Below are 55,939 nucleotides of genomic sequence, written 5' to 3'. Positions count from 1 at the left end.
CCACAGGCACCCACACGCGAAAGCGGGTGCCCTCGCCGGGGGCGGACTGCACCTCGATGCGGCCGCCGTGCTTCTGCACGATGGAGAACGACATCGACAGGCCCAGCCCCGTGCCCTGGCCCACGGGCTTGGTCGTGTAGAACGGCTCGAAGATGCGGCGCTGAACCTCGGGCGTCATGCCGCAGCCGTCGTCGGCCACTTCGATCCAGACCCAGTCGCGCTCGGCCTGCTCCGCCACGCCGGTGGCCAGCGTGATGATGCCGCGGCGGTCCGTCGGCATCGCATGCGCCGCGTTGACGATGAGGTTCATGAACACCTGATTGAGCTGACCAGCCAGGCAGCGCACGGGTGGCAGCGTGCCGTACTGGCGCTTCACGTCGGCCCGGTACTTGACCTCGTTCATGACGACGTTGAGCGTGGACTCCAGGCCGGCGTTGAGGTCGGCGTCCTGCCAGTCGGCGTGGTCCACGCGCGAGAAGTCCTTCAGGTCCTGCACGATCTTGCGCACGCGCGACAGGCCTTCCTCGCTCTCGTTGAGCAGCATGGGCAGGTCTTCGGCGATGAACTCCAGGTCGGCAGCCTTCTCCATCGCCGCCAGCTCGGCATCGCTCGTGCCGCGCCCGCGGGCGCCGTAGGCCTGGATCAACGCGAGCAGCTGCTCGACATAGCGCCGCAGCGTGCCGAGGTTGGAGTTGACGAAGCCGATGGGGTTGTTGATCTCGTGGGCCACGCCGGCGGCGAGCTGGCCGATCGAGGCCATCTTCTCGGACTGCAGCAGCTGGTTCTGCGCCTCTTCGAGCCGCGCGTTGGTCTCCTGGATGTTGCGGTAGTTGCGCACCAGCTCCTCCTGCGCGCGCATGACGTCGCTGTGGTCCTGCAACAGCCACCACATGCCCGGGGCGCTGCCCTCGGGGTTGGATGCATAGGCGATGAGCTGCACCCAGATGCGCCGGCCCGTCCAGGTCTGCAGCCACATCTCCTGCACGAGCGAGGTGTCGGCGCGCAGCGCGTTGGCGGCCATGCGGTCGAGGTCGTGGAAGTCGGCATCGTCCAGGAAGAAGCGGCGCAGCGGCACATCGGTCGCCGCCACATCGTCCGGCAGGTCCAGGATCTTGGCGAACTTCTTGTTGCTGCGCGTGATCTGCATGTCGCGCGTGGAGATGATGCCGACCGACGCGTTCTCCAGGAAGGCCTCCAGCTCCCGGTGCGTCAGCCGCAGCTCGGCGGTGCGCTGCTCGACGATGGACTCCAGCGCGGCCTGGTGGCGACGCAGCTGCTCTTCGGCCTGGTGGCGGGTCGTGACGTCCTGCAGCGTCTCGATGGCGCCCATCACCTGGCCGTCGATGCCGCGCAGCGGCGCGGCCGTCACATACAGCCAGCGCCCGGCCGGGCCCAGCTGTGGAAAGAAGCCTTCGTAGGCGAAGCTGTCGGGCAGCAGTGGCGAGCGCTGCAAGTCGGCGCCGTAGTACAGCGGGCCGTCGGCCTCGACGCGGCCGTCGACGATCAGCTCGGCCAGCGTCGGCCGCGCCTGCGCGTGGAAGGCGCGCCAGGTCTCGTCGCCGCCCAGCATCTGCGACGCGGGCTGGCCGGTGAGTTGCGCGCAGGCGGCGTTCCAGTGCGTGACGCGGTGGCCGCTGTCGAGCACGTAGCTGGCCACCGGCCCGTTCTCGACGATCTGGTACATCACGCGGCCCACCTCCAGCAGGCTGTTCTGCACGTGGCGCATGTCGCTGAGGTCCTGGCAGCTCAGCAGCACCAGCGGCGCGGCACCGCCCCCCATGGCGAGGCGGCGCGCGGTGATCTCGAGGTGGCGGCTGCTGCCGCTGGCGCTCACGGCCTCGATTTCCATCGTCGGCAACGCCTCGTCGCTGCCCAGGCAGCGGCGCCCGTAGTCGCGCAGCGAGAGCTGCTGCGTGTCGGCAGCCCAGGCCTCGGGCGCCAGCAGCGCCAGCTCGTCGGCACTGCGGCCCAGCAGGCGCAGCATGGCGTCGTTGGCGAACACGATGCGCTCGCCGTCGTGCGCCAGCAGCGGTGCGCACACCGCCTCCAGCCCCGCACGCAGGCCGGGCGGCAGGGGCTGGGTGGCGTCGTTCATGGCCCGAACGCGCCGACGGCGTCCAGCACGTAAGCGCCGTCGCTGCTCCACTCGACCCGCGTGATGCCGGGCTCCATGCGTTCCAGCCGGCGCCGCTCGGCTTCCTGCGGCGTCAGCTCGCCCTGGCTCAGCCGCTGACGCTCGGCGAGCAGCTGGGTCTCGACGGCCTGGTGGTATTCGTTGAGCTGCTCGTGCACGACGGCCAGCAGCTCGGGCTCGTTCCAGGGTTTGGACAGGAACTGCGCGATGCGTGCCGAGTTGATGGCGTCAGCCAGGCCTTCGAAGTCGGCATGCGCAGACAGGATGACGCGCCGGCACTCGGGCTGGCGCTCGCGCAGCCGGGCCAGGAACTGCGCGCCGTTCATGCCGGGCATGCGGAAGTCGCTGATGGCCAGCGCGAAGGTCTGCTCCTCGGCACGCGCCAGCGCGGCCGCCGGGTCGGTGAACAGCTCAGTGCGCAGCGCCGGCCACAGGCCTTCGGTGACACCGCGGCGCAGCGTGCGCACGAGGGCGTGCAGGATGGCCGACTCGTCGTCGACGAGCAGCACATGCTGGGGTTCGATGCGGGAGGCGGTGGTGAGGCTGTGCATGGGCGTTCTCTGCGGAAGTTCAGGCCGGGACGGCTTGCGGGCGGGTGTCGCGGATGCGGAAGCAGACGTCCAGGCCCTCCCGCGCCAGCAGGTCCCGGATCGTCGCAATGACGGGGGCGTCGAACACGAAGCCGGCGGCCAGCAGCAAGGTGCCCTGCGGGCTGAGCAGGTCCTGCGCCATGACCATGCCGGGCGCCAGCTCGGCCGCTGACAGCTCGCGTTCGCGCTGCGCCGGCGGCGGCGCGGTGCTCAGCAGCCGGTCGAACGCGGTCACCACGTCGGGCAGGTAAAGGGTGCCCGCAGCACCCAGCACAGCCGCGCGGGCCTGAGCCATCGTGTGGCGGCGCTCGGAGAGGCGGCCGGCCTGCAGGCCCTCGTAGGTGGCGGCCAGGCCGACGATCTGTGCCGCCACGGGCAGGTCCGCGCCGCCGATGCCGTCGGGAAAGCCGTGCCCGTCCAGCCGTTCCTGGTGCCAGCGCACCAGCCGCGCGGCGCTGCGCAGGCCGGACAGCGGCATCAGCGCGGCCTCACCCTGCAGCGGATAGCGGCGGTAGCGGATCAGGTCGTCATCGCGCATCAGCGACACGGGCTTGCGCAGCAGCGCGTCGGGCAGGCCGATCTTGCCCACCTCGTGCAGCAAGCCGGCCACATAGCACTCCTCCTGCTGCGTGGGCGGCAGGTTCATCGCCTCGGCCAGGCGCCGGGCCAACTGGCCCACACGCTCCGAGTAGCCGGCCAGCCCGCCGTCGCGCAGCTCCATCAGCGCCGCAAACACCTTGATGGACAGCATGAAGTGTTCGCGCTGCTCGGCGAAGGCCTGTTCCAGCATGGCGTTCACCTGCGACAGCTCGGCCGTGCGGGCGGCCACGCGGCGCTCCAGCTGCTCGTTGTGCTCGCGGGTGAGCGCGAGCAGCCGCTGGTTCTCCATGCGCAGGCGGTAGCGCTCCAGCGCATCGCGGACAGCCATCAGGACTTCGTTGTCGTCCCAGGGCTTGGCGATGTAGCGCTGGATCTCGCCGTGGTTGATGGCGGCAATCGTCGAGCCGATGTCGGCGTAGCCGGTGAGCAGCAGCCGGGCCACGTCGGGCCAGCGCTCGCGCACGGCCTGCAGCAGCTGCGCGCCATCCATGCCGGGCATGCGCATGTCCGACAGCACGAGGTCCACCTTCTCCTGCGCCAGCATCTCCAGCGCCGCCGCACCGCTGTCGGCCAGCAGCACGCGGTAGCCATGGGGGCGGAACAGCCGCCGCAGCGCGCTGAGGATTGAGGGCTCGTCGTCCACGAACAGCAGCGTCGCCGGGGCATCGGCGGGCGGCACGGGAGCGGGTGGTGCGAGGGGCGCGTCCATGGGGGAACTCCGGCGGCCCCGGACTCACCAGGTGGTTCAGCAGGACCGTGACCGCAGTCTGCCGCAAATTGATAAAATCGCGCAACACCAATTGATACAACTGCCGCGCAGCCGCCACTAGTTCACGTTGTGGCCCGGCCAAGGCGGTGCGGCCCCGGGGCTTTCCCGGGCGGGGCCGGGGCTCGGCGGGTGTCGGGCGTCGTTGAGAATGCCGGGATGAGGGTCGTCATAACGAAAGGGTGCGTAGCCCTGGTGATCGTGTTGGGGCTGGTCGGAGCGGCGCAGGCCGTGGTGCCGCGCTTCGAGCCCGTGGGCGAATCCGGCGCCGTCCGTGACAACGTGGTCTCCGCGTTAGCCCTCGATGCCCACGGCCTGCTGTGGGCCGGTTCGCCCGAAGGGCTGATGCGCTTCGACGGCTATGCCTTCAAGCATCACGCGCTGGCCGCGCCCGACGGGCAGCTGCTGCCCGAGCAGTTCGTGCGCGCCATGCTGCCCGACCCGCGCGGCTGGATGTGGGTGGCGGCGGGCAACAGCGGCCTGGTGCGCATGGACCTGGCCACCGGTCGATGGGCGCGTTGGGCCCGCGACGGCCACTCCGCCGACGAGGCGGCACCGGCCGCCAATACTGTGCGCACGCTGGCGCTGGAGAAGGACGGCACGCTGTGGATCGGCGGCAGCGGCGGGCTGGACCGCTTCGACGTCAAGCGCGAGCGCTTCACGCACCACCGCGGCCGCGAGGACGGCCTGCCCGACCCCCGCGTGCAGACGCTGCTGGTGGACCGACAGGGCACGCTGTGGATCGGCACCTGGCGCGGCCTGGCGCGCAAGGCGCCCGACGGCCCCATCGAGACGCTGGACGTGGGCCTGTCCGACCAGCTCGTCACGCTGCTGGCCGAGACGCTGGACGGCCGCATCATCGCGGGCACGGCGCAGGGCCGGCTGAAGGCGCTGTCCACCGCCGGCCAGGCCTTGCCCTTCAGCCCGGGCTCGCCCGCCGACGGCTCGGCCAGCGTCTGGCCCGTCATGGCCATGGCGCAGCCGGATGCCGACGAGCTGTGGTTCGGCGATTCGTCGGGCCTGTCGCGGCGCCGTGCCAGCGACGGCACCCTCATCGAACGGCTGTCGGCCGCGGCCGGTGCCGCCGCCGGCCCGCGCAGCGACGTGCGTGCGCTGCTGCGCGACCCCTCCGGCACCATCTGGGCCGGCAGCTACGGCGGCGGGCTGATGCGCCATGTGCCGTCGCTGCCGGGCCTGTCCATGGTGCGCGACGGCATCGGCCCGGCGGCGCTGGACGTGCGCAGCATCCTGCAGTTGAAGAACGGCGAGATCTGGCTGGGCACGCTGGCCGGCGGCATCGAGCGCCGCGACCGCAACCTGCAGCCCATCGCCCACATCGTGCCGGGCAGCGGCGGCTTGCCGGCGGGCCGCATCAACGCGCTCGGCCAGACGGCGGACGGCTCGGTCTGGGTGGCCGTCGACACGCAGCTCATGCGCTTCGACGAACGTGGCCGCCTGAAGGAAACCATGCGCAGCGGCAACGCGGTGCCGCGGCGCTTCCATGCCAGCGATGACGGCGCGCTGTGGATCGCAACGCTCGACGGGCTGATGCGCTGGACGCCCCGGCACCCGCAGATGCGCCCCGTGGCCACCGCCGGCCTCGTGGGTGGCACCGGCGAACTCAACGCCTTCGCGCGGCTGCCGGACGGCAGCCTGTGGGCCGGCGGCGCGGCGGGGCTGCTGCGCGTCGCCTCGCCGGCCGATGACGAGCCGGTGGCCGAGTGGGTCGACGCCACGGGCCTGACCGGCCAGACCGTGCTGGGCATGGCGGTGGACCTGGCGGGCCGCTTGTGGGTGGACACCGGCACCGGCCTGCATCGGCTGGTGGAGAGCCATGGCAGCCATGCGCGCTTCGAGGCCGTCGCGGCGTCGGACGCCGGCGGCGCCTTCGGCGCCAACCTGCTGGTCGACAAGCGCGGGCGCATCTGGTCGCAGCGCAACATGTTCGACCCGCGCACCGGCGAGCGCCGCGAGCTCGGCGCCGCCGACGGGGCCGACCTCGGCACCGGCTGGTTCCGCGCCTATGCGCCGCTCGACGATGGCCGCATGCTGTTCGGCGGCGCGCGCGGGCTGCTCATCGTCGACCCCGACCGCTTCTCGCCCTGGTCCTACCGGCCGCCGCTGGTCATCTCGGACCTGCGCGTCGACGGCGAGGAACGCGCGCTACCGGCCGGCGCCGACCAGCTCGTGCTGGGGCCGGGCGAGCGGGCCTTCACGCTGGCGTTCGCGTCGCTGGACTACAGCCAGCCCGCGCGCAACCGTTACCGCTACCGGCTGCAGGGCATGGATGACGGTTGGGTGGACGGCACGCTGGGCCGCACGGCCACCTACACCAACCTCTCGCCGGGCCACTACCGGCTGCACATGCAGGGCAGCAACCGCGACGGCGTGTGGGGTTCGGCCGAGCGGGTGGTCGACGTCGTCGTGCGGGCGGCCTGGTGGCAGACCGGCTGGGCGCGCGCGCTGGCCGCGCTGGCCGTGGTGGGCCTGGTGGCCGGCATCGTGCGTGTGCGCACGCGGCTGCTGCTGCACCGCCACCGCGTGCTCGAAGCGCGCGTGCAGGAGCGCACCGAGGCGCTGGAGGCCGCCACGGCCGCGCTGACGGCCAAGTCCGCCGAGCTGGAGGAGGCCAGCTTCACCGACCCGCTGACCGGCTTGCGCAACCGGCGCTTCCTGGACCGCCAGCTGCCGGCCGACGCGGCCCTGGCCGTGCGGCATTACGAGCCCATCGCGAGCATCCCGAGCCCGGGCGGCAGCGAGCAGGACCTGCTGTTCTTCCTCATCGACATCGACCACTTCAAACGCATCAACGACGCGCACGGCCACATGGCCGGCGACGCCGTCTTGACGCAGATGCGCGGCCGCCTGGAGCAGGTGTTCCGCACGACCGACTACCTGGTGCGCTGGGGCGGCGAGGAGTTCCTCATCGTCGCGCGCGGCACGCCGCGCTCACGCGCCGCCGAGCTGGCCGAGCGCGCCCGCCAGGCCATCGCCGCCCGGCCTTTCGAGCTGGACGGCGGCTTCCGGCTGTCGCTCACCAGCTCGGTGGGTTTCAGCGCCTTCCCGCTGTGTACGCGCCTGCCGGCCACGCTGGACTGGCACGCCGCCATCGACCTGGCCGACGCCGCGCTGTACGAGGCCAAGGACATCGGCCGCAACGCCTGGGTCGGCCTGGTCGACGCCGAAGCACAGAGCGAGACCGAACTGCGCGACGACGCCCGGCTGCGGCTGGACGAGTGGGTGAAGACGGGCCGGTTGACGCAGCTCTGCTCGCGCACGGCGCTGTGAGCGGGCCCGGCGCGGCGGTGCGTCAGGCGCCGGGCGCCGCGGTGCCCAGGTCCAGGGCGGCCGCCCAGCCGAACGGCGCCGGCAACGCCGACAGGATGCGCTGGCGCAGCGGCGCGTAGGCCTCATCCACGGCCTGGCCGGCGCGGGGCGCGAGCGGGTCCGTGTGCGCGCCGAAGGCTTCGTCGAGCTCGGCCCAGTCCTCGGCGCTGAGCACCTGGGCGGCGCGCGGTAGCACCTCGGTCTCCTCGCGCCTCATGTGGCGCAGGTAGCGCGCGCTGTAGACCTTCACCTGCTGCTCGAACTTGTCGCGCCGGCTGTCGCCCATCTGCTCCCAGGCGAGCAGGCTGTGTTGCAGCTCCCGAACCGCGCGCTCGCCCTGCGCATGGTCGGCCTCCAGGTCGTCCAGCGTCCCGCGCAGCGTGGGCGCCCGCGCGCGCAGCTTCGGGAACAACAGCTCGCTTTCCTTTTTGTGATGAAAGCGTTCGGGAAACTCGTCGACATAGAACAGCATGGCCCGCAACGCACCGAAGTCCGGCGGCGTGCCCGTGCGGCGCTGCGCTTCCAGCAGCAAGGGCAGCGTGCGCAGCATCGCGGCGAGCGCGTCGTGCTCTGCGCGGATGACGCGCACCGTCAAGGGCATGGGCGACGGGAACATCCGCCAAGCGTCGCGCCTCGGCCACGACCACACCTTGCGCTGGATCAAGCCGTGCAGAGGGCGCCCCGTAAAATCGCCGGCTTTGCCCCTCAGCTCAGGAAAGCCCCCGGCCATGACAGCATCGACCGCCTCCCCCACCCTCATGGCCAACGCGATCCGCGCCCTCGCGATGGACGCGGTGCAGGCGGCCAACTCGGGCCACCCGGGCGCCCCCATGGGCATGGCTGACATCGGCGTGGCGCTGTGGGCGCGGCACCTCAAGCACAACCCCGCCAACCCGCACTGGGCCGACCGCGACCGCTTCGTGCTGTCCAACGGCCACGGCTCGATGCTGATCTACGCGTTGCTGCACCTGACGGGTTATGACCTGCCCATCGAGGAGCTGAAGGCCTTCCGCCAGATGCACAGCAAGACGCCGGGCCACCCCGAGGTGGGCATCACCGCCGGCGTCGAGACCACCACCGGCCCGCTGGGCCAGGGCGTGACGAACGCCGTCGGCCTGGCGCTGGCCGAGAAGCTGATGGCGCGCGACTTCAACCGCGACGGCCACGAGATCGTCAACCACCACACCTATGTGTTCCTGGGCGACGGCTGCCTGATGGAAGGCATCAGCCACGAGGCGGCCGCACTGGCCGGCGCATGGAAGCTGAACAAGCTGATCGCCATCTACGACGACAACGGCATCTCCATCGACGGCCAGGTCGCGCCCTGGTTCGCTGACGACACGGCCAAGCGCTTCCAGGCCTATGGCTGGAACGTCGTCGGCCCCGTGGACGGCCATGACATCGACGCTGTCGACGCCGCCATCGCCGAAGCCCGCAAGAGCGCCGACAAGCCCACGCTCGTCATCGCCAAGACCCACATCGGCAAGGGCTCGCCCAACCGCGCCAACACCAGCAAGGCCCACGGCGAGCCGCTGGGTGCCGAGGAAATCAAGCTGACCCGCGAAGCCATCGGCTGGACGCACGAGCCCTTCGTCATCCCGGCCGACATCTACGCCGCCTGGGACGCCAAGGCCGCGGGCGCCGCCGCCGAGGAGCAATGGGAGCAGCGCTTCGACGCCTACGCCACCGCCCACCCCGAGCTGGCCGCCGAATTCCAGCGCCGCATGGCCGGCGTGCTGCCCGAGAACTTCGCGCAGATCGCCGTGGACGCCGTCGTCAAGGCCCATGCCGACGCGCAGACCGTCGCCAGCCGCAAGGCCAGCCAGATCGCGCTGGAAGCCTTCACGGCCCAGCTGCCCGAGATGCTGGGCGGCAGCGCCGACCTGACCGGCTCCAACCTGACCAACACGAGCAGCACGCCCAACCTGCGCTTCGACGCCGCCGGCACGCCCAACAACGGCCGCCACATCAACTACGGCGTGCGCGAGTTCGGCATGGCCGCCATCATGAACGGCATTGCGCTGCATGGCGGCTTCATCCCCTACGGCGGCACCTTCCTGACCTTCAGCGACTACAGCCGCAACGCCATCCGCATGGCCGCGCTGATGAAGACCCGCGTCATCCACGTGATGACGCACGACTCCATCGGCCTGGGTGAAGACGGCCCGACGCACCAGTCCATCGAACATGTCGCCAGCCTGCGCCTGATCCCCGGCCTGGACGTCTGGCGCCCGGCCGACACGACCGAGACGGTCGTGGCCTGGACGATGGCGCTGGGCAACGCGCAGCGCCCCAGCCTGCTGGCCCTCTCGCGCCAGAACCTGGCCTACTCGCCCAAGACGAATGTGGACGAGATCGCCAAGGGCGCCTACGTGCTGTCCGAGCCCGCCAAGGGCAAGGCCAAGGCGATCATCATCGCCACCGGCTCCGAAGTGCAGCTGGCCATGGCCGCGCAAAAGCTGCTGGCCGACGAGGGCGTGAAGGTGCGCGTGGTGTCCATGCCGTCCACCAACGTGTTCGACCGCCAGGACAAGGACTACAAGAAGACCGTGCTGCCCAAGGGCCTGCCGCGCGTGGCGGTGGAAATGGGCGTCAGCGACTTCTGGTGGAAGTACGGCGTGGACGCCGTCGTCGGCATCGACACCTTCGGGGAGTCGGCCCCGGCGCCGGTGCTGTTCAAGCACTTCGGCTTCACGCCGGAGAACGTGGCGGCGACCGTGAAGGCCGTGTTGAAGAAGAAATAACGCGCCAAATGCGCTACAAACCTCCCTGCATCAAAAAAAGGCAGGGAGGTCCGGATGCGCAGTCTCTTCGTTGCCGGGGTGCTGGGCGCGTTTGCGCTTGGCGCATCGGCACAGACAGAAATCGTGACGCCGAGCGAGGCGCAACGCCTCGGCTGCCTTGTCAAGCCGGGCAAGGCGCCGCGCTACCCGCAGCACGACAAGCTCGACCGCGCACACGGCGCGATGCGGCTGCTGCTGAAGTTCAAGCAGCCCGACGAAAAGCCCACGTTCGAGGTGCTGTTCAACTCGGCGCGCGAGGACATGCAGGACCAGGTGGAGCGCTATGTGTCGGGCTACCGCCTGCCCTGCCTGAAGCCCGAAGACGGCGAAGTTCGCGCCGTGCAGGAATTCAGCTTCCAGAACGACGAGCGCGACCCGGCGCCCATACCGCCCGACGTGCAGGGCAGGCCGCCGCTGTGCATCGTCATGCCCCGGCGTGCACTGGACTACGACATGGGCCTGACCCTCGGCCGGCCTGGGGCCGAGCACTTGGTGGCCGTGATCACGTTCGCGGGTGACGGGCAGCAGCCACCGTCAGTCGCGTTTTCCTACGCCAAGGCCTCGGCCAGGTTCGAGCAGGCCGTGCGCGAATGGGTGGCGGGCTACCGCATGCCCTGCCGAACGGCACAGGACCGCCCGCGCTCGGTCGAGCAGACGTTCAGCATGTTCCCCAAAGGCGGGCGCCGCCACGGGTTCAAGCACGATCGCTTCACGTTGATGGAGTTCATCAAACTGATGCGCGAACCGTGGAAGCAACCCGTCCACTTCGACCTGAACACCATGGGCTGCCCCTTCAAGGTGGACTTCATCGTCGGCGGCGAAGGACGCCCCCACCGTGCTTCCGTGCCGGGCTCCAGGGACCCGAACAAGGTCGACTTCCTGCGCTGGCTCGGCGGCCTGCAGTTCAACCTTCAGTCAGACGACGTTGCCAACGACCTCTTCGGCAGCCGGCTGCAGGTCGATGTGCCCTGCGGCGTGGTCAGCTTCACGGCAGACGCCGAGAACGGCTGAGCAGCCACTCCGGAGGAACCCGGCACGGCAGGACGCAGGTTTTGCGGTACACGAAACAGTTCGAGAGCCTGATGGGCGTCGATGTGCCCCGCGGCCTGATCAAGCTCGGGTGACGCCACGGCATCGGCAAGGCCTGCTTGTTCGATGGGCAAGGCCTGCGGCGCGTGGGCGCCGCTACGCTTGCAGCCGCTGGCGCGCCGAGGCGGGCGGAGGGTGGCAAGTTGCGATTTCTTGACCTGCTGCAAGCCCTGGTACCACCGGCGGCGGCATCCTGGACAGCTGCAGCCCGCGGCCGCTGAAATCGCCCTGAAACCACCCCCGATTCGCGATCGCCGAGAATCATCGACCCCGCGCGAATTTTTCATCCCCCTGGAGACTCTCCCATGACCATCAAGATCGGCATCAACGGCTTCGGCCGCATCGGACGCATGGTGTTCCGTGCCGCTATCGCGAACTTCAAGGACATCGAGGTCGTCGCGATCAACGACCTGCTGGAGCCCGACTACCTCGCCTACATGCTCAAGTACGACAGCGTGCACGGCAAGTTCGACGGTGACGTGTCCGTCGACGGCAACACGCTGGTGGTCAATGGCAAGAAGATCCGCCTGACCGCGGTGAAGGACCCGTCCGAGCTGAAGTGGGCCGAGGCCGGCGCCGACATCGTCATCGAAGCCACGGGCATCTTCCTGGACAAGGCCGGCGGCGAGAAGCACCTGGCGGCTGGCGCCAAGAAGGTCATCTTCTCGGCTCCCAGCAAGGACGAGACGCCGATGTTCGTGTTCGGCGTGAACCACACCAAGTACGCCGGCGAGACCATCATCTCCAACGCGTCCTGCACGACCAACTGCCTGGCCCCGCTGGCCAAGGTGCTGAACGACAAGTGGGGCATCAAGCGCGGCCTGATGACCACCGTGCACGCCGCCACCGCGACGCAGAAGACCGTGGACGGCCCGAGCAACAAGGACTGGCGCGGCGGCCGCGGCATCCTGGAGAACATCATCCCCAGCAGCACCGGCGCCGCCAAGGCCGTCGGCAAGGTCATCCCCGAGCTGAACAAGAAGCTCACGGGCATGAGCTTCCGCGTGCCGACGAGCGACGTGTCGGTGGTCGACCTGACCGTCGAGCTGGTGAAGGACGCCAGCTACGACGAGATCTGCGCCGAGATGAAGGCCCAGAGCGAGGGCGCGCTCAAGGGCGTGCTGGGCTACACGACCGAGAAGGTCGTCGCCACCGACTTCCGCGGCGACCCGCGCACGTCCATCTTCGATGCCGACGCCGGCATCGCGCTGGATGGCACCTTCGTCAAGCTCGTGTCCTGGTACGACAACGAGTGGGGCTACTCGAACAAGGTGCTGGAGATGGTGCGCGTCGTCGCCGCCTGATCTCGAGACCGATTGCGACAGCAAGGGGCGCCGCGGGCGCCCCTTTTTCATGCCGGCTAGGAGGCTCAGCCGGCGCGCACGACCAGCCGCGCCCCGCCCGGCGCGGCGGCGATGACCTCGCCGATCTCGGCCGCGGCGTCGAAGCCGTGGCGGCGGAACACGGCCAGCACCTCGTCCACCGCGCCGGGCTCGCAGGACACGAGCAGGCCGCCGCTGGTCTGCGGGTCGGTCAGCAGCGCGCGATCGGTGGGCGTGAAGCCTTCGGGCAGGCTCACCTCCGCGCCGTAGCCGCTCCAGTTGCGGCCGGACGCGCCCGTCACATGGCCTTGCGCGGCCAGCTCGCTCACACCTGCCAGCAGCGGCACGCGGGCCCAGTCGAGCGCCAGCGCGGCCTGCGCGCCGCGCGCCAGCTCCAGCGCATGGCCGGCGAGGCCGAAGCCCGTCACGTCGGTCAGCGCGTGCACACCGGCCAGCGCGGCCAGATCGGGGCCGGGCGTGTTCAGCCGCGTCGTGGTGTCGATCATCTGCGCATAGCCCTCGGCCGACAGCAGCTCCTTCTTCAGCGCCGCCGACAGCACGCCCACGCCCAGCGGCTTGCCCAGCACCAGCCGGTCGCCGACGCGTGCATCGGCATTGCGCTTGACGCGCTGCGGATGCACCACGCCCAGCGCCACCAGGCCGTAGATGGGCTCGACGGAGTCGATGGTGTGGCCGCCCGCGATGGGAATGCCGGCCGCGCGGCATACCGATTCGCCGCCCGCCAGGATGCGGCCGATGATGTCGGTGGGCAGCACGTTGATCGGCATGCCCACCAGCGCCAGCGCCATGATGGGCTTGCCGCCCATCGCGTAGACGTCGCTGATGGCGTTGGTGGCGGCGATGCGGCCGAAGTCGAACGGGTCGTCGACGATGGGCATGAAGAAGTCCGTCGTCGCGATGATGGCGATGTCGTCGGTGAGCTGGTAGACGGCCGCGTCGTCGGAGGTCTCGATGCCCACCAGCAGCTCGGGCGGCACCGGCAGCTTGGCGGTGTTCTTCAGGATCTCGCTGAGCACGCCGGGCGCGATCTTGCAGCCGCAGCCGCCACCGTGCGACAGGGACGTGAGGCGGGGAGGCGTGGGGGTGGCAGCGTTCATCAAGGGTTCTCCGGCAGGGCAGTCAGTATGACTGCGGTCTAATTCCAGCCTGCGCCACGCTGTTTCCCGTGGCATGCCAGCCCCGGCAACGCGGCGGGCGCGCGGCGCACCGATTCCCTGACCCGCCCCACTCCCCCATGAACCTCGAACTGCACGCCGTGCAAGCGCGCCACCCGGCGGCGCCCGCCGGTGCCAGTGCATTGCGCGGCCTGAGCCTGTCGCTGAGTGCCGGTGAACAAGTGGCCGTCATCGGCCCGTCCGGCGCCGGCAAGACGACGCTGCTGCAGGTGGCTGCCGCCGCCTTGAAGCCCGCCGCCGGCACGCTGCGGCTCGATGGCGCCGACGCCTGGGCGCTGCGCACGGCCGCGCTGCAGCGCCTGCGCGGCCGACTCTTCCTCGCGCCGCAGACGCCGCCCCTGCCGCCACGCCAGCGTGTCGTCACGGCGGTGCTGGCCGGGCGGCTGCCGGCCTGGAGCCTGGCCACCAGCCTGCGCTCGCTGTTCTACCCGGCCGACACCGGCGCGGCGCATACGGCGCTGGAACGCTTCGGGCTGGCCGAGAAGCTGTTCAGCCGTGTGGACCGCCTGTCCGGCGGGGAGCGCCAGCGCGTGGGCCTGGCGCGCGCGCTGCTGTCGCCGGCCACGCTGTGGCTGGTGGACGAGCCGCTGTCGGCGCTGGACCCGACGCGTGCGGTGCAGGCCGTCACGGCACTGAAGGCCATGGCCCGCGAACGCGGCGCCACGGTGATGGTGACCATGCATCAGGTGGACATGGCGCTGGCACATTTCGACCGCATCGTGGGCCTGCGCGACGGCCGGCTCGCCTTCGACCTGCCCACGGCGCAGGTCAGCCGCGAGCACCTGCTGCAGCTGTATGCCGAGCACGAGGACGAGCTCACCGGCCCCGCCGCCGCGCAGCCTGCCGACATGACGCCGACGCCCGTCGTCATGCATTGCCGATGAGCGCCGTGAGGCCACCCATGCGCGACCCGGCCTGGCTGGGCCGGCTGTTCTGGCTGGGCGCGGCGCTGGTGCTGCTGTGGCCGCTGCTGCGCGCCACGGAGTTCCGGCCCTGGGAACTCTTCAGCGCCGAGAGCCGCGGCCCCACGCTGCGCTTCCTGGCCACCATGCTGCCGCCGGCCACCAACGGCGAGTTCCTGTGGCTGGTGGCCCGCGAGACCTGGCGCACCGTCGCGATCGCCACGGCCGGCATCACGCTGGCGCTGGTCATCGCCATCCCGGCGACGTTGATGTCGACACGCGTGCTGTCGCTGTCGGCGCTGTCCGGGCGCATGGCGCCGCTGCCGGCACTGGCGCGCCAGCTGCTGCGCTGGCTGCTGGTGCTGCTGCGCAGCGTGCCGGAGCTGGTGTGGGCGCTGGTGTTCGTGCGCGTCGTTGGCCTGGGGCCCACGGCCGGCGTGCTGGCCATCGCGCTGACCTATGGCGGCATGCTGGGCAAGGTGTACGCCGACATCCTGGAAAGCGGCGAGACGCCCGCCACGCGCAGCCTGCTGGCCAACGGCGCGGGCCGCCTGCAAGCTTTCGCCTACGGGCTGCTGCCGCAGAACGCGGCGGAGCTGACCTCCTACACCGTCTACCGCTGGGAGTGCGCGATCCGCTCGTCCGTCGTGCTGGGCTTCGTCGGTGCGGGCGGGCTGGGGCAGCAGCTGGACAACTCCACCAAGATGTTCGCCGGCGGCGAGGTCACGACCATGCTGCTGGTGTTCATCGCGCTCGTCGCGCTGGCCGACCACGTCAGCGGCTGGCTGCGGAGGGCACTCGCATGACGGCCGCCAACCCGAGACCTGAGCGGCTGCCGCCCGCGCTGTTCCACCGCCGCAGCAAGGCGCTGTGGTTCGGCGCCGCGCTGCTGGTGCTGGTCATCGCCAGTTTCTGCAGCCTGGACCTGCAATGGCACGCCTTCCTGTCGCTGGACGCGGCGCGCAGCATGGCGCGCTTCGTCGGCGAGTTCTTCCCGCCGGATCTGTCGGCCGCTTTTGTGCGCCGGGCGGCGCTGGCATCGCTGGAGACGCTGGCCATGTCCATCGTGGGCACGCTGCTGGCGGCGGCCGCCGGCCTGGTGCTGGCTTTGCCGGCCAGCCGTGCCCACGACGGCGACCCCGCACGCGCCCGCGCGCCCACCCGCTTCGTGCTGAACGCGCTGCGGGCCGTGCCCGAGCTGGTGTGGGCGACGCTGCTGCTGATCTCCGCCGGGCTGGGGCCGCTGGCCGGCACGCTGGCGCTGGCGCTGCACACGACTGGCGTGCTGGGCCGGCTGTTTGCGGAGGCGATCGAGAACGCGCCGCCCGGGCCGGCCGCCGCGCTGCGCACGCACGGCCTCGGGCCGCTGCGCGTGTTCCTGTACGCCACGCTGCCCCAGGTGCTGCCGCAGGTCATCTCCTATGCGCTCTACCGCTGGGAGAACAACATCCGCGCGGCCACGGTGCTGGGCGTCGTCGGCGCCGGCGGGCTGGGGCAGATGCTGTCCTATCACATGGGCCTGTTCCAGATGGACAAGACGGCCACGGTGCTGGCCGCCATGATCGCCATGGTGGCGCTGGTGGACGCGCTCAGCTACCTGACGCGGCGCGCACTGGCTCGGTGAGGCCGGCCGCGATGCGGCTGGCCAGCGCCTGGATGCCGGCGTCCGACAGGTCATCGCAGGCCACGCGCTGCGCCTGGCCCAGCCGCTCCAGCTGCCGGCCCTGGGAGCGTGCGTAGAGCGGGTCGTAGTGCCGCGCCATCAAGGCCTCGAACAGCGGCGGCAGCTCGCCCTGCAGCGCCCACTGCTGCCATTGCGCCAGCACGTCGCGCGGCAGCAGCTCGCGCAGCGAACCCAGCTTGTCGGCCAGGGCTTGCGGGTCGTCGCCGAGCCAGGCGTAGTCGCGCAGCAGATAGGCCAGCCGCGCGGCGGGCGACGCCGCGATCTCGACGACGGGGCTGGCGCGCAGCCGCTGCAGCAGCGGCTCGGGCACCGTGATGCGGCCGATGCGCCGGCTCTCGGCCTCGATCCACACACGCCGCGTCAGGTCGAAGCCGGCCAGCCGCTGCATGAGCTGCGTCTCGAAGCCCTTCTGCGACGGCTGCTCCCGGCCCGGCAACCCGCCCAGCACCGAGCCGCGGTGCGCGGCCAGTTCCTCGAGGTCCAGCACCTGCTCGCCCTGGGCCTGCAAGGCCTGCAGCACGCGCGTCTTGGCGCTGCCGGTGGGGCCGCACAGCACGCGCAGGTCCATCTGCGGCGCGAGGCGGGCGATCTGCTCGACGACATGCGCGCGCCAGGCCTTGTAGCCGCCCTTGAGCTGCTGGGCGTCCCAGCCCACCAGGCGCAGCCAGTGGACGAAGCTGCCGCTGCGCAGCCCGCCGCGCCAGCAGTAGATGAGCGGTCGCCAGTCGCGCGGCTTGTCGCGGAACAGCGTCTCGAGGTGGGTGGCGATGTTGCGCGCCACGAAGGCGCCGCCGATCTTGCGGGCCTCGAAGGCCGAGACCTGCACATAGATCGTGCCGACGATGCGGCGTTGCTCGTCGTCCAGCACCGGGCAGTTGATGGCGCCAGGCAGGTGATCCAGCGCGAACTCGGCGGGCGTGCGCGCATCGATGATGACCGGAAAGTCCGGGATGTCGGCGACGGTGGTGGGGCGGTGACTCATGGGCGGCCGGGGCGGGGCAAGCGCGGATTGTCCGCCGCACGGCGGCTCAGCCCGGCAGCCAGTGGCCGGTCGCGCGGGTCGGGGCAGGGCGGGCGTGCTGGCCTGGCAGCGGTGCCGGCACCTCACGGCGACGCCTGCTGTGGCCGCGATCGGCACCCGGCACATCGGGCTGTAGGCGCGCGCTGACCGCCCGGCGGCCTCGCGGTGGCCGCCTGTCCGATAGCCGGCGCCGCTGCCGGCCGACACCGCGCGGCGCGCCGTTTTTCCATCATGGCGCCACCTAGCAAAGAGCCGTTAGCTGGAGTCCCGCCATGCCGTCCCGCCTGATCACTTCGATGCTCTGCGTTTGCTGCGCCCAGCTGGCTCAGGCGCAGACCGTGACCATCACCGGCGGCACGGCGCTGGCGGGTCAGGCGCTGTCGTCCGAGACGCCCGACCCGGCGCTGGACTGGCGCGACCCGCTGTGGCTGGAGCGTCAGCGTGAACGTTCCCGCTGGCGCTACCAGATCGGCCTGGAGCAGCACGTTCGATCTCCCGTCCTGCTGGGGCCGCAGGCCGCCGTGCGCGAAGCGGTGTGGGCGGGCGTGAGCTATGACGTGACCCGGCGGCTGCGCGGCGGCGTGGAGGCGCCGGTGTGGCAGCGCGACACGGGCTGGGCGTCGCGCATGAGTTTCGAACGCCCTCGCTCGGAAGGTCTCGCCGGGTTGCGCGGCGCGTTGTCGTACCAGCTGAGCAAGCAGAGCCGGCTGACGCTGCGCCCGCAGGCGCACCGCACGACGGTGACCTACTCGGCCACCTGGTGACCCGCAGCCAGGCGGCCAAGAAAAAAGCCCCGCAACACGGACCAGGCCAGTTGGGGGGCTGAATCCACCCAGGGTGGGCGGAGGAGACAAACAGCAGATGGGCGTAGCTTAATGCTTATGTTGCAGTGCAGCAATAGAAAATCGCGACGGGAGGCCATGAAAAACGACATCGCTCATTCGCATGAGCGCAAGGCTGGCTGGACGAACGCCGCAAGCTGCAAAAGTGTGCAACGCCGCAGCATTTGTCATCGGCGCGTCACCCCGCAACACCCCGGGCTGACGCGCAGGCACCGCCCGGCAGCATCGGTCAGGCCGCCACGCGCGGCTGGCTGCCCGGCCGGCCCGCCAAGGCCTCCAGCTCACCCGCCGCGCGGGCCTGGCGGCCATAGAAGATCTCGAACAGCGGCGTGGCCATCATCGTGGTCACCACGGCCATCAGCACCAGCATGGAGAACAGCGCCGGGCCGATGATGCCCTTCTGCAGGCCGATGTTGATGATGATGAGCTCCATCAGGCCGCGCGAGTTCATCAGCGCGCCGATACCCAGGGCGGTGCGGTTGTCCTCGCCGGCCAGCCGCGCGGCCAGGTAGCAGGCGCCGAACTTGGCCAGCACCGAGGCCACCAGCACGCCGGCCGCCACCAGCATCAGCGAGGCCGAATCGATCATGTCCAGCCGCGTGTTCAGGCCCGAGTAGGTGAAGAACATCGGCAGCAGCAGCACGACGGTGATCGGCTCGAGCTTCTTCTTCAGCTCGGTGGCGAACAGGCCGCGCGGCATGACGGCGCCGAGGATGAAGCCGCCGAAGATGGCGTGGATGCCGACCGCGTCCATCACGAAGGCCGACGTGCAGAACGCCACCAGCGTGAGGCCCAGCACCGTGTGGCTCATGTGGCCGTCGCGCTCCACCCAGCGGCCCAGTGGCGCCAGCAGCCGGCGCCCGAACAGCAGCACGAAGGCCGCCCACAGCACGCCGCCGCCAATGGCCAGCACCGCCACGCCGGGGCCGGCGCCGAAGGCCGCCAGCACGAGCGCCAGCACGCACCAGGAGGCCGCGTCGTCGAAGGCGCCGGCCGTCAGCGTCAGCGTACCGAGCGAGGTGTTGGCCAGGCCCTGCTCGTTGATGATGCGGGCCAACATCGGGAAGGCCGTCAGCGCGATGCACGCGCCCATGAAGAGCGTCGCGTTGGCGGTGGAGATGCCGTCCGCGAACAGCCCCGGCATGCCCAGCAGGAAGGGCGTGATCAACCACGCGATGAAGAACGGCGCCGCGATGCCCGAGATCGACACGCCGATGGCGCTGCGCGCCTTGGTGGCGAAATGGTCCAGCCGCAGCGTGGTGCCGACGAGGAACATGTAGAGGCCCACGCCCAGCTGCGCGCCGGAATACAGCACGCTGCGCATCTCCTTCGGGAACACCGCCGCCTGCAGCTGCGGGAAGAACAGCCCCAGCAGCGACGGCCCGAGGATGACGCCCGCGATCATCTCGCCGACCACCTGCGGCTGGCCGAGGAACTTGCGGCCCGCCCAGCCCACCACCCGGCAGGCCAGCATGATGAGCCCGAGCTGCAGGAAGAAGTGGATGCTGAAGTCGCCCGGCGCGTAGGTCTGGGCGACGGCCGGGGCCGCCGGGCCGTGCTTGGCGAACACGTCGGCCAGCACGGCGAGGAGATCGAATTCCATGAGGCTCTGCCTTCTCGATTCTTGGGTTGGCGCTGCCGCGTGCCGGTATCGATCCGGCCGTCGACAACGTTGTCTCCGCTGCCTCCACCGCTGTGCAGGCCGCGCCGGCGCACTGTGCCAGCGGGGTTTCTCATGTCCATCGGGATGAACGTCAACGTACCGACGTACCTACATGGCGTTTGCGTTGGTGCAGGCACGTGGCTACATTCGTCGGCGCCATGAAGCTCCTGTCCAGCCGCGAGTTCAACCGCGATGTCAGCCTTGCCAAGCGCGCCGCGCAGGTCGAGCCCGTGCTGGTCACCGACCGCGGCCAGCCCACCCATGTGCTGCTCAGCATTGCCGAATACCGTCGGCTGACGGGCGAAGGCGAGAGCATCCTGGACCTGCTGGCCATGCCCGAGCCCGTCGCCATCGACCCGGCCGACGCCGCCGCCGATGGCACCTGGGACCACCGCGAAAGCCTCGACTGATGTTCCTGCTCGACACCGGCATCGTGCTGGCGCTGCGCAAGGCCCGGGCCGGCCAGGCCGACGCCGGGCTGACGGCCTGGGCGGCGGCGCTGCCACGGCAGAAGCTCTTCATCTCGGCGCTGAACCTGCTGGAAATCGAGAACGCCGCCGCCCGGCTGGGCCGCAAGGACCGCGCCGCCGGCCTGGCCGTGCGGGACTGGATCGACCAGCGCGTCATGCCGGCCTTCGACGGCCGCGTGCTGCCGGTGGACGCCGCCGTCGTGCGCCGCCGCGCCCAGCTGCCCTACGCCAGCACGCGCGACGGCCTGCTCGCCGCCACGGCGCTGGAGCACGGCCTGACCTTCGTGACGCACCGCGTGTCGGCCTTTCGCGCCGGCCGCGTGAAGCTGCTCAACCCTTCCGGCTACGTGGCCCCGCCCGGTGACGACGACGAGGACTGGAGCCAGGGCACGCAGGCCGGCGCCCAGTGGCTCAAGAACCTGTACGTGCGCGCATGACCCTGGCGCCCCTCATCCCACGCGCACCTTGGCCGGCGCCCCGCGGGCGCGGCGCTCGGCCCGCGAGGAAGCACTGAGATGCCCGACAAGCGACGCCTCCTCATCGTCGGCGGCGGCACGGCCGGCTGGCTGACCGCCGCCTACCTGGCCAAGGCCCTGCGCCTGGCCGAACGGCCGCATCTCGAAGTGACGGTGCTGGAGTCGCCCGACATCGCCAGCGTGGGCGTCGGCGAGGGCACGTTCCCGACCATCCGCAACACGCTGCAGTTCCTCGGCATCGCCGAGTCCGAGTTCATCCGCGAAACGGCCGCGACGATGAAGCAGGGCATCCGCTTCGTCGACTGGGCGCAGGCCGGCACGCCGGGCCGCCACCACCAGTTCTTCCATCCCTTCGAGGCGCCGTTCTACGCCGAGGACCTCAACCTCGTGCCCTACTGGCTGCTGCAGGACGAGGCGACGCGCTTGCCGTTCGCGCAGGCCATGACGCTGCAGTACCGCGTGGCCGCCGCGCAGCGCGCGCCCAAGCGTGCCGGCGAGGCGCCCTACGCGGCGCCGCTGAACTACGCCTACCACTTCGACGCGCTCAAGCTCGCGCGGCTGCTGGCCGAGCGCGCGCGGCAGTTGGGCGTGCGGCATGTGCAGGGCACCGTCACGCAGGTCGGGCTGGATGCACAGGGCGCCATCGCCCATGTCGACACGCCGCAGGGCCGCTTCGAGGCCGACCTCTACATCGACTGCACCGGGTTCCGTGCCGAACTCATCGGCCGCGCGCTGGGCAGCCCGTTCAGATCCTGCACGGGCCAGCTGTTCGCCGACCGCGCGCTGGCCTGCCGGCTGCCGGTGGACACGCCCGAACTCGAGAGCTGCACCATCGCCACGGCGCACGAGGCGGGCTGGCTGTGGGAGATCGGCCTGAACGGGTCGCGCGGCATCGGCTGCGTCTACGCCAGCAGCCACATGAGCGACGACCGCGCCGCCGAAGTGCTGCGCCGCTACTGCGGCGCCGGCCATGAAGACCTCGCGATGCGCAGCATCCCCTTCGCGCCCGGCTACCGCGAGCAGCAGTGGGTCAAGAACTGCGTGGCCGTGGGCCTGTCGGCGGGCTTCCTGGAGCCGCTGGAGTCCACCGGCCTCGTGCTCATCGAGGCCGCCGTCGGCATGATTGCCGAGATGCTGCCGCACAGCGGCCCGATGGCGGCTCCCGCGCGGCGCTTCAACGAGCTGATGCGGGCACGCTTCGACAACATCGTCGCGTTCCTGAAGCTGCACTACTGCCTGAGCCGGCGCGACGAGCCGTTCTGGCGCGACAACGCCGCGCCGGCCACCATCCCCGATCGCCTGGCCGACCTGCTGGCGCAGTGGCGGCTGCGGCCGCCGGGCCGTTTCGACTTCGGGCTGGACACGGAGACCTTTGCGTTCTTCAACTACCAGTACATCCTGTACGGCATGGGCTTTCACACCGACCTCGGCCCCGGCCGCGGCGACTTCACGCAGGCCGCCGAGGCCGACCGCCTGTTCGCCAAGATCCAGCGCTTCGCGGATCGCGCCGTGCAGGACCTGCCCAGCCACCGCGCGCTGATCCAGCAGATCAACGCCGTGAAGTAGGCGTGGACTGCGACCACCTGGTCGCAAACCCGTCAAAGCGTTGTTCGGTTCGGTACATAACGAACCATCGCGACTGACGACACCCCGGCCTGGCGCGCTTCAATCCGGCGCGCAGCCCTGGCACGCCGATGATTTCGTGCGTTGGCATCTTCGTTGCTATGTATCTGACTACATAACGAGTCAGGCGGTGTGTCCATCGCGGCGGAGGGCCGTCGCGGACGCGTGACGTGCGTTGTGCTCTGCCTGCGGGGCAAAGGATGCATCCATGAAGCAACCCACGCTGACGGGTCGCCACCGATGGTGGACGGCGGCGCTGCTGGCGCCGGCCGTGGTGTCACGTCTTGCGCTCGCTGCGCCGATCGGCGGTGTCGTGGCGAGTGGCTCGGCAGCCATCACGCAGCGCGGCGCGGTCACCACCATCGACCAGGCCTCGCCGGTCACCGTCATCAACTGGCAAGGGTTCTCCGTCGCTGCCGGCGAGTCGGTGCGTTTCAACCAGCCGGGCGCTTCGGCCGTGGCGCTCAACCGCGTCGTCGGCAACGAGCGCAGCGTCATCGACGGCGCCCTCGGCGCCAACGGCCAGGTCTTCCTCGTCAACTCCAACGGCGTGCTGTTCGGCAAGGGCAGCAGTGTCAGCGTGGGCAGCCTCGTGGCCAGCACCCTGGACATCGGCGACGCCGACTTCCTGGCCGGCCGCCGCGTCTTCAGTGCGACGAGCCGCGGCGCCGTGACCAACCTCGGCACGCTGACGGCACGCGACGGCGGCTACGTCGCGCTGCTGGGCGGCCAGGTGTCCAACCAGGGTGTGATCACCGCCACGCGCGGCACCGTGGCACTGGCGGCCGGCGGCAAGGTGATGCTGAACTTCAACGGCGACACGCTGCTGGGCCTGACGCTGGACCAGGGCGCGCTCGACGCGCTGGTCGAAAACCGCCAGGCCCTCTACGCCGACGGCGGGCAGGTGATCCTCACGGCGCGCGCCGCCGACGAGCTGCTGTCGGCGCAGGTCAACAACGCGGGCCTCGTGCGGGCGCAGACCCTCGATGACCTGCAGGGCCGCATCACGTTGCTGGCACAGGGGGGCGTCACGCAAGTCGGCGGCACCCTCGATGCCAGCGCGCCCCTCGCCGGCGACGGCGGCAGCATCGAGACCAGCGGCGATGTCGTGCGCGTGGCCGACGCGGCGCGCATCACGACGCGCGCCGCGGCCGGCCGCAGCGGTACCTGGCTCATCGACCCGACGGACTTCACGATCGCGGCCAGCGGCGGTGACATCACCGGCGCCGCGCTGGCTGCCCAGCTGGCGAACGGCAGCGTCACCGTCGCCTCCACCGCCGGCGCCAAGGGCACGGGCGGCGACGTGAGCGTCAATGACATGGTGAGCTGGGATGCCCCCACCACGCTGACGCTGAAGGCCGAACACGACATCGCGGTCAACAGCCCCGTCACCGCCAGCTACAGCGCCTACAGCGGGTCTGCGCCGGCCTTGCGCGCCGGCCTCACGCTCGACGCTGGCCACGACATCCATGTCAACAACGCCATCCGGCTGACCAACGCAGCGCTGGCCATGACCTGCGGCGGCGACTACGACATCCGCACGCAGGCCAGCTACAGCGGCAGCACGCTCGACGCCAACGGCCTCCCCGTCGCCAAGGCCGACACCAGCGGCGGCACCTACGGCAGCATCAGCTTCGGCGGAAGCTCCGGCAGTGGGGACGCGCTGTCCATCAACGGACAGGCCTACACGCTGATCTACAGCATGAGTCAGCTCGACGGCCTGGACAACACCGACGGCGTGACCGGCAACGGCAATTACGACGCGGTCCTGGGCCACTTCGCGATCGCCCGCGACCTGGAAGCCGCCGGCACGACCTACAGCGTCGCGCCGATCTACTTCTTCGGCGGCACGCTGGCCGGACTCGGGCACCAGATCAGCCATTTCTCGATGGATGCCCCGCAGTACAGCGCCGGACTGATCGGCAACGGCACCGACTACGGGCCCGTCACCATCCGCGATCTGGGCATGGTGTCGGTCAGCGTGACGAACGCCGCGCTGGGCGGCGCCGTAGGCGCGCTCATCGGCGAAGGCGGCGGCGTGCTGAGCCAGGTCTACAGCACAGGCACGATGAGCGTGCTGGGCGGCAAATTCGGCGGCGTGGCGGGTGCCTTCAACGGCACGATCTCGTCGTCCTTCTCGGGCGTCTCCATCGCGTCCGGTCGCTACAACGTCGGCGACACCGGCGGGCTGGTCGGTGCGATGACGGGCACCATCGGCGACTCGCACGCGACCGGGAGCATCGACGTCGTGATGAGCGCGCACTCGGCGAGCGCCAGCGGACTGGGCGGCCTGGTGGGCAGCATGACCGGCACGATCTCGAACGCCTATGCAACGGGCGCCGTGACCGCCCGCTACGCCGACGGCGTCGCCGCTGCGAGCTACGACATCAAGTACCTGGGCGGGCTGGTCGGGGCCTATGCGTCCCGTGCATCGGACAGCCTGACCCGCTCGTTCGCCACCGGCAGCGTCACCGGCGGCTCCTACCTCGGCGGCCTGCTCGGTGGCGTGCGCAGCTCCAAGGGCCTGCTCATCGACAACGCCTACGCCACCGGCGACGTGACGGGCATCTACCCCGTCCAGACCGCTTTCTCCGCGGCCTACCTGGGCGGCCTGATCGGCGTCGTGGGCGACCCATTCACGGCCACGTTGTCAGGCAGCATCTCGATCAGCCACGTGTTCGCCACGGGCAACGTTAACGCCAAGGGCGGCGGCAGCAACGTCGGCGGCCTCATCGGCTACGCCGCCAGTGGCAGCACGCCGGGCTCGCTGACGAGCGCCTACGCGACCGGCCAGGTGAGCGTGGCCAGCATCGACGGGATCTACACCGACAGCGCCGGCGGCCTGGTCGGCGGCATCAACCACTACGCCGTCTCCGACGTCTATGCCAAGGGCGACGTCCATGGCTACAGCCATGTCGGCGGGCTCATCGGCACGGCGGTCAACGCGACGATCAGCAAGGCCTACGAAACCGGCGCCGCGACGGCGGTCGATCAGACCAACTACGGCGCCGGCGGCCTGGTGGGCTTCCTCAACAACACCAGCACCACCAACACCTACTACAACGGTGACGTGAACAGCCGCGCCTTCTTCGGCAGCTTCGGCGGCGGCACGCACGACACCAAGGGCCTGACGGGCAACCAGATCGCGGACGGGGCCTACTACGCGAACGGCACCATCGGCCAGGTCATCGCGGCTCGCGAAGCCGCAGCCGCGGCGGCCGCACAGAAGAAGGCCTTCGAGGCGGCCGCACTGGCCGTCGGCGCCCGAGCACTGGCCGCCTCGCCGGACGGCACCCGGCCAACGGCGGTTGCGGCGCGCGCGCCCCTGCGCTCGACCGCCGCGCTCGCGCTGGACCAGAACCTCGTCATCTCCACCGCACGGTATTCGGCGGACATCCGCGGCATCGAGGTGGATGGCCAGCGCTTCGAGCTCGAGGAGAAAGGCGAACCGAAGAAATAGCCACGACATGCCCCTCATTCCGCAACCCAAAGCTCTCAGTCAAGTTCCCAGGAGATTCGACATGAATGGGTGTTCAAGTTCCCTCTTCCGCGCGATTGCCGCCTTCGCCTGCCTGTGGGCGTCGACCCCGGCCCAGGCCCTGTCCTGCACGACGGTGGGCGCGTCCGGCAGCGTGGGTTTCACCATCGCGGTGGCGTCCAACTTCAACGCGCCCACGCTTTCACTGGCCACGGCCTATGCCGACAGCCAGGGCTACAAGATCACCGTCTGCCAGGACTCGTCCGGCAACCTCTACAACGCCATCATCCCGAGCAACGGCCCGCAGTACGCGCTGTTCTTCTCGGCCGACACGACCCGCCCGGCGCTGATCTCCACGAACTACCCGACGCTGGTCGCTGCCAGCCCGGCGAACTACGCCAAGGGCATCCCCGTGTTCCTGCTGTCGCCCAGCGCCTATGCGGCCGCCAGCGGCAACTATCGGGCCGTCAGCTACCTGACGACCGGGCTGACCGCCGGCGCAAACGCCCAGCGCTCCGACAGCACCCTGCCCGCAGTGACCAACCATGTGAAGGTGCGGCGGGCGCCGTCGTCGCCGCCGGTCAGCTCCCTCGCCATCGGCAACCCCAGCCTCGCCCCCTACGGCGTGGCAGCAGGCTGGGTGCTCGGCAGCGACAGCGTCGCCTACCCCGACAACATGGGCCTGTGGGCCAGCGGCGCGAACGTCGCGAATGCGGGCACCAACGTCACGGCCAGCTGCGCCGGCTTCGTGACCGGGTCGCAGTGGATCTGCGAGTACGACAACATCGACTACACGCTGCAAGCCATCACCAACAACCGCGTGACGGCCGGCTTCGTGGCCTACGCGCAGGTCTGCCCCACCTGGGCGGGCAGCGCCTACCCACTCGACCAGTACGTGCTGTTCCCCGGCTACAACACGACGCAGGCCTACGTGCAGCTGAACGTCTCGGACGCGACCACACAGGCGCGCGCCACGGCCTTCCTCGCCTACCTGGGCATCGGGACCGGCAGCTGGAACAGCTGGCTCACCAGCCACTGCTACCAGTCCCTCTGAGCGCACCGAACGGCCCGCGCCGCCCACCACCTCCAGCTGCAGACACCTGTTGATGAAAACCATCGTTGCCCGATGCGGCCTCGCCCTGGCGCCCACGTTGTTGTGGGCCACGGCCCAGGCCCAGACCAGTGCCGCGCCGGTAGACGCCGGCAAGGCCCTGCAAGAAAGCCGGCCCGCGCTGCCGCCAGCGCCAAGAAAGCCGCTGGCGCCGCAGATCGATCAGCAGGAGGACGCACCGCTGGCGCTGCCGCCCGGGCAGACGCTGAAGGTGCTGTCCTTCCGCTTCGACGGTGCCGAGTTCATCGCCGAGGCGGATCTGCAGGCCGTGGTCGCGCCATTCGCGGGCCGGGCGCTGTCGATGGCCGAGATCAACACGGCGGCCGATCGCATCACCGCGCTGTACCGCAGCCGGGGCTACCTGGTGGCGCGGGCCTATGTCCCCCGGCAGGACGCCAGCGGCGGCACGCTCACGCTGCGCATCGTGATCGGCCGCTATGGCAAGGTGACGCTGCGCAACCAGTCGGGCGTCCGTGACGCCCAGCTTGGCGGCTATTTCGCCGGGCTTGCCGATCGCCCCATCACGCGCGATGAACTCGAGCGCGCGATGCTGCTGGTGGGCGAGCTGCCCGGCGCAACGCTGCCCAAGGTCAGCATCGCGCCGGGCGAGGCCGCCGGCACGTCGGACGTCGACATCCTCGTGGGTCAGGGCCGGCGTTACGGGGGCTACGCGACGCTGGACAACCACGGCTCGCGCTACACCGGCCGCCGCCGGTTGAGCATCGGCGCGTCGCTGTATTCGCCCTTCCACCTGGGCGACACGCTGGACTTCAGTGGCATGGACAGCGATGGCGGCGGCCTGCGCAGCGGCCGCCTAGCCTATTCGACGCCGCTGGGCAGCCACGGCCTGCGTGGTGAACTGGCCGTCGGCGGCACGCGCTACACGCTGGACGATGCCTACGCCTCCCTCGATGCACACGGCCAGGCCCGGACGCTGGAGATCAACCTCTTCTACCCGGTGCAGCGCACCCGCCAGCAAACGCTGACGGCCACCCTGGGCTTCGTCGACCGCGCGCTGCGCGACGAGCTGCGCTCTGCCGGCCAGCGCACCACCAGACACCTGCGCGCCGCCACCGCCGGGCTGGCGCTGGAACACGATGGCGCGCTGCTCGGGCGCAATGCCTATGCCTCGCTCAGCGGCAGCCTGACCATCGGCCGGCTGGACATCGACGAGCCCGACATGAAGGCGGCCAACCAGGCCGGTGCCAACTCGGTGGGCCGTTATGGGCGAGCCAGCCTGTCGGCCTCGGGGCGCATCGCGCTGAACGACACGCTCAGTGCCTCGGCGTCGATGAGCGTGCAGCGCGCCATCCACCGCAACCTGGACAGCAGCGAACAGTTCTCCATTTCCGGCACGCGTGGCGTCACGGCCTACCGAGAGGCGATCAGCGGCGACAACGGCCATCTGCTCCACCTGGAGCTGCGCCACACGCTGCCGGCCATCGCCGACACGACCCAGGCGCTGAGCCTGGTGGCCGACGCCGGCCAGATCAGCCTGCACGACGCGAGCTACGCGGCGGCCGACCGGGTGGACCTGAGCGATGTCGGCCTTGGCTACAGCCTGTCCTGGCGCTCGCTGTTCGTGCAGGCCCAGGTTGCGCTGGTGACGGGCCAGCGGCCGGTGTCCCTGCCTCGCGATGGCCGCGTGCGCGGCCTGCTGCAGGCCGGGGCCGTGTTCTGAAGCAGGGAGGTGTGCCATGCAAATGGAATGGTTGTCGGCGCTGGTCGACCACGGCGTGCTCGGTCTGCTGGGCCTGCTCAGCGTGCTGGTGGTGGCTACCGGCCTGGAGCGCTGGAGTCTCTACCGCCACGTCGATCTGGCCGCCGTGCTCAGCGCCGATGCGCTGGAGCTGCTGCTCACGCAGCGCCTGTCACTCATCGCCTCGGTGGCCAGCAACGCGCCCTATCTCGGGCTGCTCGGCACCGTGTTCGGCATCATGCTGACCTTCCATCGCATGGGCCAGGACGCAGCGGCCGACGTGGGGCAGATCATGACGGGCCTGGCTCTGGCGCTGAAGGCCACAGCTGCCGGGCTGGTGGTGGCCCTCATGGCCGTGACGCTCTACAACGCATTGCAGCGCCGCGCCCGGGTGCTGACGCTGCAGTGGCGGATGCGCCATGGAAGATGAGCCCATCGACGCGATGAACATGGTGCCGTTCATCGACATCATGCTGGTGCTGCTCACCATCGTGCTCACGACATCGAGCTTCATCGCCAGCGGCCGCATCCCGGTGCATCTGCCCCAGGCCCAGGCCGCCCTGCCGGACCGCGACCGCAGCCGGCGCATCGAGATCGACGCCCAGGGCAGCATCTTCCTGGACGGGCGCGGCGTCACGCCGCCGGCGCTGCGGGCCGCACTGGCGGTGCTGCCGAAGGACACCCCCTTTCTGCTGCGAGCCGACCGGGACGTGCGGTTGCAGCGCTTCGTCGACGTGGCCGACGTGCTGCAGCAGCTCGGCTTCACCAGGGTGGCCGTGCAGACGCGGCAGAGCGGATGAAACCCGCCCCCCCTGCCGCGAGGGCCTGGACGCTGCGGCGCTGCCTGGCGGCATCGCTGCTGGCGCATGTGCTGTTCGTGCTGCCGGCGCTGGCCGTCCGGGCCCGCGCCCCCGCTGCGCCCCGGCAGGACAAGCTGGTGGTCGAGCTGTTCGGCCTCGTCGCCCAGCGCCAGACCGACGAGGCCCGGGCCGGTGAAGCTGCCGCGCGCCCGGCGCCGCAAGCTCGGCCGCCACAGCCGCTGCAGCCCGCCCGCCGCGCACCATCGCCGCCGCCCGCGCCGCCTGCAATGGTCGACAGCCCGGTGCGCGTTGAAGCGCGCCCCGCACCCGCTGACGACGCGCCGCCCCAGGCCGCCGCATCGGCAACCCCCGGCCCCGCCGCCCAGGCGCAGGTCCGGCAGACCATCCCGCACGACGAGCCCGACCTCGACGCCCAGCGCCGCTACCTCGTGGCGCTGAAGCGCGCCGTCAAGGCCCGGCTCAGCTACCCGGCCGAGGCCAACGGCGCGACCGGGGCCCCCGTGGTCGCATTCGGCCTGCGGCCGGACGGCAGCGTGGAGCCGGGATCGCTGACGATTCGCCGCAGCAGTGGCAACACCGCGCTGGACGAGCAGGCCCTGCGCGCGGTGCAGGCCGTGGTTCCTTTCGAACCGCCCCCCCGCGCCATGACCATCGCACTGGACATTCCGTTCGCCGTCGAACAGCGTTAGCCGCTAGAAGCCGTTCATGGCGCCCCGCGCCCCGTCGCCGCCCACCACCGGCCGCCTCACGCCTTCTTCATCAAGCCCTGGCAGGCTGTCTTGGCCTGGGCGTCGCCGCCATCCAGCTTGCCGCAGACGCCGTCCAGCTGGGCCTTGAGCCGGCCGACGGCGGCGGCCTGGGCGGGGGTCTTGCTCCAGCCGGCCAGCAGCGTCGCCACCTTCTTCAGTGAGCGTTCGCTGCGCTCGTAGAACGCGCCGGGGTCTTTCTGTGCGTCGGCGAAGAGCTGGGCGGCGGTCTTCTCGATGCGCGCGGTGTCCTCGGGCGCCAGCTCGACCAGGGCACCGAAATACGTGGCACCCCACTGCAGCCGGGTCGCCGGGCCCTCGCTCTTGTTGTAGGCCTCTTCGTACCAGCGCAGCGCCTCGGCCTTCTTGCCCTGCTTCTTCGCGTTGCCGGCCAGCTGGCTCATCAGGTAGTAGGGCGAGTGGCTGCGCGCCAGCGCCGACTGCAGCAGCTCGTCGCTCTCTTTCCAGAGGCCGGCGCGGCCCAGCAGGTGGGCGGCTTCGGTGACCACGGCCTGGCGCTCGTAGCCGTCGGTGATCTCGCGGTTGGCCTTGGTGGCCTGGTCGCGGGCGTTGGCCAGCAAGGCGGCCGGCATGCCCTGGGGATGCGGCTCGTCCTTGGGCGAGCCCAGTCGGGCCAGGTCGATGCGGCCCTGCAGCGCATTCAGGCGGTCGGCGCGGGACAGCGTGGTGTCCTCGTTGAGCCGCTTCAGCGCGGCGTCGAACTCGGTGACGAGCTGGGTTCGCGTCGCGCCTGCCGTGGGTGCGAGGGCTTTGACGAGGTCGGGCGCCTCGTTGGTCAGCACGTCCATCTGCGCGCGGGACTGCGCGGCGTCGGCCAGCACGGCGCGCAGGCGGGGCAGCTGCGCGGCGTCCGTCGCCTTGCCGTCGGCCAGTGCGCCGATGGACTTCAGCCACAGGCGGGTGTTGGTCTCGCCGTCCACGCCCTCGCTGGCCTTGGCGAGCTGGGCCAGCGTGGCGGCGCGCTGGTCGGCGGGCAGCAGTTGCTGCTCGTCGGTCTCCCAGCCATAGAAGCCCAGCAGCCGCCATTCGTTGGCGGTGAGCTTCTTGCCCGCCTTGGCATCCGCCAGCACGGCCTTGACCGGGCGCCCGCTGGACAGCCCCAGCTGCAGCACCTTCATGACCTGGCCGGCGTCCGCCTCGCCGGGCAGGCGGGTGATCTCGCTGCCGTTCGGGTTGAACAGGATCAGCGTCGGGTAGCCGCGCACCTTGAAGCGCGTGCCCAGCTTTTGCGCACCGGGGGCGTCGCCGTCGATGCCCACGGCGACGAAGGCCTTGCTCTGCTCGATGAAGTCGGCGCGGTTGAACAGCGTGGCCTTGAGCTGGTTGCACGGCGGGCACCACTTGGCGCCCCAGTACAGCAGCACCGGCTTCTTCGCGGCCTTGGCCTCGGTGAAGGCGCGGTCGATGTCGGCATCGGCGGCGGCGGACTGCCAGCTCACGCCTGGACCGGGGCTGGCGTGGGCGGCGTGTACGGCCAGCGAGAGGGCGAGTGCGAGCGACGAGAGCAGGGGCGACAGCTTCATGGCGAGCAGTGAATGGGCGATGGAAGGATTGTCCCGACCCTTTGCCGAGGGCCTGGCAGGTTTTGCGAGTCAGTTTATGAGCCCGCCGCATGGAGGCGGGTCGTCATGCCGCTGTTGGTGTCGCGCCAGCGTGAGCGATGCCGGCCCGGGCCTGGCGCCACGCCCAGAGGCGCGGCCTTAGAGTCGCGGCATGCCCGTGGACCGACTCGATGCTGCCCTCGGCCTTCTGCGAGCTGCCGCGCGCCCGCAGGCGCTGGGCGAGATGGCCCGCTACGGCCTGGGTGGTGCCGCCCGGTTGGGCGTGGCCGTGCCGACGCTGCGCGCACTGGCCCGCGAATTGGGGCGCGATCATGGGCTGGCGCTCGCGTTGTGGGAGACCGGCATCCCCGATGCGCAGATCCTCGCGGGCATGGTGGCCGAGCCCGCGCGGCTGACCCCGGCCGACATGGACGGGTGGGTTGCGAGCCTGCCGGCCTGGGATGTCTGCGACCAGGCCTGCCTCAACGCCTTCGTCAGAAGCCCGCTGGCGTGGGAGGCCATCCCTCGCTGGGCGGCACGCGAGGCGGAATTCGAGAAACGCGCCGGCTTTGCGCTGCTGGCTGTTGCCGCCGTTCATCACAAGCAGCGGCCGGACGTCGAGTTCCTGGCCCGCCTGCCGTTGATCGAAGCGGCGGCCAGCGACGATCGCAACTATGTCCGCAAGGCCGTCAGCTGGGCGCTGCGCCAGATCGGCAAGCGCAGTGCCGCTTTGTGTGAGCCTGCGCTCACTGTGGCGGAGCGTCTCTGCGAACAGAGCGACGCATCCGCCCGCTGGATAGGCCGCGACGCCCGCCGCGAGCTCCTGAAAATGGGGTCAGGTTCGGATTGAGCCCACGGCCCGAGGCTCGCAGGCTCGCAATTAGGTTGAGCCGGCTGGCCTGCAAGCTGACCCCATATTTCACCCCCCTTTGGAGGGGTATGGGTGGGCAGGGTGGGGGGATCTCCCCCTTGGTTGCTTCTGGTTCCACCCTCCGGGTGATGGCTGCGGAAACGCTTGGCAACGATGCTTACGCCATGACGTTGAAGCGACGTCGAGCTTACAAAACGGAGGCCGCCATGCACTTCTTCAGCTCTTCGCAATTCCCCTGGGCCCACTCCACGCTGCCGCAGCAGGCCCCGGCGATGGGCGTCGGCGGGCAAGCCAGCGCGCGCAAGCTCGACTGCGGCTGGTATGACTCCAGCTTCGACCTCGCCCGGGGCCTGGAGGTGTCGGAGGACGACAACGACGCGCTCTACCAACTCTGGGCGTTGTCGCGCAACTGAGCTGTCAGAGCTGGCACGCCAGCGTCGTCCCCTGCAGGATGGCGCGCTTGGCGTCCAGCTCACCCGCTTCCAGCGCGCCGCCGATCAAATGCACGCGGGCGCCTGCCGCCCGCAGCGGCGCCTCCAGCTCGCGCAGCGGTTCCTGGCCGGCGCACAGCACGATGGTGTCGGCCTCGATGAGCTGGGCATCCGCCCGCTTCTCGCCGTAGCTCACCCACAGACCCTCCGGCGTGATCTGCTCGTAGTTGACGCCGGCCAGCATCTCCACCTGCTTCATCTTCAGCGCGGCGCGGTGGATCCAGCCGGTGGTCTTGCCCAGGCCCGCGCCCAGCTTGCCGGCCTTGCGCTGCAGCAGCGTGATCTGGCGCCGCGGTGCCGCTGGGGCCGGGCGCAGCAGCCCCGCCCGCACCTGCTCGGGGTCGCCCACGCCCCAGTGGCGGCGCCACGCGGTCGGGTCCAGTGTCAGCGAGTGGCCGGCCTCCAACAGGAACTCGGCCATGTCGAAGCCAATGCCACCCGCCCCGACGATGGCCACGCGCGCGCCCACCGGCCGGTCGTGGCGCAGCACGTCGATGTAGCTCAGCACCTGGCCGCGTGCGATGCCCTCGGCCTGGCCCGGGATCTTGGGGTCGCGGGCGCTGACGCCGGTGGCCAGCAGCACGTCGTCATAACCCGTCAGGTCGGCGGCGGCAACGCGGCGGCCCAGTTGCAGGTCGACCCCGGTCACCTCGATGCGGCGGCGGAAGTAGCGCAGCGTCTCGGCGAACTCCTCCTTGCCCGGCACACGCCGTGCCATGTTGAACTGACCGCCGATCTCGGTGGCGGCGTCGAAGAGCCGCACCTCGTGGCCGCGCTCGGCCAGCGTCGTCGCGGCCGCCAAGCCCGCCGGGCCGGCGCCGACGACGGCCAGGCGCTTCCTCGCGCTGCCGGTCACCGGGCGCACGACGATCTCCTGCTCGTAGGCCGCGCGCGGGTTGACCAGGCAGGTGGAGATCTTCTGCGCGAACGTGTGGTCCAGGCAGGCCTGGTTGCAGGCGATGCAGGTGTTGATCTCGTCCGCGCGGCCCAGGCGCGCCTTCTGCACGAAGGCCGGGTCGGCGAGGAAGGGGCGTGCCATGGAGACCATGTCCGCCGCGCCGTCGGCCAGCACACCCTCGGCCACGTCGGGCGCATTGATGCGGTTGCTGGTGATGAGCGGCGTGTCGATGCCCTCGGCCCGCAGTTGCGCCCGCAGCTTGGCCGTCACCCAGGCGAAGCCCGCGCGCGGCACGCTGGTGGCGATGGTAGGGATGCGGGCCTCATGCCAGCCAATGCCCGTGTTGATCAGCGTTGCACCGCCCCGGGCCACGCGCCGCGCCAGCTCGACGATTTCCTCCCACGAGCTGCCATCGGGCACCAGGTCCAGCATGGACAGACGGTAGATGATGATGAAGTCCGGCCCCACGGCCTCGCGCATGCGGGCCAGGATCTCCAGCGGCAGCCGCATGCGGTTCTCGTAGGAGCCGCCCCAGGCGTCGGTGCGCTTGTTGGTGTGCGCGACGAGGAACTGGTTGATGAAGTAGCCTTCGCTGCCCATCACCTCCACGCCGTCGTAGCCGGCCTCGCGGGCCAGCTTCGCGCAGCGGATGAACGCGCGGATCTGCCGTTCGATGCCCCCCGTGCCGAGTTCGCGCGGCGTGAACGGCGAAATGGGGCTCTGGATGCGCGACGGTGCCACGCACAGCGGCGAGTAGCCGTAGCGGCCCGTGTGCAGGATCTGCAGCGCGATCTTGCCGCCCTCGGCATGCACGGCGTCGGTGATGATGCGGTGCCGCCGCGCGGCGCCCGACGTCGCCAGCGTGCCGGCGAACGGTTTGGCCCAGCCCTCGATGTTGGGTGCGAAGCCGCCGGTCACGATCAGGCCCACCTCGCCCCGGGCGCGCTCGGCGAAGAACACCGCCATGCGCTCGAAATGCTTGCGCCCGTCCTCCAGGCCGGTGTGCATGCTGCCCATCAGCACGCGGTTCTTCAGCGTCGTGAAGCCCAGGTTCAGCGGGGCCAGCAAGTGGGGGTAGGTCATTCGGCGCATGCTACCCAGCGGGGCGCGGCAGAATTGCAGGATTGCCCTCAGTGCTGGGGGTAGGTAGCAACAGTTCTTCACCCGGTGCTAGATGGCGGCAATGCCGCGCTCCCTGGCTTGAGTTCTAATCGCCAATCCGCGTTCTTGGGATGGGCCCGGCGGTTTGGTTTTTTCGGAGAGTTCTCGATGCGATTCACCCCCTTGGCCAACCGGCTGGCCCTGACGCTGAGCCTGTCGGTCACCGCTGCTCTGACCGCTTGCGGCGGCGGCGGCGATGACGGTTCCAACACGCAGATGCGGCTGCTCAATGCCACGCGGTCTTTCGCGACACTGGACCTGACGGCCGACGACAAGGCCGTCAGCAGCAAAGTTGCCTACGCCAACGTTGGTGAGTACGGCAGTGTCGGCACCAGCGCGGCGAGCATCAAGGTGCTCGACAGCGTCTCGGGCGTCAGCCTCCAGGCGCTGACGCCGCAGCTGAATGCCAACAGTCGCTACACACTCGTCCTCTCCGGCTTCGCTGGTGCCGTCCGCCCGTCGCTGATTGAAGAAAACCAGGATGCCGCCGAGGCCAACAGGGCCAAGCTGCAGGTCCTGAACCTGGCGCCGGATGCTGGTGCTCTGGACGTCTATGTGACCGCGGCCGCGAACTGCACGCTTTCGAACGAAGCGGCGCTGGTCACGAACCTGGCTGGCAGCACCGGCAGCATTTACAACGTCATCAATTCCGGCAAGTTCCGTGTCTGCGTGACGGGCTATAGCAAGCGCAACGACCTGCGCCTGGAGATTCCGGAAGTCACGCTGGATTCCACCACCGTCAACACCTTGATCCTCACCGCGACGGATGGCGGCGTGCTGGTCAACGGCATGACGCTGCTCCACAAGAGCACGGTCAAGAACTTCCCCACCACGCTGACGCGCGTGCGCGCGGTCAGCGCGCTGGCAGGTACGGCCCCGGTGTCGGCCACGATCTCGGGCAACAACATTCTGCCGTCGTCGCTGCCGCCGAACACGACGGACTATTACAGCTTCACGGCTGGCGCCAACAGCGTGGCCATCACAGCCAACTCCATTCCGGTCGGACCGGCGACGTACAACTTCCTGGCCGGGAACGAGTACACGCTGCTGGTCTGGGGTGATGAAACGACGCAGCAGGTGTCGGTTCTCGTCGATGACAACCGCCTGCCCACCATCAGCGGCAACGTGAAGATGCGTCTGGTCAACGGCATGTCTGCGGCCAATGCGCTTGCGTCGCTGAACGTCGACTACCAGACCCAGGCCAGCAATGTGCTGCCGGGTACCAGCTCGGTGCCGGCCAACATGAACTCGTCGACCGGCGCCGCCGTCACGGTGAACTCGCCGTTGAAGGTCGACGCGATCTACAACCCGGCATCGGGCACTTCGACGGGCCTGACCCCGCTGACCGCCAACGGTGTCTACACCGTCTTCGTCATGGGTGACCCGAACAACGTGAAGGGCAAGCTCAGCAAGGACCGCTGATCACCTGTCCAGGCAAGACTTCTCAAGCCCCTCGCGCCGCCCCGGCCCGAGGGGCTTTTCAATTCTGGCGCCCGAGAATCTCACCATGCCCACCCCCACCCGCCTCCACCTGCAGCGCCTGCGCCAGCTGTGGCGCAGTGCGGGCTGGCCCAGCCAGGATCTGGTGGAGATCGAGCTGCTGGCCGCTGGCTGGGTGGAGCGCCTGGCCGAGGCCGATGGCCGCGAGCGGCTGCGCGTCACCGACGCGGGCGTGGCGCTGATCGCCGATTCGCTGGTGCGCAACCGTGCGGCGCGGGACGCGCACGAGCAGCTCGTCGAACGCGTGGCCATCGAGATGCAGCGCGCCGGCCGCATCGCCTGGCGCGGCCTGAGCCTGCGGGCTGGCTTGCCGCGGGACGACGACAGTGGCGGCACGCGCTGGGTCAACGCGATGCCCGACGTCTACTCCATCCGCCACTCCACGGTGGAGGACTACCTCGAGCCGGCCATCCACGAGATCAAGGTCAGCCGTGCCGACCTGTTAGGCGAGCTGCGCCGCCCCGACAAGTCGGCCGCCTACCGCGCGCTGTGCGGCCAGTGCTGGTTCGTCATCAAGGCCGGCATCGCCGAGCCCGACGAGATTCCGCCCGATTACGGCGTGCTCCTGGGCCATGCCACGCATTTGGAACTGGCCCGCCCGGCGCCGAAGCGGGCCCACAAGCCCGACTTCGCCACCTGGATGGCGCTGGCCCGCGCCACGCCGCTGGCGCCGCCGGACGACCATCCACAATCGCCGCTATGAACGCAGCGCGCAACGGCCCCCTCATCGACGCCACCTGCCCGCGCTGTGGCGGCGGCTTTGCGTGCGGTGCCGAGGCCGGTCACTGCGACTGCTTCGACATCCGGCTCAGCGAGGCCTTGCGTGCCGACCTGGCCGCCCGCTACCCCGACCGCTGCCTGTGCCTGCGCTGTCTGCGCGAGGTGATGGCCGCTGACGCAGGGGCCGCACCACCCGCCACCGCACCGGCGCGCGGCTGATCGGCCGTTGCGCTGGCGTGGATTTGGGCATGATGGCCGCCTCATGCCGCTGCCTTCCTTCCTCGACCGCCTCGCGCCGCCGCTGTTCATCTTCATCTGGGCCACCGGCTACATCGTCGCCAAGCTGGCCGCGCCGCATGCCGACCCGCTGACCTTCCTGTGCTGGCGTTATGCCGGCGTCGTCGCCCTGATGCTCGTGCTGGCCTTGGCTGCAAGCGCGCCGTGGCCGTCGCGGCGCGAGGCCCTGCACCTGGCGGTGGCCGGCGTCGGCATCCAGGCGCTCTATCTGGCCGGCGTGTGGGTGTCCATCCGCCGCGGCCTGCCGGCGGGCACGGCGGCCCTCATCGTCAACCTGCAGCCGGTGCTCGTGGCCGCGGCCGCGCCGCTGATCGGCGAGCGCGTCGCGCCGCGCCAGTGGCTGGGCGTGGCGCTGGGCCTTGCAGGTGTGGTGCTGGTCATCTGGCACAAGCTGACGCTGGCCGCGGGTTTCGGCCTGCCGCTGGCGCTATGCCTGATGGCGCTGCTGGCCATCACCGGCGGCACGCTCTATCAGAAGCGCTTCGTGCCGCGCTTTGACCTGCGCACGGGCCAGGTCGTGCAGTTCAGCGCCGCGCTGGCGGTCACGCTGCCCGTGGCGGCGCTCGTGGAGCCCATGCGCATCGACTGGCACCGCGACGTCGTCGTCGCCATGGCCTGGAGCATCCTCGTGCTGACGGCCGGCGGCATCAGCCTGATGTTCTACATGCTGCGCCACGGCCGCGTGACGGCCGTCACCAGCACCATGTACTTGGTGCCATCGGTCACTGCACTGATGGCCTGGCTGCTGTTCGGCGAGACACTGGGCCCACAAGCCATCGCCGGCATGGGCGTGACGCTGCTGGGCGTCTACCTTGTCGTCGCCAAAAAACAGGAGACCGCCGCATGAGCACTCGCGCGCACCACGCGTTCTGGCCCGCCCGCCTGCCGCACGCCATCACGCCGCCCGCCACGGCGCTGCCCGACAACCTGCTCGTCAACGCCCGTCGCTACCCCGACCGCCCGGCGCTGCGCTTCCTGGGCCATGCCATCACGTACGCCGAGTTGGCCGGGCAGGTCGCGCGCCTGGCCGCGTGGCTGGCACAGCGCGGCGTGCGCCGGGGCGACCGCTTGCTCGTGGGGCTGCAGAACTGCCCGCAGCTGGTGATCGCGCACTACGCCATCCACAGCGCCAACGCCGTCATCGTGCCGGTCAACCCGATGAACAAGGCAGCGGAGCTGCAGCACCTCATCGGCGACAGCGGCGCGCGGCTGGCCATCACCAGCGCCGACCTCGCCGCCGAATGGCAGGCCGCCGGCATGCCGGCCAGCAGCCTGCTCGTCACGCGCCTGGTCGAGGTGCTGCCCGCGGGCCGCGTCGACGGCGAGACGCTGCGGGACCTGCCGGCAGGCTGGGCCGACTGGCTGCAGGCCGACGTCGCGCTGCCGGACGGCGCTACGCCATGGGCCGAGGCGCTTGCCTGCACGGCCCCGCCCCCGGCCACCGACGTCAGCGCCGCCGACCTCGCGCTGCTGGCCTACACCAGTGGCACCACGGGCAACCCCAAGGGCTGCATGCACCGGCACCGCAGCCTGCAGCACAACGTCTTTGCCGGCCAGCTGTGGGCCAACCTCTGCCAGGAAGACGTGGTGCTGGGCGTCGTGCCCATGTTCCACATCACCGGCATGGTGGTCGTCATGCACGGCACGCTGGCCAGCGGCGCCTGCCTCGTGCTCATGCCGCGCTGGCAGCGTGACTACGCGGCGCGGCTCATCGCGCAGCACCGCATCACGCGCTGGACCAACATCCCCACCATGGTCATCGACCTGCTGGCCAGCCCGCAGGTGGACAGCTTCGACCTCAGCAGCCTCGTCTACATCGGCGGTGGCGGCGCGGCCATGCCGCAGCCCATCGCCGAGCGGTTGCGCCAGCGGTGGGGGCTGCGCTACGCCGAAGGCTACGGGCTGACCGAAACCGCCGCGCCCAGCCACAGCAACCCGCACGACGCGCCCAAGCAGCAATGCCTGGGCGTGCCCTACGTGAGCTGCGACGCCCGCGTCGTGGACCCCGCCACGCTGCGCGAGCTGCCCGTCGGCGAGGCCGGCGAGATCATCGTACATGGCCCCATGGTCTTCGACGGTTACTGGCGCCAGCCCGAGGCCACGGCCGAGGCCTTCGTCGAGTTCGACGGCCGGCGCTTCTTCCGCACGGGCGACATCGGCTATGTCGACGCCGACGGCTACTTCTTCATGACCGACCGCCTCAAGCGCATGATCAATGCGAGCGGCTTCAAGGTCTGGCCGGCCGAGGTCGAGAACCTCATGCACGGCCACCCCGGCGTGGCCGAGGCCTGCGTCGTCGCCGCGCCCGACGACTACCGCGGCGAGACGGTCAAGGCCTTCGTCGTGAAGCGGGCCGGGCACGAGGCGCTGACCGACGACGCACTGCGCGACTGGTGCCGCGGCCACATGGCGGCCTACAAGGTGCCCGTGCGCATCGAGTTTGCGGACACGCTGCCCAAGAGTGGCTCGGGCAAGATCATGTGGCGGGTGCTGCAGGAACGCGGGCAACGGTGAGTGTCGCGCCCGCGCGGGCCGGCCACGGCGGGGACGTACGATGCCGAACGATCCAGGGAAGCAGAAGGAGCAGGGACGCCGCCGGCCGCCATGTCCACGCGCCAGGCTCCGGGCGGTGACGACCGCCGCTTCCCATCCCGCCATCGGCCACTGCTCCGCGCCCTGCCGCGCCGGGCCGTGGCCCGCGAAACGCCCATGACCGACGCTCAATACCTGACCCTGCCGCTGTGGCCCAACGCCTACTCGGCCAGCGGCGCCACTGCCACGCTGAAAGCCTCCAACGAAGACTTCGTCGTCACCGAGCTGCCGCTGCAGCTCCCTTCCGGCGCGGGCGAACACGTCTGGCTGGACGTCGAGAAGAACGGGGCCAACACCGCCTTTGTCGCGCAACAGCTGGCCGATGCCGCCGGTGTGCCGGCCGGCGACGTGGGCTATGCCGGCCTCAAGGACCGCTACGCCGTCACGCGCCAGTGGTTCAGCATCTACCTGCCCAAGGGCGAGACGCCCGACCTGACCACGCTGCAGCACCCGGAGTTCAAGGTGCTGGGCCAGAGCCGTCACGTGAAGAAGCTGCGCCCCGGTGACCTGCAGGGCAACCGGTTCCGCATCGTGCTGCGTGACGTGGTGGGCGAGCGTGCGGCCATCGAGGCCAACCTCCAGGCCATCGCCGCGAAGGGCGTGCCCAACTACTTCGGCGCCCAGCGCTTCGGCTTCGACGGCGGCAACGTCGAGCAGGGCCGCGCGATGCTGGCCCGCGAGATCCGCGTGCGCAACCCGAAGAAGAAGGGCATCTACCTGTCGGCGGTGCGCTCCTTCGTCTTCAACGAGGTGCTGGCGCTGCGCATCCAGCAAGGCCTCTGGGGCCAGGCATTGCCCGGCGACGTGATGGACTCTGCGGGCCTGCCCACGGGGCCACTCTGGGGCCGGGGCCGCGTGAGCACCACCGACGACGCCAAGGCCCTGGAAAACGGTGTGGCCGAACGCCACGCCACGCTGTGCAACGGCATGGAACACGCCGGCCTGGAGCAGGACCGCCGCGCGCTGGTGGCGAGCCCTGCGGGCATGACCTGGGAATGGCCCCAAGCCGACCAACTGGTGCTCACGTTCGACCTGCCGGCCGGCAATTACGCCACGGCGGTGCTGCACGAGATCCTCAGCACCACGGAGCCCGACCGGCATGCCGACGGCGAGGCCGTGGCGGCCGAGTGACGGGGCGTGTCGTGGGATGCGGGCCAGGCTTCGGGCGAGCGCCCAGCGCCGTCCGCTTGCCCGCGGCTCGACGCGGTGACCCGACGTCTGATACTTTGGGCCCATGACTTCCGCTGAAGATCAAGCGCGCGCGTTCGCCGTGGCTGCCCATGGGGCGCAACGGTACGGCGAGCATCCGTATGCACATCATCTGGATGCCGTGGCCGAGATTGCGCGGCCCTTTGGCGAATCGGCGGTTGTGGCCGCCTACCTGCATGACACGGTCGAGGACACGCAGGCCACGCTGGACGACATCGAGAGCCGGTTCGGGGCTCACGTGGCCGCCTGCGTTGCCTTGCTGACCGACCAGCCCGGTGCGAATCGACAGGAACGCAAGGCCCGCACCTATGCGAAGCTGGCGCAGGTCTGCGGGGTGCTGGAGAGCGCGCTGGTGGTGAAGGCGGCCGATCGCCTGGCCAATGTGAGGGCATGCGTGCGAGACGGCAATACGCGCCTCCTTGGCGTCTATCGCGGCGAGCACGGCGCCTTCCGGCGCGCGGCCCATCGGCAAGACCTGTGCGAGCCGTTGTGGTCCGAGCTGGACACCTTGCTCGCATGACGGGCTGCCGAATCCCGGCGCGATGCTGCGCGTGCCTTCGCCCATGCCGCTGACTCATCCGCGTTACGTCATCGCCGTGCCCGACCTGGCGCGGTCGGCCGCCTGGTATCGCGATGTGCTGGGCTTCACCGTGCACGACCTGGGCGACCCGGGCTGGTGCTGGCTGGAGCGCGACGCCTGCGTCATCATGGCCGGCGCCTGCCCCGATGCCTTGGCGCCTGCGCAACTGGGCGACCACGGCTATTTCGCGTATGTGCAGGTCGAGGCCATCGACGCGCTGTACGCCGAGTGGCAGGCACGTGGCGTGTCATTCATCAAGCCGCTGCGCGACGAGCCCTGGGGCATGCGGGAGTTCGGCATCCGCACGCTGGATGGCCATCGCATGATGTTCGGGCAGCCCACGCCATGAGCCTTGGCATCGTCCCTTGGCGAGCCGCCTGGCAGGCGCTCGGCGCTGCCCCCGGCGATGGCTTGCATGCCGAGCTGCTGGCGCGTTATGCCGAGCCGCACCGCGCGTATCACACGCGGCAGCATCTTGCTGAATGCCTGGCGCTGTTCGATGAGCACCGCCTGTTGGCGCAGCGGCCTGCTGAGGTCGAGCTGGCGCTGTGGTTCCACGATGCCGTCTACGACGTTCACCGCCACGACAACGAGGCCGCCAGTGCGGCTTGGGCGCGCACCGCCTTGCTCGACGGCGGTGCGGCCCCTGAGGTGGCTGACCGCGTGGCCACGTTGGTGCTGGCCACGCGACACAGCGTTGCGCCGGCCACGTCCGATGAGCAGTTGCTGGTGGACGTGGACCTCGCCATTCTGGGCGCGGCGCCAGCGCGCTTTGCGGAATACGAGGGGCAGATCCGCGCCGAATACAGCTTCGTGCCGCCGACCGTGTTTGCCGAGAAGCGAGGCGCCATCCTGGCCGGCTTTCTCGCGCGGCCCGTGCTGTTCGGCACGCAGGCCCTGCAGGCGCGCTTCGAGGCCGCCGCCCGGGCCAACCTGCAGCAGGCCATCGCAGCGCAGGGTTGACGCGACGACGCCCGCTCGGCCGGGCCCTTGGCATTCGCACCGACACTGCGGCCATGCGCTACCTGATCTTTGACGCGACCGACAGCACCGACGACATCCTGACGCTGGAAGCCATGGCCTCCACGCGCGAGGCCGAGCATGCGGCGGTGATGGCCGAGGTCTCGCAGGTGCTGGCCTGGGCGCAGGCCGAATTCGGCAGCCGCCAGGGGCCCGTGGAAGACGGCCATGCCTGGGACCACGAGTTGCTGGTGCAGCCGGAACCCGGCGGATGGACCACCGTGACGTTGACCTTCAGCGCCTCTGCCGAATTCGCCGAGGCCTTGCGGGGCAGGTTCTGCGCCGACGACGCAGCGGATTGACGGCCGCGCACCGAAACCCGAGCCGCAACCACGCCTGGCGTTTCCGGTGACGTGCACCGCGGCTACACCGAGAGCGGGCTGACGATGACGGCCATGGCGGCCGAGCTGGGGCTGACGGTGGCGCGGGTCAGTCAGCTGATTGCGCGGGTGGAGCGGCGGCTGGCCGAGGCGGGCGCAGCTGCGGCAGACGACTGAAGGGTGGCCGAGCCGGCCGCGGTGGCGTGCCGGCGCTGAGGCTCGGCGGGGCTGGCAGGCTGAATGTGCAGCCGAGCACGGGTGAGGTGAGCAAGCCGTACGGTGCCGGCCGTTCGGGCCCCTCTTCCTCCGAGGCCCCATGGACAACCTCTGAGTCTCCCTGGCCCGGGCTCGGGGCTATCCGTTCGAACCCCGCGACGCGCCTGACCTGCCGGCGCTGCTGGCCGATGTGCCGCGGTAGGCAGGCACGGGCCCGTGTTTGCCACGTGACGAGATTGGCTCACGGGTGAGCATTTGCACCTATGCCATGAACCCAAGGTCGGTGGGGTAGTCGGCGTTGCCAAAGTTGCCCAAGTTGGGCAGCACGGCCGGCAGTTCGCTGGCGCTCACGCCAAACCATTTCGCCAGGGTGGCCGCGTACTGGTCGACCGAGGTGCTGGGCAGCAGGCGGCCGGCGCCCACGTGCCACTGGTCCTCGGCGGCGCTGGTGTTGGTCACGCTGACGGGGGGGGCCTTGCCGTAAAAGGCCTTGCCGTTGACCGCGCCGCCCACCACGAAATGGTGGCCGCCCCAGCCGTGATCCGAGCCGTCCCCGTTCGAGGTCAGGGTGCGGCCGAAGTCGGAGGCGGTGAACGCGGTGACCTGCTCGGCGATGCCCATCTCGACAGTGGCGTTGTAGAAGGCCGTCATGGCCGCGCTCACTTTGGTGAGCAGCGCAGGCTGTCTGGTCATGAGGCCGTCGTGCACGTCGAACCCGCCCAATGTGACCAGGAACACCTGCCGCTTGACGCCCAGCGCGCTGCGCGCCTTGATGAGGCGCGCCACCGTCTGGAGCTGTGCGGACAGTCCGTCGCCGGCAAAGGCTGTCGTCAGCGTCGCGTTCGCCAGGGCGGCGGAGATGACCTCCGCGGATTCCACGGAACGCTTGGTCACTCGGTTGTATTCGTTCTCCAGCACATGGGTCCTGGACTCTTGAATAAGCGAAGCGAGTGCATTGCGCACAGCCGATGAGCGATAGAGGGTCGAAGCGCCAATGGGCTCGATACGGACCGCACCGGCGGTGCTGACGCGGTAATCCAGGGCTGTTTCCCCTGACATGAAAACGCCCCCGCCAAGCGACATGCAGGTGAATTGCGAGGTGGTATTGGAGGACATGGCCAGGTCGCCCATGTGGCCGCCCCAACCCACGGTCGAGCCTTCGGCTGAGTCGGATTGCCACACCGATTGCTGGTCGTTGTGCGAGAACAGCTTGGGCGGAAGCGGGTATTTCAGTCGGTCGCCGCTGCTGTATTGCGCGCGCGTCAGCGGCGCGACGAGCGGCCCCACGTTCAGCTGCACGGCAGCCTTGCCGGCATTGAAGAGGCCCGCCATACCGGTCATGGCGGGGTGCAGCGCATATTGGCGGCCGCCAGGCAGGGCGGTGGTTGGGCTGAGCAAGGTGGCTGCCAGATCGGCTTTCTTTTCGGCGATGCTGGTGCGGATGGCAGCGTATTTTTTGTAGCTGTCGTCGTCATAGGTGATGACGGTGTTGGCGTAATCGTTGCCGCCATACAGGAACACGCACACCAGCGCCTTGTAGTCGGTGGCGGTGAAGGCGGCTGCCTCGCCGATGGCGGCAAGGTTCAGGGCGAAAGGCGTGGCGGTGCCTGCCAGGCCCAGCTGGGCCGTGCGGCGCAAAAAGGCGCGGCGGCTGTGGAGGTCAGGTTTGATGAAGTTCATGGTGTTGCTCTCTTCGCGCCGAGTTATTTCTGGACGATGTAGTCGGCAGACGCCATGACCAACAGGATTGCGGCTGCGACGCGGTTCCACTTGTCCGGTCCGTCGCTGGTATCGGAGGCGAATTTCCCCTTGAGCGCGTCTGAAATCAACTTCACCGTGGCAGTTGAGAGCTGGCCCGCGCACATCAGCAGGTTGATGCGCGCCACCAACGCGTCGGCATCAGTGGCGATGGCCAATTCGTCGCTGTAGTCCGGAAAGATGTCAAACCCGTTGGTGGCGTTGCTGGAAGGGCCGCTGTTATTTGGCCCGTTCACGTAGTAGCCCTTTTGGATCACGGGGCCCATGAAGTTGAGGTAAGTGGCCACGGAGACTTCGTTGACCATCTGGAATTCGGGCGCCACCTGCTTTGCTTTGGCTATCGCCGTCGACGGCGGCACATATCCGGGGCGGAAGAAATTGAACACGGAGGAGGAGCGAAGCGGGCTTTGCCCCAGGTCCCCGGTCAGGTCTTCGATCTTCCAGGTGCCATAGCCGGACGTCACACCAAAGGTGCGGCCCCATTGCAGAAACCGCAGCATGGGTTCTCGCAAACGGCCGAATGTGGGGTCTGACAAGCCGGCGGGCCCGCGCGCCTCGTCATCCATCAGAACGGCGGTGATCACCGCCTTCATGTCACCGCGCACGCCGGAACCGTTGTCGTTGAACCGGGCTGCCACGCGGCTCACATAGGCGGGCGAGGGATTGCTGGTGATCAGCCGCTGGATCAGTTGCTTTCCGATGAAGGGGCCGACATTGGCGTGATTGAAGAGGGTGTCCAGTGCCTGCTCCAGCGCTTGCTCGCCAGGCGTGCCCGCAGCGATCGTCGTCCCCAGGAACTTGACAGCCAGACTGGAATGCAATGACGCGTTCAGCGTCATGGGCAGCCTGGTGTAGTAGGTGCTGATGATCTTTTGGCCGTTCTCCGGAATGATGAATCCGCCGGCGTTTTGCGATTGGTCGATGTCGTAGCCGGTGAACACCCGGGCCAGGTTGGAAACGTCGTCCAGCGTGTATGTTTCCAATGGCTTGCCAGTGGCATCTGTTTTGACAGTGCCGTCGAGATTCAGTTCGACCAGGCCAATGGTCATCAATTGCATGATTTCGCGCGCGAAATTCTCGTCAGGCAATCGACCTGTGGCGGCGTCTTCCTTCTGGTTGCCGCGTGTGTTCAGGTAATAGCCCATGGCGGGATTCAGGGTGATGTCCTTCATCAACTGCCTGAAGTTGCCAAATGCATTGGCCACCAATTGGTCCCAGTAGTGCGCGATCGCGTGGCTGCGCCAGTTGAAGTCAAGATCGGTGACGGACACCACAAAAATTTCAGACAGCACCAGGGCGATGCGCTTGCGCAGCGTGTCTGTGCAGGTCATCAGCTCCGCCCACATCATCCAGTCGGCTTGATAGCTGCGCTGCCAGTAGTTCGTGGTGTTGGATGGGCTGGCATAGCCATGCTCATTGAGCCAGTCCCAACGCTTGGTTCCCACCGAGCGGGTGAATTGGCCGTTGAGCCAGTCTTCGTAGCTGCCGGCCCGCACGGCCGCAATGTCCTCTGTGGTCGCAAAGCACTGCGCTTGCAAAAGGAAGCGTGCGGCCTCCTGATCCGTGGCCGCCTTTTTGTAGCTGTATGAAGCGGATGCGCTGGAGGAACCGGATGAGCCGGATGAGCCGGATGAACCCGAGGAACCGGACGACGAGTTGGAGGCGTCGGATGAGCCAGCTCCTTTCCCTCCGCCGCAGGCGGCCAACGATGCGCTGGCCATCAACGACACCAAGGGCAGCCGGACCGGGGCGCCGGCCCGGTGGCCTTCCGGGCTCGATGCCGGTGGCAGGGGGGCCGTCCCGGCGTCGGCGTGCGCAGTCACTGGTGGGCGCTGAGTCGGTTCAATCGTTGTTGTCATGGCGTCTTTTGAAGTGCTGGCTCAAGGCGCCATGATGTTTGTGAACGAGGGAGTAAATCCCTAGCAATGTGTGCGGCTTTGTGGCTTCTGTTGCAAGAAGCTGGTGTGGCACGTAACAACCCCCGAACCGGGTGGTGAGGCGATCGAACGCCCTTGGCCTCGGCGCCGCCAGGTGGCGCTGGGATGGGGCTTACAGTGGCCGATAGGTCGAGACCTTCTTCTTCCGAGGCCCCCATGGACAACCCCAGCGTCTCCCTGGCCCAGCGCCAGGGCTATCTGTTCGAACACCGCTATGCGCCCGACCTGCCGGTGCTGCTGGCCGATGAGCCGCCGCCGGCGGGCACGGGGCAGGGGCCCGACCCGGTGGAACTGCTGGCCTCGGCCGTCGGGCATTGCCTGTCGGCATCGATCTGGTTTGCGTGCCAGAAGTACAAGGATGACCCGTCGCCGTTGCGCACCGAGGTGAAGGCCAGCGTCGGCCGCAACGAGCGCAATCGCAATCGCGTGCAAGGCCTGGCGGTGGACCTGCACCTGGGCAAGCCCGCTGCCGAGCTGGCGCACCTGCAGCGCGTGCTGGACACCTTCGAGGACTTCTGCACCGTGACGCAGAGCGTGGCGCCGGCCATTCCCGTCACGCTGCGGGTGCTGGACAGCACGGGGGCGGTGGTGAAGGGCTGAGCCCGCCGCATCAGCCGCGCAGGGTCTCCCAGGCGAGGCCGTGCTTGAGCAGGTATTTGCGCAGCCGGTCTGCGTCGTTGACGACCTGGCGCTTGTCGCGCGAGCGGTGGAACAGCCGGCGGCCGGCGTCCGACAGGCTGGTGCTTTGCCGGCACACGGCGGCCACGGCCTGCAGCTGCAGCTGGTCGAACAGGTCCAGTGCGTCCCAGCGCTCGGGGCCGATCAGCGCGGCCATGTCCACCGTGGCGGCGGCGGGCGGCTCGTCGCGCTGCCACATCCATAGCAGGCGGCGGATCTCGGCCTCCACCAGCGGCAGCGTGATGCGGCCGCTGTCGGCCAGCGTGGCCAGCCGCGTGACGCTGGCCGACAGGTCGCGGAAGTTGCCGCTCCAGTGCGCCTCGGGCGACTGCGCGAAGGCCAGGTAGCGGGCGCGTGCTTCGGCGTTGAAGCGCACCGCCTGCTGCAGTTCGGCGCCGGCGCGCTGCAGCAGGTGGTCGATGTTGGGGGCCAGGTCTTCGGGCCGCTCGGCCAGGCCGGGCAGCGTGTAGGCCCACAGGTTGATGCGGGCGAACAAGTCTTCGCGAAAGCGCCCGGCAGCCACCTCCAGGCGCAGGTCGCGGTTGGTGCCGGCCACCAGCTGGAAGTCACTGGCCACCTCGCGGTCCGCGCCCACGGGGAAGAACTTCTTCTCCTCCACCGCCTTCAGCAGCATGGCCTGCTCGTCGGCCCCCAGCTCGCCGATCTCGTCCAGGAACAGCACGCCGCCGTCCGCCGCGCGCAGCAGGCCGGCGCGGTCGGCCGCGGCGCCGGTGAACGAGCCCTTCTTGTGCCCGAACAGCGTGGACGCCGCGCCGTCGCCGCGCAGCGTGGCGCAGTTCACCTCCACGAACTCGCCGCTGACCTGGTGGCGTGCCTTCTTCAGCTCGTACATGCGCCGCGCCAGGTGCGACTTGCCGGCACCCGTGGGCCCCGTCAGCAGCACCGGTGCGCGCGAGCGCACGGCCACGCGCTCGATCTCCTCCACCAGTGCGTTGAAGGCCGCGTTGCGCGTGGCGATGCCGCTCTTCAGGAAGGAGAGCGCGTCGGCCTGCGCCTGCTCGAAGCGGCGCGCCAGGTCGTCGTAGCGGGACAGATCGAGGTCGATGAGCGCGTAGCTGCCGGCGTCGCCACGCACCTGCTTCCGGGGCGGCGAGGTCTGCAGCAGCACGCCGGGGATGAAGCGCGACTCCACCAGCAGGAACAGGCAGATCTGCCCGACGTGGGTGCCCGTGGTGATGTGCACCCAGTAGTCCTCGGCGTCGGGGTCGAAGGGGTAGGTGCGCGCCCAGTCGTACAGCGTGCCGTAGACCTCGCCGAAGTCCCAGGGGTCGCGCGTGGGGTTGGGGATGAGGCGCACCTCGGTGTGCGGCGACACGGCGGCGATGTCGCGGCTGATCTGCTGGGCCAGGCCCACGTGGACGGGCGCGTGCAGCAGCTCGATGCGGTCCACCAGCAGGTCTTCGTGCTGCGCCATCGACACCGTGGGCCGCCATTTCTCCCACCGGCCCGCGCCCTGGCCGCTGTCCAGCTGGCTGCCGAGGAAACCGATCATGACCTTGCGCTTGGGCATTGCTATCAATCTAGTTGGCTAGCTTGAATTCTAGTTTTGTGCGCACGGCGGCGATTTCAAGCCAACCAGTTCGGCGTCGAGACGTTGAACAAATCCCTTTTGAATCAACGGTTTGCTAAATTTCTGGAGGCCGCCTGACCAAGTTGGCACACCGCTTGCAAAAAGAGAGGCACAAGTTGAATGCAAGCGAGACAAGAACACATGGTCAACACCCAACTCTTCCAAACGCTCAAGGGCGCGCTGCTGCCCGCCGCCACGGCCACCAACGCTGCTGGCGCCCCGGCCTATGCCCTGAGCCCGCGCCACCAGCTGGCGCAATTGGCCGCCACCGGCTGCCTGAGCCAGACCTTCTACGCCGACGCCGAATCGCAGCTGGATACGGTGCTGGCGCTGGCCCAGCAGGTCGAGCCCGCCTTCGTTGCCAAGACGGCCATCTACGCCCGCCAGGCCGCGCACATGAAGGACATGCCGGTGTTGCTGGCCGCCGTGCTGGCCGTGCGTGATGTGGGCCTGCTGGCCCAGGTGTTCGGCCGCGTGGTGGACAACGGCAAGACGCTGCGTGGCTTTGTGCAGATGCTGCGCAGCGGCCAGCTGGGTCGCAAGTCGCTGGGCACGCGGCCCAAGAAGCTGGTGCAGCAATGGCTGCTGCAGGCGTCTGAGCAGCAACTGTTGAACGCCGCCGTCGGCACCACGCCGTCGCTGGCGGACGTGGTGAAGATGGTGCACCCCAAGCCCACCGAGGCCTGGCGTGCGGCGTGGTTCGCGTGGTTGATCGGCCGTCCGTACGACGACGCCGCGCTGCCGCCGCTGACCTTGTCGTTCGAGCGCTTCAAGCGTGCGTTGGCCGAAGGCCAGTCGCCGCACGAGGTGCCGGCCGTGCCCTTCCAGCTGCTGACCGCACTGCCGCTGACGACCGAACACTGGGCCCAGATCGCCCGCGACGGCTCCTGGCAGATGGTGCGTCAGAACCTGAACACCTTTGCCCGCCAAGGCGTGTTCGGCCTGAAGCCCATGCCGCATGTCGTGGCCAACAAGCTGCGTGACCCGGAGGCGGTTCGCCGTGCCCGCGTGCTGCCGTTCCAGCTGCTGTCCGCCTACAAGGCGGCGGGAGCAGACGTGCCGGCCGAGGTGCGTGAGTCGCTGCAGGACGCGCTCGACGTGGCGCTGGCCAACGTGCCGGCGTTCGACGGCCGCGTGGTGGTGTGCCCGGACGTGTCCGGCTCCATGTCGTCGCCGGTGACGGGGCAGCGTGGGTCGGCAACCTCGACGGTGCGCTGCATCGACGTGGCGGCCCTGGTCGCCGCGGCGATCTGCGCCAAGAACCGCGGCGCGCGAGTGCTGCCGTTCGAGCGAGACGTGGTGGCCGTGAAGCTGAACCCGCGGGACTCGGTGCTAACGCAAGCCCAGGCGCTCGCGGCCATCGGCGGCGGTGCGACGAACTGCAGCGCGCCCCTGGCGATGCTGAACCGCGAGAAGGCGGAGGTGGACGTGGTGGTGTTCGTATCGGACAACGAGTCGTGGATCAACACGCGGCGCGGTGCCACGCAGACGCTGATCGAGTGGGACCGGCTGAAACAGCGCAACCCGCACGCCAAGCTGATCTGCCTGGACCTGCAGCCGAACACCACGACGCAGGCGCCGGATCGCGCCGACGTGATGAACGTCGGTGGCTTCTCGGACGCGGTGTTCACGACGATGGCGCGCTTTGCCGCAGGGCAGACGAGCGCCGAACACTGGGTGAACGAGATCGACAAGATCACGCTTGCCCCGCAGTGAAGAAGTAAGTTTGAAGGGGTGCCTCGGGCGAATGCCCGCAGGACTACAGCGCACTCAGGTCGCCGCGGGCCGGCAAGCCCGCAACGGAGAACCCGTAGACCGCGTCTTGCGTTCCTGGTCGCTCGAGGTGCCCCACCTTTTTGACTCGCGTCGTCGCGTGGCGAATGCCGATGGGACTCCATTTCCAACATGACCGTCTCATCAACCGTTGGTCGCCACGCGGGGGCCTCTGTTTGAAGTGCGAATGCCGGCAGGACTACACGGTGAGCTGTGGGGTTCGAATCCCCAGCCTCGGGCAACCGGGGCCATAGCAAGTCTTGCTTCTCTTGTCGCACCCTTTTGTTTCGGCGTCGCGTGGCGAATGCCGGTGGAACTACAGACTCTTAATCTCGTGGTCGCGGGTTCGAATCCCGTCGGTCTCCTTTGGGGGCCGTAGCTCAGCAGGTAGAGCACGCAAACGTTTCGCCACCCTCGTCGTCCCGCACGTCACCTTTGAATCTGAACGAGAAGAACATGGACAAGAACTACAACCTCTCCCAGCCCATTGGCGGCGTGCCCATCAAGGCCTGGACGCGCGGCGTGCCCGTGGAGCCCATGGCGCTGGAGCAATTGGCCAACGCGGCCAAGCTGCCCGTCGTGTTCAAGCACGTGGCGGCCATGCCCGACGTGCACGTGGGCATCGGCGCCACCGTGGGCTCGGTGATCCCGACGCTGAAGGCCATCATCCCGGCTGCCGTGGGTGTGGACATCGGCTGCGGCATGATGGCTTGCAAGACCACGCTGACCGCGGCCGACCTGCCCGACAACCTCGGCCCGCTGCGTTCGGCCATCGAGCGCGCGGTGCCGCACGGGTCTTCGCCCAAGCATCGCGGCCGCGACGTCGGCGCGTGGGAAAACCCGCCCGACCTGGTCGACCAGGCCTGGGCTGGCCTCGTGGATGAATTCGACGCGCTGTGCGAGCTTCACCCGCGCTTGAAGAACACCAACAACCGCAAGCACCTGGGAACGCTCGGCACAGGTAACCACTTCATCGAGGTGTGCCTGGACGAGGCGGGTGCCGTCTGGTTCATGCTGCACTCGGGCTCGCGCGGCGTGGGCAATGCCATCGGCACCCACTTCATCGAGCTGGCCAAGAAAGACGCCGAGCAGCACCAGCGCAACCTGCCCGACAAGGACCTCGCGTACTTCGAGGAAGGCGCGCAGTACTTCGGCGACTACGTGCGCGGCGTGAGCTGGGCCCAGCGCTTCGCGGCCAAGAACCGCGAGGTGATGATGGCCAACCTCATCGCCACCGTGCGCACCGTCATCACCAAGCCTTTCGAGGCGCATGTGGAAGCGGTGAACTGCCACCACAACTACGTGCAGAAGGAAACGCACTTCGGTGAAGACGTGTTCGTCACCCGCAAGGGCGCGGTGAGCGCCAAGCGCGGCCAGCTGGGCATCATCCCGGGCAGCATGGGTGCACGCAGCTTCATCGTGCGCGGCCTGGGCAACCCGGAGAGCTTCGACAGCTGCAGCCACGGCGCCGGCCGCGTGATGAGCCGCACGCAAGCCAAGAAGAAGTTCACCGTGGCCGACCAGGTCAAGGCAACCGAGGGCGTGGAGTGCCGCAAGGACGAAGACGTCATCGACGAGATCCCGATGGCCTACAAGGACATCGACGCGGTGATGGCCGCGCAGGCCGACCTGGTGGAGGTGGTGTATACGCTCAAACAGGTGGTTTGCGTGAAGGGGTGAAAGCCCGGTGCGGCTGGTGAGCGTGATTCGGCGCTTGCTGCTGCCTGGGCGCTGCGGCGGCGGAGAGCCGTTGGACAGAGAGGGACTCATGAAGAGCAACAAGCAGCGCCGGGCCGAGATCAAGCAGCTGCGCCTTGAGCGTGCGGTTCGTGCGTCGGCGCATGCACAGCGGGCCGGCGCTGTCGATCCGCGAGTGCTGCGCTCGCTGGGCGCGGAGCCCGCCGACCAGGACATGCTGCAGCGTCACCACGCGCAGCCGCCCTGCATCGGGTTCCCCGCGTTCTATGTCGACCGACCTTTTCGCTGCCGCGATTGCGGTTCGCAGGAGGTGTGGACGGCCAAGCAGCAGAAGTGGTGGTTCGAGACCATCGGCGCCCATCTGGACAGCGGCGCGGCCCGCTGCCTGCCTTGCCGGCGTCAGCGCCGCGCGGTGCTTGCGAAGGCCCAGGCCGTGCCCGGCGCCGACCTGTTGCGGCAGGAGGTGGCCTGGCTGCGCAGCGTGAGTGCGTCGAGCCCGGACGCCGAGACCGAGCGGCGTGTCGACGCCGCGCTCGCCAGCAAGTGGGATGGTGTGCGGAAGGTGGCGATCGAGGTGTTGGGCCGGTGGGGCCGGCGCAGCGATATCGAGTGGCTGCGCGCCTTTGCATTGGATGGCGAACGGGACGGGTACGACGGGCAACGCCGCGCGGCGGCGCAGGCCCTGACGCCCTGGCTGCGCCACCCCGACGACGATGCCTGGGTGCTGGAGGCTGTCGCGGCGACGCGGTACGTGACGTGGCCGTGGGGCGATTTCGTGCGCGGCATCGCGCCTGCGCTGCTCGATGCAGCCGTGCGTGACGCGCTGGACAGCGGCCATGCCATCCGCCTTGAAAACCTGTATCGCATGCTGCGGCTCGCGCAGCGCGTGCCCGCCGAGCCGCTGTGGAGCGAGCTTCGCAAGCACCCCGCGCTGGCGGCCTGGGTGCGACTCAATTCGTAAATCCATGAACAACCAGAACAAGAACACGGGCATCGCCACGCGATCGCTCGGTGTGATCGAACTCGACGGCGCCTCCGGCGAAGGCGGCGGGCAGATCCTGCGCACGGGCCTGGCCCTGGCCATGTGCACGCGCCAGCCGGTGCGTTTCAGCCGCATCCGCGCGGGCCGGGCCAAGCCGGGGCTGATGCGGCAACACCTGGCCTGCGTGCAGGCGGCCGCCGCCGTGAGTGGTGCGCAGGTGGAGGGCGCCGAGCTGGGCTCGCAGACGCTGGTGTTCACGCCCGGCGATGTGCGGGCCGGCGAGTACCGCTTCGATGTCGGCTCGGCCGGCAGCTGCACGTTGGTGCTGCAGACCGTGCTGCCGGCGCTGATGAGCGCAGCCGGCGAGAGCCAGATCACCTTGACCGGCGGTACGCACAACCCGATGGCGCCGCCGTTTCATTTCCTGCAGCGCTGCTTCGCGCCGCTGCTGGCGCGGCTGGGTGTGGGCCTGGAGCTGGCGCTGGTGCGCCACGGTTTCTACCCGGCCGGTGGCGGGCGCTTCACGGCGCGCATCGTGCCGGCGGCGCGGTTGGTGCCGGTGGACGTGCTCACGCGGGGCGAGCGGCTGGACGCGTTCGCCGAATGCCTGACGCCGGGCATCCCCGGCCGCGTGGCCGCGCAGGAGCTGGCCGTGCTGGCCGAGCGGCTGGGCTGGCCGCGCGACAAGCTGCTGCATGGCGATGCGCGGCAGGACGAAGGCCCGGGCAACGCCTTGATGGCCACGCTGGCGCACACGGGGGTCACCGAGCTGTTCACCGCTTTCGGCGAGAAGGGCCGCCCGGCGGAACAGGTGGCGGGTGAGCTGGTGCGCGAGGTGCGCGCCTACATCGCCAGCGAGGGGGCGCTGGGCGAGCACCTCACCGATCAGTGGATGCTGCCGCTGGCGCTCGCCGTGCAGGCCAGCGGCCAGCCGGCCGCGTTCACCTGCACCGAGCTGAGCCTGCATGCGCGCACGCAGATCGAGACGGTGTCGGCCTTCCTGCCCGTGCGGTTCGCGGCCGAGCAACTGCACCGCGCCTGGCACGTCACGGTCAGCCCGGCCTGACATGAAGAAAGCCCGCTCGCTGCGGGCTTTGTCCTTCGGGCGCGAACCGGAAGATCAGGGGTACAGGCCGCGCTCTTCACGCGCCTGCAGCACCCGTGTGCAGGCCACCGTGAAGGCCGCCGTGCGCAGCGGGATCTTGTGCAGCTCGCCGGTTTCCCAGATGTGCTTGAACGCGCCGATCATGATCTTGTCCAGGCGCACGTTGATCTCGTCCTCGGTCCAGAAGAAGGACGAGAAGTCCTGCACCCACTCGAAGTAGGACACGGTCACGCCACCGGCGTTGGCGATGACGTCCGGCACGACGACGATGCCGCGGTCGGCCAGCACGGCCTCGCCGTCCGGCGTGGTCGGGCCGTTGGCGCCTTCCAGCACGAGGCGCGTGCGGATGCGCTGCGCGCGCTCTGCGGTCAGCTGGCCTTCGAGCGCGGCGGGGATCAGCACGTCGCTCTGCACGTCCCAGAAGTTCTCGTTGTCGATCTTGTCGCCGCCGGGGAAGCCGGCCACGCCACGGTGCTTGGCGACGTAGTCCAGCAGCACGGTCATGTCGAAACCGTTTTCGTTCAGGATGGTGCCGGTGTGGTCCTGCACGCAGACCACGCGTGCGCCGTTGGCGGCGAACAGCTTGGCGGCGATGGAGCCGACGTTGCCGAAGCCCTGCACGGCGACGCGGGCGCCT

48 protein-coding genes (2 of these 48 cut by a window edge) are annotated in these 55,939 nt (G+C 69.6%); 35 read left to right on the top strand and 13 right to left on the bottom strand.

The features are described 5' to 3' along the window. The 3 genes in view from ACG00X_RS11575 to nosR are tightly spaced (at most 19 nt apart) and all read right to left on the bottom strand, a layout consistent with a single transcriptional unit that may run on beyond the window. On the bottom strand, window positions 1-2,095 hold the 5' portion of the coding sequence (locus tag ACG00X_RS11575; protein ID WP_394488331.1) for an ATP-binding protein. The gene continues 20 nt to the left of window position 1, outside the view; only the first 2,095 of its 2,115 coding nucleotides appear in the window; it begins with the start codon at window positions 2,093-2,095; its stop codon lies beyond the left edge, outside the window. Further along, window positions 2,092-2,685 (bottom strand): response regulator, encoded by a 594-nt coding sequence (locus ACG00X_RS11570; RefSeq protein WP_394488330.1) that lies wholly within the window; start codon window positions 2,683-2,685, stop codon window positions 2,092-2,094. The genes ACG00X_RS11575 and ACG00X_RS11570 overlap by 4 nt, the downstream gene beginning before the upstream one ends. Window positions 2,686-2,704: 19 nt before the next feature. Then, on the bottom strand, window positions 2,705-4,033 hold the full coding sequence (gene nosR, locus ACG00X_RS11565) for a response regulator c-di-GMP phosphodiesterase, NosR family (protein WP_394488329.1): 1,329 nt from the start codon (window positions 4,031-4,033) through the stop codon (window positions 2,705-2,707). 216 nt (window positions 4,034-4,249) lie between these two features. On the opposite strand from nosR, the gene ACG00X_RS11560 reads away from it, so the two are divergent. Then, window positions 4,250-7,378 carry a diguanylate cyclase gene (locus ACG00X_RS11560; protein WP_394488328.1) on the top strand — a complete coding sequence of 1,043 codons (3,129 nt, stop codon included), beginning with the start codon at window positions 4,250-4,252 and terminating at the stop codon, window positions 7,376-7,378. A gap of 22 nt (window positions 7,379-7,400) precedes the next feature. Here ACG00X_RS11560 and ACG00X_RS11555 read toward each other — a convergent pair whose 3' ends face one another. After that, the gene (locus ACG00X_RS11555; RefSeq protein WP_394488327.1) at window positions 7,401-8,018 is read right to left on the bottom strand and encodes a hemerythrin domain-containing protein; all 618 of its coding nucleotides are present in this window, start codon (window positions 8,016-8,018) and stop codon (window positions 7,401-7,403) included. Window positions 8,019-8,175: 157 nt separating this feature from the next. On the opposite strand from ACG00X_RS11555, the gene tkt reads away from it, so the two are divergent. From tkt to gap, 3 genes are all read left to right on the top strand, one after another. Next, window positions 8,176-10,161, top strand: a complete 1,986-nt coding sequence (gene tkt / locus ACG00X_RS11550; protein ID WP_394488326.1) for a transketolase — start codon at window positions 8,176-8,178, stop codon at window positions 10,159-10,161. A gap of 54 nt (window positions 10,162-10,215) precedes the next feature. Then, window positions 10,216-11,211 (top strand): hypothetical protein, encoded by a 996-nt coding sequence (locus tag ACG00X_RS11545; RefSeq protein WP_394488325.1) that lies wholly within the window; start codon window positions 10,216-10,218, stop codon window positions 11,209-11,211. A 383-nt stretch (window positions 11,212-11,594) separates the two neighbouring features. Beyond that, window positions 11,595-12,593, top strand: coding sequence for a type I glyceraldehyde-3-phosphate dehydrogenase (gene gap, locus ACG00X_RS11540; RefSeq protein WP_394488324.1), 999 nt, complete (start codon window positions 11,595-11,597; stop codon window positions 12,591-12,593). A 65-nt stretch (window positions 12,594-12,658) separates the two neighbouring features. Here gap and selD read toward each other — a convergent pair whose 3' ends face one another. Continuing rightward, a complete protein-coding gene (gene selD, locus ACG00X_RS11535; RefSeq protein ID WP_394488323.1) occupies window positions 12,659-13,729 on the bottom strand; it encodes a selenide, water dikinase SelD in 1,071 nt (356 codons plus the stop codon). A 137-nt stretch (window positions 13,730-13,866) separates the two neighbouring features. Between selD and ACG00X_RS11530 the strand changes: the two genes are divergently transcribed. From ACG00X_RS11530 to phnE, 3 genes are read left to right on the top strand one after another with little or no spacing between them, the layout of a single operon-like run. After that, window positions 13,867-14,691: a phosphonate ABC transporter ATP-binding protein gene (locus ACG00X_RS11530; protein ID WP_394488322.1), complete on the top strand. Its 825-nt coding sequence runs from the start codon at window positions 13,867-13,869 to the stop codon at window positions 14,689-14,691. 17 nt (window positions 14,692-14,708) lie between these two features. Next, window positions 14,709-15,515 carry a PhnE/PtxC family ABC transporter permease gene (locus tag ACG00X_RS11525; protein WP_394488321.1) on the top strand — a complete coding sequence of 269 codons (807 nt, stop codon included), beginning with the start codon at window positions 14,709-14,711 and terminating at the stop codon, window positions 15,513-15,515. Continuing rightward, complete coding sequence (gene phnE / locus ACG00X_RS11520) at window positions 15,512-16,333, top strand: phosphonate ABC transporter, permease protein PhnE (protein WP_394488320.1); 822 nt, start codon at window positions 15,512-15,514, stop codon at window positions 16,331-16,333. Before ACG00X_RS11525 ends, phnE begins: the two co-directional genes overlap by 4 nt. On the opposite strand, the gene mnmH is transcribed toward phnE, so the two are convergent. Continuing rightward, complete coding sequence (gene mnmH / locus ACG00X_RS11515; RefSeq protein WP_394488319.1) at window positions 16,299-17,375, bottom strand: tRNA 2-selenouridine(34) synthase MnmH; 1,077 nt, start codon at window positions 17,373-17,375, stop codon at window positions 16,299-16,301. The two genes, phnE and mnmH, sit on opposite strands and share 35 nt — an antisense overlap. 311 nt (window positions 17,376-17,686) lie before the next feature. Between mnmH and ACG00X_RS11510 the strand changes: the two genes are divergently transcribed. Beyond that, the gene (locus tag ACG00X_RS11510; RefSeq protein WP_394488318.1) at window positions 17,687-18,178 is read left to right on the top strand and encodes a hypothetical protein; all 492 of its coding nucleotides are present in this window, start codon (window positions 17,687-17,689) and stop codon (window positions 18,176-18,178) included. 307 nt (window positions 18,179-18,485) lie between these two features. On the opposite strand, the gene ACG00X_RS11505 is transcribed toward ACG00X_RS11510, so the two are convergent. Continuing rightward, the gene (locus tag ACG00X_RS11505) at window positions 18,486-19,859 is read right to left on the bottom strand and encodes a cation:proton antiporter (RefSeq protein WP_394488317.1); all 1,374 of its coding nucleotides are present in this window, start codon (window positions 19,857-19,859) and stop codon (window positions 18,486-18,488) included. A gap of 218 nt (window positions 19,860-20,077) precedes the next feature. Here ACG00X_RS11505 and ACG00X_RS11500 point away from each other — a divergent pair, with 218 nt between their 5' ends. The 9 genes from ACG00X_RS11500 (at window position 20,078) to ACG00X_RS11460 (ending at window position 30,286) form a co-directional block, all read left to right on the top strand. Continuing rightward, window positions 20,078-20,329 (top strand): type II toxin-antitoxin system Phd/YefM family antitoxin, encoded by a 252-nt coding sequence (locus ACG00X_RS11500; RefSeq protein ID WP_394488316.1) that lies wholly within the window; start codon window positions 20,078-20,080, stop codon window positions 20,327-20,329. Further along, complete coding sequence (locus ACG00X_RS11495; protein WP_394488315.1) at window positions 20,329-20,826, top strand: PIN domain-containing protein; 498 nt, start codon at window positions 20,329-20,331, stop codon at window positions 20,824-20,826. Before ACG00X_RS11500 ends, ACG00X_RS11495 begins: the two co-directional genes overlap by 1 nt. Before the next feature lie 78 nt (window positions 20,827-20,904). Beyond that, on the top strand, window positions 20,905-22,431 hold the full coding sequence (locus tag ACG00X_RS11490) for a tryptophan halogenase family protein (protein ID WP_394488314.1): 1,527 nt from the start codon (window positions 20,905-20,907) through the stop codon (window positions 22,429-22,431). Window positions 22,432-22,696: 265 nt separating this feature from the next. Beyond that, window positions 22,697-25,948 carry a two-partner secretion domain-containing protein gene (locus ACG00X_RS11485; protein WP_394488313.1) on the top strand — a complete coding sequence of 1,084 codons (3,252 nt, stop codon included), beginning with the start codon at window positions 22,697-22,699 and terminating at the stop codon, window positions 25,946-25,948. 61 nt (window positions 25,949-26,009) lie between these two features. Continuing rightward, window positions 26,010-27,020, top strand: a complete 1,011-nt coding sequence (locus ACG00X_RS11480) for a substrate-binding domain-containing protein (RefSeq protein ID WP_394488312.1) — start codon at window positions 26,010-26,012, stop codon at window positions 27,018-27,020. A gap of 52 nt (window positions 27,021-27,072) precedes the next feature. Further along, window positions 27,073-28,758, top strand: coding sequence for a ShlB/FhaC/HecB family hemolysin secretion/activation protein (locus tag ACG00X_RS11475; protein WP_394488311.1), 1,686 nt, complete (start codon window positions 27,073-27,075; stop codon window positions 28,756-28,758). Window positions 28,759-28,774: 16 nt separating this feature from the next. After that, window positions 28,775-29,206: a MotA/TolQ/ExbB proton channel family protein gene (locus ACG00X_RS11470; RefSeq protein WP_394488310.1), complete on the top strand. Its 432-nt coding sequence runs from the start codon at window positions 28,775-28,777 to the stop codon at window positions 29,204-29,206. Continuing rightward, a complete protein-coding gene (locus tag ACG00X_RS11465) occupies window positions 29,196-29,576 on the top strand; it encodes a biopolymer transporter ExbD (protein WP_394488309.1) in 381 nt (126 codons plus the stop codon). Before ACG00X_RS11470 ends, ACG00X_RS11465 begins: the two co-directional genes overlap by 11 nt. Next, entirely contained in the window at window positions 29,573-30,286 is a 714-nt protein-coding gene (locus ACG00X_RS11460; RefSeq protein ID WP_394488308.1) for a TonB family protein, read from the top strand. Before ACG00X_RS11465 ends, ACG00X_RS11460 begins: the two co-directional genes overlap by 4 nt. A gap of 56 nt (window positions 30,287-30,342) precedes the next feature. Here the strand turns inward: ACG00X_RS11460 and ACG00X_RS11455 are convergent, their stop codons facing one another. Beyond that, window positions 30,343-31,887, bottom strand: a complete 1,545-nt coding sequence (locus ACG00X_RS11455) for a thioredoxin family protein (protein WP_394488307.1) — start codon at window positions 31,885-31,887, stop codon at window positions 30,343-30,345. A gap of 190 nt (window positions 31,888-32,077) precedes the next feature. Between ACG00X_RS11455 and ACG00X_RS11450 the strand changes: the two genes are divergently transcribed. Together ACG00X_RS11450 and ACG00X_RS11445 are read left to right on the top strand one after the other, a co-directional pair. After that, window positions 32,078-32,755, top strand: a complete 678-nt coding sequence (locus tag ACG00X_RS11450) for a DNA alkylation repair protein (RefSeq protein ID WP_394488306.1) — start codon at window positions 32,078-32,080, stop codon at window positions 32,753-32,755. A 227-nt stretch (window positions 32,756-32,982) separates the two neighbouring features. Next, a complete protein-coding gene (locus tag ACG00X_RS11445; protein WP_394488305.1) occupies window positions 32,983-33,189 on the top strand; it encodes a hypothetical protein in 207 nt (68 codons plus the stop codon). Window positions 33,190-33,193: 4 nt separating this feature from the next. Here the strand turns inward: ACG00X_RS11445 and ACG00X_RS11440 are convergent, their stop codons facing one another. Further along, window positions 33,194-35,257, bottom strand: coding sequence for an oxidoreductase (locus ACG00X_RS11440; protein ID WP_394488304.1), 2,064 nt, complete (start codon window positions 35,255-35,257; stop codon window positions 33,194-33,196). A gap of 177 nt (window positions 35,258-35,434) precedes the next feature. Between ACG00X_RS11440 and ACG00X_RS11435 the strand changes: the two genes are divergently transcribed. The 11 genes from ACG00X_RS11435 (at window position 35,435) to ACG00X_RS11385 (ending at window position 43,741) form a co-directional block, all read left to right on the top strand. Continuing rightward, window positions 35,435-36,748: a DUF4397 domain-containing protein gene (locus ACG00X_RS11435; protein ID WP_394488303.1), complete on the top strand. Its 1,314-nt coding sequence runs from the start codon at window positions 35,435-35,437 to the stop codon at window positions 36,746-36,748. 85 nt (window positions 36,749-36,833) lie between these two features. After that, entirely contained in the window at window positions 36,834-37,529 is a 696-nt protein-coding gene (locus tag ACG00X_RS11430) for a hypothetical protein (protein WP_394488302.1), read from the top strand. Continuing rightward, entirely contained in the window at window positions 37,526-37,765 is a 240-nt protein-coding gene (locus tag ACG00X_RS11425) for a cysteine-rich CWC family protein (protein ID WP_394488301.1), read from the top strand. Before ACG00X_RS11430 ends, ACG00X_RS11425 begins: the two co-directional genes overlap by 4 nt. Before the next feature lie 43 nt (window positions 37,766-37,808). Beyond that, window positions 37,809-38,690 carry a DMT family transporter gene (locus tag ACG00X_RS11420; protein WP_394488300.1) on the top strand — a complete coding sequence of 294 codons (882 nt, stop codon included), beginning with the start codon at window positions 37,809-37,811 and terminating at the stop codon, window positions 38,688-38,690. Continuing rightward, window positions 38,687-40,357 (top strand): long-chain-fatty-acid--CoA ligase, encoded by a 1,671-nt coding sequence (locus ACG00X_RS11415; protein WP_394488299.1) that lies wholly within the window; start codon window positions 38,687-38,689, stop codon window positions 40,355-40,357. Before ACG00X_RS11420 ends, ACG00X_RS11415 begins: the two co-directional genes overlap by 4 nt. Before the next feature lie 195 nt (window positions 40,358-40,552). Beyond that, window positions 40,553-41,566, top strand: a complete 1,014-nt coding sequence (gene truD / locus ACG00X_RS11410) for a tRNA pseudouridine(13) synthase TruD (protein ID WP_394488298.1) — start codon at window positions 40,553-40,555, stop codon at window positions 41,564-41,566. Window positions 41,567-41,669: 103 nt separating this feature from the next. After that, entirely contained in the window at window positions 41,670-42,164 is a 495-nt protein-coding gene (locus ACG00X_RS11405) for an HD domain-containing protein (RefSeq protein WP_394488297.1), read from the top strand. Between the two features lie 22 nt (window positions 42,165-42,186). Then, a complete protein-coding gene (locus tag ACG00X_RS11400) occupies window positions 42,187-42,573 on the top strand; it encodes a VOC family protein (RefSeq protein ID WP_394488296.1) in 387 nt (128 codons plus the stop codon). Then, window positions 42,570-43,187: an HD domain-containing protein gene (locus ACG00X_RS11395; RefSeq protein WP_394488295.1), complete on the top strand. Its 618-nt coding sequence runs from the start codon at window positions 42,570-42,572 to the stop codon at window positions 43,185-43,187. The genes ACG00X_RS11400 and ACG00X_RS11395 overlap by 4 nt, the downstream gene beginning before the upstream one ends. A gap of 53 nt (window positions 43,188-43,240) precedes the next feature. Beyond that, window positions 43,241-43,546 carry a hypothetical protein gene (locus tag ACG00X_RS11390; protein WP_394488294.1) on the top strand — a complete coding sequence of 102 codons (306 nt, stop codon included), beginning with the start codon at window positions 43,241-43,243 and terminating at the stop codon, window positions 43,544-43,546. A gap of 51 nt (window positions 43,547-43,597) precedes the next feature. After that, window positions 43,598-43,741 (top strand): hypothetical protein, encoded by a 144-nt coding sequence (locus tag ACG00X_RS11385; protein ID WP_394488293.1) that lies wholly within the window; start codon window positions 43,598-43,600, stop codon window positions 43,739-43,741. A gap of 300 nt (window positions 43,742-44,041) precedes the next feature. Here the strand turns inward: ACG00X_RS11385 and ACG00X_RS11380 are convergent, their stop codons facing one another. Both ACG00X_RS11380 and ACG00X_RS11375 read right to left on the bottom strand, forming a co-directional pair. Further along, window positions 44,042-45,460, bottom strand: coding sequence for a DUF1501 domain-containing protein (locus ACG00X_RS11380; RefSeq protein ID WP_394488292.1), 1,419 nt, complete (start codon window positions 45,458-45,460; stop codon window positions 44,042-44,044). A 23-nt stretch (window positions 45,461-45,483) separates the two neighbouring features. Further along, window positions 45,484-47,397, bottom strand: a complete 1,914-nt coding sequence (locus ACG00X_RS11375) for a DUF1800 domain-containing protein (protein ID WP_394488291.1) — start codon at window positions 47,395-47,397, stop codon at window positions 45,484-45,486. A gap of 234 nt (window positions 47,398-47,631) precedes the next feature. Between ACG00X_RS11375 and ACG00X_RS11370 the strand changes: the two genes are divergently transcribed. Further along, complete coding sequence (locus ACG00X_RS11370; protein WP_394488290.1) at window positions 47,632-48,075, top strand: OsmC family protein; 444 nt, start codon at window positions 47,632-47,634, stop codon at window positions 48,073-48,075. 10 nt (window positions 48,076-48,085) lie between these two features. On the opposite strand, the gene rtcR is transcribed toward ACG00X_RS11370, so the two are convergent. Beyond that, window positions 48,086-49,684: an RNA repair transcriptional activator RtcR gene (gene rtcR, locus ACG00X_RS11365; protein WP_394488289.1), complete on the bottom strand. Its 1,599-nt coding sequence runs from the start codon at window positions 49,682-49,684 to the stop codon at window positions 48,086-48,088. 201 nt (window positions 49,685-49,885) lie between these two features. Between rtcR and ACG00X_RS11360 the strand changes: the two genes are divergently transcribed. From ACG00X_RS11360 to rtcA, 4 genes are all read left to right on the top strand, one after another. Beyond that, window positions 49,886-51,460 (top strand): RNA-binding protein, encoded by a 1,575-nt coding sequence (locus tag ACG00X_RS11360; RefSeq protein ID WP_394488288.1) that lies wholly within the window; start codon window positions 49,886-49,888, stop codon window positions 51,458-51,460. A gap of 513 nt (window positions 51,461-51,973) precedes the next feature. Next, window positions 51,974-53,197 (top strand): RtcB family protein, encoded by a 1,224-nt coding sequence (locus ACG00X_RS11355; RefSeq protein ID WP_394488287.1) that lies wholly within the window; start codon window positions 51,974-51,976, stop codon window positions 53,195-53,197. Window positions 53,198-53,213: 16 nt separating this feature from the next. Continuing rightward, window positions 53,214-54,176, top strand: coding sequence for a zinc-ribbon domain-containing protein (locus tag ACG00X_RS11350; RefSeq protein ID WP_394488286.1), 963 nt, complete (start codon window positions 53,214-53,216; stop codon window positions 54,174-54,176). A 4-nt stretch (window positions 54,177-54,180) separates the two neighbouring features. Further along, complete coding sequence (gene rtcA / locus ACG00X_RS11345; RefSeq protein ID WP_394488285.1) at window positions 54,181-55,263, top strand: RNA 3'-terminal phosphate cyclase; 1,083 nt, start codon at window positions 54,181-54,183, stop codon at window positions 55,261-55,263. 54 nt (window positions 55,264-55,317) lie between these two features. Here rtcA and ACG00X_RS11340 read toward each other — a convergent pair whose 3' ends face one another. Continuing rightward, window positions 55,318-55,939, bottom strand: the 3' portion of a protein-coding gene (locus ACG00X_RS11340) for a Glu/Leu/Phe/Val family dehydrogenase (RefSeq protein ID WP_394488284.1). 650 nt of this gene lie beyond the right edge of the window; 622 of the gene's 1,272 nt are visible here — the last part of the coding sequence; its start codon lies beyond the right edge, outside the window; it ends in the stop codon at window positions 55,318-55,320.

The organism is Pelomonas nitida (genome assembly GCF_043555975.1).
In the GTDB taxonomy this organism is placed as follows: Bacteria; Pseudomonadota; Gammaproteobacteria; order Burkholderiales; family Burkholderiaceae_C; genus Pelomonas; species Pelomonas nitida.
This window is presented reverse-complemented; position numbering and strand designations above follow the sequence as displayed.

What these genes read in the sequence shown, in the direction of transcription:
- ACG00X_RS11570 (WP_394488330.1), bottom strand. Translation starts at nt 2,685, where the DNA reads ATGCACAGCCTCACCACCGCCTCCCGCATCGAACCCCAGCATGTGCTG.
- nosR (WP_394488329.1), bottom strand. Translation starts at nt 4,033, where the DNA reads ATGGACGCGCCCCTCGCACCACCCGCTCCCGTGCCGCCCGCCGATGCC.
- ACG00X_RS11560 (WP_394488328.1), top strand. Translation starts at nt 4,250, where the DNA reads ATGAGGGTCGTCATAACGAAAGGGTGCGTAGCCCTGGTGATCGTGTTG.
- ACG00X_RS11555 (WP_394488327.1), bottom strand. Translation starts at nt 8,018, where the DNA reads ATGCCCTTGACGGTGCGCGTCATCCGCGCAGAGCACGACGCGCTCGCC.
- tkt (WP_394488326.1), top strand. Translation starts at nt 8,176, where the DNA reads ATGGCCAACGCGATCCGCGCCCTCGCGATGGACGCGGTGCAGGCGGCC.
- ACG00X_RS11545 (WP_394488325.1), top strand. Translation starts at nt 10,216, where the DNA reads ATGCGCAGTCTCTTCGTTGCCGGGGTGCTGGGCGCGTTTGCGCTTGGC.
- gap (WP_394488324.1), top strand. Translation starts at nt 11,595, where the DNA reads ATGACCATCAAGATCGGCATCAACGGCTTCGGCCGCATCGGACGCATG.
- selD (WP_394488323.1), bottom strand. Translation starts at nt 13,729, where the DNA reads ATGAACGCTGCCACCCCCACGCCTCCCCGCCTCACGTCCCTGTCGCAC.
- ACG00X_RS11530 (WP_394488322.1), top strand. Translation starts at nt 13,867, where the DNA reads ATGAACCTCGAACTGCACGCCGTGCAAGCGCGCCACCCGGCGGCGCCC.
- ACG00X_RS11525 (WP_394488321.1), top strand. Translation starts at nt 14,709, where the DNA reads ATGCGCGACCCGGCCTGGCTGGGCCGGCTGTTCTGGCTGGGCGCGGCG.
- phnE (WP_394488320.1), top strand. Translation starts at nt 15,512, where the DNA reads ATGACGGCCGCCAACCCGAGACCTGAGCGGCTGCCGCCCGCGCTGTTC.
- mnmH (WP_394488319.1), bottom strand. Translation starts at nt 17,375, where the DNA reads ATGAGTCACCGCCCCACCACCGTCGCCGACATCCCGGACTTTCCGGTC.
- ACG00X_RS11510 (WP_394488318.1), top strand. Translation starts at nt 17,687, where the DNA reads ATGCCGTCCCGCCTGATCACTTCGATGCTCTGCGTTTGCTGCGCCCAG.
- ACG00X_RS11505 (WP_394488317.1), bottom strand. Translation starts at nt 19,859, where the DNA reads ATGGAATTCGATCTCCTCGCCGTGCTGGCCGACGTGTTCGCCAAGCAC.
- ACG00X_RS11500 (WP_394488316.1), top strand. Translation starts at nt 20,078, where the DNA reads ATGAAGCTCCTGTCCAGCCGCGAGTTCAACCGCGATGTCAGCCTTGCC.
- ACG00X_RS11495 (WP_394488315.1), top strand. Translation starts at nt 20,329, where the DNA reads ATGTTCCTGCTCGACACCGGCATCGTGCTGGCGCTGCGCAAGGCCCGG.
- ACG00X_RS11490 (WP_394488314.1), top strand. Translation starts at nt 20,905, where the DNA reads ATGCCCGACAAGCGACGCCTCCTCATCGTCGGCGGCGGCACGGCCGGC.
- ACG00X_RS11485 (WP_394488313.1), top strand. Translation starts at nt 22,697, where the DNA reads ATGAAGCAACCCACGCTGACGGGTCGCCACCGATGGTGGACGGCGGCG.
- ACG00X_RS11480 (WP_394488312.1), top strand. Translation starts at nt 26,010, where the DNA reads ATGAATGGGTGTTCAAGTTCCCTCTTCCGCGCGATTGCCGCCTTCGCC.
- ACG00X_RS11475 (WP_394488311.1), top strand. Translation starts at nt 27,073, where the DNA reads ATGAAAACCATCGTTGCCCGATGCGGCCTCGCCCTGGCGCCCACGTTG.
- ACG00X_RS11470 (WP_394488310.1), top strand. Translation starts at nt 28,775, where the DNA reads ATGCAAATGGAATGGTTGTCGGCGCTGGTCGACCACGGCGTGCTCGGT.
- ACG00X_RS11465 (WP_394488309.1), top strand. Translation starts at nt 29,196, where the DNA reads ATGGAAGATGAGCCCATCGACGCGATGAACATGGTGCCGTTCATCGAC.
- ACG00X_RS11460 (WP_394488308.1), top strand. Translation starts at nt 29,573, where the DNA reads ATGAAACCCGCCCCCCCTGCCGCGAGGGCCTGGACGCTGCGGCGCTGC.
- ACG00X_RS11455 (WP_394488307.1), bottom strand. Translation starts at nt 31,887, where the DNA reads ATGAAGCTGTCGCCCCTGCTCTCGTCGCTCGCACTCGCCCTCTCGCTG.
- ACG00X_RS11450 (WP_394488306.1), top strand. Translation starts at nt 32,078, where the DNA reads ATGCCCGTGGACCGACTCGATGCTGCCCTCGGCCTTCTGCGAGCTGCC.
- ACG00X_RS11445 (WP_394488305.1), top strand. Translation starts at nt 32,983, where the DNA reads ATGCACTTCTTCAGCTCTTCGCAATTCCCCTGGGCCCACTCCACGCTG.
- ACG00X_RS11440 (WP_394488304.1), bottom strand. Translation starts at nt 35,257, where the DNA reads ATGCGCCGAATGACCTACCCCCACTTGCTGGCCCCGCTGAACCTGGGC.
- ACG00X_RS11435 (WP_394488303.1), top strand. Translation starts at nt 35,435, where the DNA reads ATGCGATTCACCCCCTTGGCCAACCGGCTGGCCCTGACGCTGAGCCTG.
- ACG00X_RS11430 (WP_394488302.1), top strand. Translation starts at nt 36,834, where the DNA reads ATGCCCACCCCCACCCGCCTCCACCTGCAGCGCCTGCGCCAGCTGTGG.
- ACG00X_RS11425 (WP_394488301.1), top strand. Translation starts at nt 37,526, where the DNA reads ATGAACGCAGCGCGCAACGGCCCCCTCATCGACGCCACCTGCCCGCGC.
- ACG00X_RS11420 (WP_394488300.1), top strand. Translation starts at nt 37,809, where the DNA reads ATGCCGCTGCCTTCCTTCCTCGACCGCCTCGCGCCGCCGCTGTTCATC.
- ACG00X_RS11415 (WP_394488299.1), top strand. Translation starts at nt 38,687, where the DNA reads ATGAGCACTCGCGCGCACCACGCGTTCTGGCCCGCCCGCCTGCCGCAC.
- truD (WP_394488298.1), top strand. Translation starts at nt 40,553, where the DNA reads ATGACCGACGCTCAATACCTGACCCTGCCGCTGTGGCCCAACGCCTAC.
- ACG00X_RS11405 (WP_394488297.1), top strand. Translation starts at nt 41,670, where the DNA reads ATGACTTCCGCTGAAGATCAAGCGCGCGCGTTCGCCGTGGCTGCCCAT.
- ACG00X_RS11400 (WP_394488296.1), top strand. Translation starts at nt 42,187, where the DNA reads ATGCTGCGCGTGCCTTCGCCCATGCCGCTGACTCATCCGCGTTACGTC.
- ACG00X_RS11395 (WP_394488295.1), top strand. Translation starts at nt 42,570, where the DNA reads ATGAGCCTTGGCATCGTCCCTTGGCGAGCCGCCTGGCAGGCGCTCGGC.
- ACG00X_RS11390 (WP_394488294.1), top strand. Translation starts at nt 43,241, where the DNA reads ATGCGCTACCTGATCTTTGACGCGACCGACAGCACCGACGACATCCTG.
- ACG00X_RS11380 (WP_394488292.1), bottom strand. Translation starts at nt 45,460, where the DNA reads ATGAACTTCATCAAACCTGACCTCCACAGCCGCCGCGCCTTTTTGCGC.
- ACG00X_RS11375 (WP_394488291.1), bottom strand. Translation starts at nt 47,397, where the DNA reads ATGACAACAACGATTGAACCGACTCAGCGCCCACCAGTGACTGCGCAC.
- ACG00X_RS11370 (WP_394488290.1), top strand. Translation starts at nt 47,632, where the DNA reads ATGGACAACCCCAGCGTCTCCCTGGCCCAGCGCCAGGGCTATCTGTTC.
- rtcR (WP_394488289.1), bottom strand. Translation starts at nt 49,684, where the DNA reads ATGCCCAAGCGCAAGGTCATGATCGGTTTCCTCGGCAGCCAGCTGGAC.
- ACG00X_RS11360 (WP_394488288.1), top strand. Translation starts at nt 49,886, where the DNA reads ATGGTCAACACCCAACTCTTCCAAACGCTCAAGGGCGCGCTGCTGCCC.
- ACG00X_RS11355 (WP_394488287.1), top strand. Translation starts at nt 51,974, where the DNA reads ATGGACAAGAACTACAACCTCTCCCAGCCCATTGGCGGCGTGCCCATC.
- rtcA (WP_394488285.1), top strand. Translation starts at nt 54,181, where the DNA reads ATGAACAACCAGAACAAGAACACGGGCATCGCCACGCGATCGCTCGGT.